We start from the raw sequence: 57,212 nt of genomic DNA, 5'->3' as shown, positions 1-57,212 counted from the left end.
GCTGCTTACCATATCTAAAGGCGTTCAAACCATAACCTTTGAAGCACCAGAAGGCAAAACTTTTGGGGATGACACATTTGAGCTGGCTGCCTCGTCAAGCTCGGGCTTACCGGTGACGCTAACCAGCTCCAAGCCTGGCGTTGCTATGATCGAAGGATCGACTGTGACCATACTGGGTGCCGGGACGGTAACACTGAAAGCAAGCCAGCCCGGAAATGACAGCTACAGCTCGGCAGCCAGTGTGGAGCACGTGTTAACGATCAACAAAGCCGCCCAAACAATCACTTTTGATGTGCCTGATGTAGAGTCTGGCGATGGGGCTGTCGAACTTGTGGCCGAAGCCACCTCTGGCCTGGCAGTAACCTTTGTGTCGAGCAATCCTGATATTGCCAAAGTAACCGGAACTATCCTTGAGGTGCTGGCAGCCGGCGAAATAGAAATTACTGCCAGGCAAACTGGGAACGCCAATTACCTGGCCGCAGAGGATGTAAGCCATACGCTGGTAGTAGCCCCGGCCGTAACAGGTGTTGGAGACGACTTAGCTGATAAAGTGCAGGTGTACCCCAATCCGGCACAGAGCTATATTGAAATTGAACTACCCAATAATATCACCAAAGCCAGCTACAGGCTTACGCAAATAAGCGGGCAAGTGGTGAAATATGGTGACCTAAATCTGGATCAATCCAAAACGAACATCCTCGTGGAGGACATAGGTCCTGGCGTGTACCTGCTCAACATCAGCGGTGAAAGTTACGCTGAAGTTTTCCGGGTAATTAAAAACTAAAACCACACAACACATTATTGAGTAAAAAAGGGCCGGTTTCCCGGCCCTTTTTTATTGCAGGGATATACAGAGGGCCTATAAATTGACCAGCGACCTCTTTATTTCTATTATTTATCAACTTAAAACATTTCCTTTGTCACAATTAAGCGCTTATTTATAACGCACACCTAATTGTTGACACGATGTCCCCAAATAACTTGGCCGACTGCCTTAAAAGGCCACTTAAGTTAATATTTCTCTTCTGCTTGCTTCTGGGCGGAAGCTATCGAGCTTTTGCTCAACCTCAGCCTGTACAGCTATTGCTGGAAAATCACCCAACTGCTTCAAGCGACCCACGAGACATGGTGGAAATCGATGGGATGCATTATTTCGTGGCTAACGACGATGAAATTTGGCAGACAGATGGAACACCTGAGGGGACATCTAGACTTGAATTTACTTTGCCTTCAGGCGGATGGCAGCAAGTAGGCGGTGGAATCAGAAGAATCAGGGCTATGTCGTCAGTAGATGGAAAGCTCCTTCTTTTTGGCTTCGACTTTATCGTGTTTGAATCAGACATCATCCTAGGTGATGAGCCAGCGATATTAGACTTGACTTCACTGACCATGAGTCCTTTAGCAAATATTAACCAGGGCCAATGGGCTTCTTCACAATCAATACAGCCTATCTCCATTGGTGAAAAGGTCTTCTTTCTTGCCAACGATGGAATTCATGGTCAAGAAATTTGGGTAACTGACGGCACGGGTGAAGGTACAAACCTCCTTGTGGACATAAACCCCGGAGCTGTAGGAGTTTCCAACAACATCAAATTTTTGCCTGTCGGAGACAACCTCTTCTTTTTCATCGACAACAAACAGTTTTGGAAAACTGATGGTACCCCTGATGGAACCACTCTAATAAAAGACTTTACCCCGTTCAACGCAATTGTAGGGTATTCCGATCGTGAGATTCATGTTGTTAGTAATGAGGTTTTTTTTATCGTTGGAAGTAGTGGTTACAGTATCTGGAAGACAGACGGCACACCAGATGGTACTGGGGTAGTAATTGAAAACCTGCAAAGCAGCAACCTAAGGACGCTGAACAATGAGCTATTATTCGTGCAAAGATGTAACACCACACAATCTTGCCTTTACAAGGTTAATACCATGACAGCCGAACTTGAATTGGTTGCAACAATTCCAATTCAGTACCTTCACAATATTTCAACCGAGGTTGACGGGAGCATATTCTTCGAGGGTGGGAATGAACTTTGGAAAACAGATGGTACCGAACCAGGTACAATAAAAATTGCTGACCTGGAAGCCAGTAACTCCTCTGGATACAACTGGAATTACGCTTTTGTCAACAACCGTTTTCTTTTTACATTTATTGGTAACGCATCTGGACACGAGATCTGGGTATCGGATGGAACAACTGAGGGCACGTCCATTTTGAGGGACTTTAACCCTGGTCTGGAAGCCAGCCGACCCGAGTTTTTATCTTCCTCAGAATCTTTCTCTTTCATTTCCCTAAACGATGGACAAAAAGGCAGAGAGCTTTGGGCCACCCAGGGCAGTCCCGAAACGACAATTTCTGTAGGGGATTTACGAACTGTCCCTGAAAGCTTGACGATTAAGGATGCTGAAACGGTCGGCAACGATCTCGTTCTGTATTTGGGAAGGGACTTCGATAATAACCAAGCCCCCAATCTAGTGAATGTAACGGATGAAAACACCTTAAAAGCCATTGGAAGAAATGGCTCATATACCTACCTCACTAACTATACTGCAAGCCTTGAGGTTCTAGGAGAATCCATAATTTTCAAAGCACATGAGGTCACAAACAACGCTATTCATACAAATCTTTTTCTTTTTAAAGACGGCACCCTTGAAAGCGTGGCCGAGCTTTCCATCTCCCCAACTAATATTAGCATAGCGAATGGTGTCGCTTTTTTCTCGAACGATGAGGCCGCATATGGAGGGGAGTTGTGGATGAGTGATGGGACGATTGAGTCGGTAAAAATGATCAAGGATATTGCCAGTGGAACTTCATCAGGCACTTATGAAGGCAGTGGTTTAAGCGTTGAATACGTCCCTGGTACAGGCTACTTTTTTACAGCAAATGATCGTATACATGGGCCGGAACTTTGGAAAAGTGATCTTACAGACGAGGGAACCAGTATGCTGAAAGACATCAGGGTCGGCCCATGGGGTTCTCTTCCTTCAAACTTCTATGTATTCAAAGATATGCTGTTTTTTTTAACAGAAAAGGAGACAGCAGTACACGAGATTTGGGTTACTGATGGAACTGAAATCGGCACACAACGTCTTTTCGATCATTCCAATACAATTGGGGCTATTGAGTACCATACCTTGGGAGACTGGTTGTACTATGTTATCCGAAACAACAGTTTCTTCTACGAGCTCTGGAAAACAGATGGCACCTCAGAGGGCACGGAGCTAGTTGAAACTTTGGGACAGTTTTATATAGCCAATGAAGATCCATTTATACCGCTAAATGAAACTCTCATTTATATAAAGAAAAGTGAGGGCTATGGCTACGACTATTTTAGCTTATCAGCTGAAAGCAACGAACAAATATATCATTCAGAAACAGGCTATCTCGGAGGCTATACGGTAGTCGACGACTACCTATTGTTTTGGGAGGGGGACAACTTGCTTAATAGCACTATGCTTGGGACAGATGGCAGCGCAGAAGGTACTACACTTCTTTATGACCTAACTGAAAGTTCCGGTGTCAAGAGAATAGATAATCCATTCAACTTTAAGTCAGACCTTGTTTTTCAAGGGGAAAAAGACGGCATAACTTCAATTTACAGACTACCCATATTGCATTCTTCTGCCGAACTAGAATACAAGGGAACGCAGCAGAGCTCAGGTTTCGAAGTAAGCTTTGATGATGCTGTTTACAATCAAGCCAGCGAAATAGAAGTGATAACCATCTCCAACACGGGCTACATCCCCCTAAAATTCACTGGCTCATTCAAGTTTGACCTGGCAGGCGCTAATCCGGAAGATTTTGAGCTCGACCTTTCTTCGATTTCAGATAAAGTAAATCCAAATAGCTCTGGCGAAATTGGCATTACTTTTACGCCAAAAGGTGTAGGTTCTCGCTCTGCTGCTTTACTCATCTTGACCAATGATGAGAACGCTCCTTTAATTGAAATTGTGTTGACTGGTACTGGCACAAAAGCTGATCCCATAGTTTCCTTTGCCGACCTGCCAGTTAAATCTGTCGTCGCCGAGCCCTTCGACCTCGTGGCATCGGTTGATACGGATCAGGACATTTCCTTCTCTTCATCAAACCCGGAAATTGCCAGCACCGATGGGACGCTGGTGACAATTCACAAGGTGGGTGTGGTGACAATAACTGCCTACGTCGAAGCAACAGACGTATACAACGCTGCATCTTTGGAACAAACGCTGACAATTGAGGGGCTGCCTCAAACAATTATTTTCGAAGCCATTCCGGAAAAAACCTATGGCGACGCACCCTTCGACCTCACTGCCTCAGTAGATACCGACCAGGAGATCTCCTTCTCATCTTCCAACCCCGAAGTAGCCAGCACCGAAGGAAAGACAGTAACAATACACAAAGCTGGCACCGTCACAATAACTGCTTCGGTGGCGGCAACCGAACTGTACAACGCAGCGTCAAAGCAACAGTCATTAACTATCAATGGAGTTGAACAAATTCTCACCTTCGAACCCCTCCCCGAAAAAACCTATGGTGATGCTCCCTTTGAGCTATCCGCCACGGCCAGCTCCGGCCTCGATGTAACCTTTTCCTCAAGTGATGCAGCTATAGCCTCCATTGAGGGGGTCACAGTCACCATCTTAAAGGCAGGCTCTGTCACCATCACTGCATCACAGGCTGGCAACGATAACTATTCCAGCGCCACTGCCACGCAGACATTGACCATTAACAAAGCAGCCCAAACCATTACATTTGCAGCGCTCCCAGCAAAGACATTTGGTGATGCTCCTTTTGCGCTTGCGGCTTCAACTACTTCAGGGCTTGCGGTGGCCTACGCCTCAAGTGACGCAACAGTGGCTAAAGTGGATGGGACAACTGTTACACTTCTCAAACCAGGTTCAGCGGCTATCACCGCTTCCCAGGCTGGAAGCGACAACTATCTGGCTGCCGCTTCTGTGGAGCAGTCGCTTGTTGTCAACAAAGCTGGTCAAACCATTTCCTTTGAACCACTGGCCACCAAAACGTATGGCGACCCTGCTTTCGAACTTTCAGCCTCCTCCTCTACCGGTTTGCCCATTACTTTTACTTCATCAGACCCTGCAGTGATTATTGTAGAGGGTAATTCAGCTTTGATAGCAAAAGCCGGGGAAGTGACCATCACAGCGTCTCAAGCTGGCAACGATAATTACAACGCCGCTTCTGCTGAGCAAACATTAACTATTGCCAAAGCGTCACAAACCATCACTTTTGATGAGCTGCCAACCCTGCAATCCGACGACGAACCAATAGAGCTGGCAGCTGAGGCTTCTTCGGGCTTGCCAGTCGCCTTCCAATCTGAAGATGAGACAATTGCCACTATAGAAGGGGCAACTTTAACCATAACCGGAAGCGGCGCTACTTCCATAACAGCCACCCAGGGAGGCGATGACAACTACCTGGCGGCAGAGGAGATAACAAGAGCGCTGGTGGTGGAAGAAGTGACGGGGTTGAAGAATGGCCTGGCTGGGCTACTTGAGGTGTTCCCAAACCCGGTGCAAGAGTTGCTTTTTATCAAACACAACGCTGATTTGAAGGGTGAATTTGCTCTCACCTCGATTAGTGGAGAAGTAATTTCCAATGGTTATTTAGACAAGGCTGGGTCAACAGCTATTCGCACCAGCAATTTAAAAGACGGCATTTACCTACTAACTATTTCAAAAGATGACACCAAAATTACCTTTAGGGTTATTAAAAAGAATTAACCAAGGAAGGCTTGCAGGATTTGCTTTTGGTTTGCTCTTTTTTTTGAGCATTACAGCCAATGCTCAACCACAGCCTGTGCAGCTTTTGTTGGAGGACCATCCTACTGAAAGCGGAGGCGGCTCAAACTTTGTTGAGCTTGAGGGTGTAGGTTACTACTTAGCACGCAAAGGAAATTTCGTCACAATTTTCAAAACCGATGGAACAATAGATGGAACAGAAGAAGTTACTTTTCAAAACCCAGTTGGATCGGCTGGGACCGTCAATGGACTTTTGCCTTTTGGAAACAAACTGCTTGTTTTCAACTTCTACTTTTACTCCAATGAGGAGCCTTTTATCTATACTGAGCCCGCTATTTTTGACCCAAGTGATCAAAGCATTACGATTTTAAAGGACATCAATCCAACCCATAATCAGGGATCTAATTCCTATCCGATTTGTGTTATTAACGGCAAAGCGTTGTTTACAGCGAATGATGGTATAAATGGAAATGAGTTATGGGTAACGGATGGAACAGAAGAAGGCACAGCACTTCTAATAGATACCAAGGAAGGTGCATCAGGACTAATCGGCTTCTTTTATAAGCAGGTCAGCTCTAATTTATATATAATAGTAGATGGTAAAGAAATTTGGAAAACCGACGGCACGTCCGAAGGGACAAGTTTAGTCAAAGATTTTGATGGCGTTGGTTACGTACAATACGATGAAAGTGAGGTTACTTCGCTCGACAATAAACTGTATTTTCGACTTTATAACACATCAATTTCGAAGCAGTCACTTTGGGAAACTGACGGTACTGAAGAAGGAACAGTTCAAACAACCGAAGACGAATTCCAGCGGTTCTATATTCGATTGATTGATGGTGAACTTTATGTCATTGGTACATGGTATGAATCAGGTTTATATTCAACCGGTATTTTCAAATACAATTTAATATCAGGTTCTCTGGAAGAAGTTTGGTCGAGCTCAAACACGGAAATTATTAGAGCCATGCCGACCATTTCAGAGATTATATATTTCTCTTTTGATAGCGAGCTATGGAAAACCGATGGATCTGCTGCGGGAACAGAACTTGTTAAAACCTTAGATGGAAATTTGAGAGGCACCATCGGAGGTTATGAAATGCCAAATGGCGACATTGTTTTCTTTGCAAGCGATGTAGAACACAATTACGAGATTTGGAAAACAAATGGAACTGAATTAGGCACAACCCTACTGAAAGACATCTATCCAGGGATCATTTCAAGCTACCCACTTTCTCCTGTCATATATAATGAGGAGCTTTTCTTCTCCGCTGCTGACGACAAACACGGGACTGAGCTATGGAAGACTGATGGCACAGAATCTGGAACAGTGATGCTTTTAGACGCTAACACCCAGTATAAAAATATACAAATGGAGTCAAGCACGGTGACAACAGAAGGTCTTTTCTTTACATCTGGAATAAACTCTCAAGGCAAACCGAATCTATATAAAACCTCATCGGAAGACCACCTTGAACAATTAGCCTTTGAAAGCGGTGCACTTGTCTTAGCTGAGTTCTCAAATTTTGTTACCTACAATGATTTGCCCTTCATTTTTGTTAAGAATATAGGAATAGAAGGTAGCGCCTTTCTTGGTCTGGCAAAATACTCCGATGACAAACTAGAAATTGTAAAAGAGATAAGTGGAGGTATAAGTTTACGAAACGTAGGAGATAAACTATTCTTTCCAGCAAATTCTCCAGGTACCGGTCGTGAACTATGGGTGTCTGACGGCACAACGGAGGGAACTTATGAAATAACTGATATTGCCCCCGACCAAGACGATGCCTTTGACACAGACGATGACGACTTTCACATTGAAAAATTTAACGAAAAGTACTTCTTCTCAGCAAATGATCAATCAAATGGCTATGAGCTCTGGGTCAGTGACCTGACACCTGAAGGCACAACGCTGATAAAAGACATCAATCCCGGATCTAACAACTCTAAGCCACGGGATTTTACAATATTCGACTCACAACTACTATTCCTAGCTGAAAACGCATCAAACAAATCTTCAATATGGTTTTCTGACGGCTCGTCAGGGGGAACCTACGAGCTTGTTGAGTTTGAAAAAAACGCCCTCCATATCAAGCACTACCAAATTGGACAAACACTATTCCTTTCTGTCGCCTTCGAAGATCACACCTACGGGCTTTTCAAAACCGATGGAACGGCAGAAAATACCGAGCTTGTTTTTGAAACTGATGTTTTCTACCCAGTTCATTATCCGTTTATCGGATTTGGCGAAAGGGCTCTTCACGTGAGAGTAGAAGGGAATGAAATTAACTATTATTCTTTTCGAGAGGATGGCACGTATGATGTTATCCACAACGGGCCAAGCTATCATAATATAAACTCGTCACTTATCATCGATGACCTGCTGTACTTGTCGATAGATAACTATCTATATAGAACCGACGGTTCAATAAACTCATTTGAGCCGATCTATGATTATAATGTTGACGGAGGAGGGCTCTACAATGTGACGAATCTAACCCAGCAAGGGAAAAATCTATATCTGGAGGCTCAAAAAAATAACGTTCGGACTCCATGGCGCCTCCCTATATTGTTTGCCACCGTTGGGCTTGAGTTTGGCGGGTTACCGCAACAGTCAAGCTTTCCTGTTGACTTCGAGCAAACCAGCTATAATAATCAGTCGGAGAAACAGATAATAAAAATTTCAAACACTGGTTACATCCCTCTCATATTCACAGGCTCATTCAAATTCGACCTGGCGGGCACCAATCCGGAAGATTTTGAGCTCGACCTTTCTTCGATTTCAGATAAAGTAAATCCGAATAGCTCTGGCGAAGTTGGCATTACTTTTACGCCAAAAGGTGCAGGTGCTCGCTCTGCTGCTTTACTCATCTTGACCAATGATGAGAACAATCCATTAATTGAAATCGAATTGACTGGCACCGGCGCCAAAGCCGACCCAGTAATATCTTTTTCCGAGCTCCCCACGAAAACCATCCTCGATGAACCCTTCGACCTCATGGCTTCAGTGGACTCAGACCAGGAAATCTCGTTTTCTCCTTCCGATGCCGAAATAGCCAGCATCGAAGGGAAGACCGTCACTATCCACAAAGCTGGAACTGTTATGATCACGGCCTCAGTGCTGGAAAATGACCTTTATTTGGCTGCTTCAAAACAACAGTCGCTAACAATCAATGGCGTTGAACAAACCATAACCTTCGAAACCCTTCCAGAAAAAACATTTGGAGATGCTCCATTCGAGCTATCCGCCACAGCCAGCTCCGGCCTCGATGTAACCTTTTCCTCAAGTGACGTATCTGTGGCCTCCGTTGAGGGGAGCACAGTCTCCATCTTAAAAGCGGGTGCTGTTAACATCACCGCCTCTCAAGTCGGCAACGACAATTATTCCAGTGCCTCTGCCACACAGACATTGACCATTAACAAAGCAGCCCAAACCATTACGTTTGAAGCGCTCCCAGCAAAGACATTTGGTGACGAGCCTTTTGCGCTTTCGGCTTCAACTACTTCAGACCTTACGCTGGCCTACGCCTCAAGTGACGCAACCGTGGCCAAAGTGGAAGGAACAAATGTCAGCCTCCTCAAGCCAGGTTCAGCCACTATCACCGCCTCCCAAACCGGGAATGAAAACTACCTGGCCGCCGCTTCTGCGGAGCAGTCGCTTGTGGTGAACAAGGCTGGTCAAACCATTACTTTTGAACCACTGGCCACCAAAACGTATGGCGACCCTGCTTTCGAACTTTCAGCTTCTTCCTCTATTGGTTTGCCAGTTGCTTTCTCCTCGTCAGACCCAGCTGTGGTTAGCGTTGAAGGTAATTCGGCGTCGATAGTAAAAGCCGGGGCAGTAACCATCACAGCCTCTCAAGCTGGCAACGATAATTACAACACCGCTTCTGCTGAACAAACATTAACCGTTGCCAAGGCACCACAAACCATCACTTTCGATGAGCTGCCAATCCTGCAATCCGACGACGAACCAATAGAGCTGGTAGCTGAGGCATCTTCTGGCTTGCATGTCGCCTTCCAATCTGAAAATGAGACAATTGCCGCTATTGAAGGAGCAACTTTGACCATAACCGGAAGTGGTACAACTTCCATAACAGCTACCCAGGGAGGCGATGAAAACTACCTGGCGGCAGAGGGGGTCGTTAGGACGCTGGTGGTGGAAGAGGTTACGGGGTTGGGGAATGAGCTAACTGCGCTAATCAAGGTGTATCCCAACCCTACGGAGAGCTTCATTTCAATAGAATTACCAGGAAGCATCACTCAGGTGTCTTATGCCCTGACACTTACTACCGGTCAAAAGGTCAAGGAAGGACGTTTGACGAGCCAGCAAGGAAAAGTTGAAATCCCGTTTGATGGGATGTCGGCTGGAACCTACCTGCTTACCCTTACAAATGGAGAGCTATCCAGCACGTGGAGAATCATTAAGAACTAGGCAATATGCAGGCCAGCTTATGGCCAAAAAAAGAGTGATTTATTGCTCTCAAGGCGCCGTTCCAAAATCATAGCTATCATCGACTTCATTTATAGCTACAATTCATCTCAAACATAGCTATGTTTAGACCCAAAGATGGCTATGTTTGAGATGAATGTTAACTATGTTTAGGGTAAAACATAGCTATGTTTTTGGGCGAGCGCTATTTTGAAGTAAATCTCCTTACCGCCCAGGCTGCCACCAGGGCAGTTACAAAACCAAAGCCGACGGTCATCGGCCAACCCAGGCCTTTGCTCTCCGGCTCTGTGACCACAAGTAACTGGTTGGCCGGCTGATTCAACAAAACTTGCCTTTTTCCACCCAGCCAGGTCACAATCACAGAGTCGGCTATTGAGTGGGTGCCCAAACCAAAGTGGGCGTACAATGCATTCTGCGACAGATGGCTGGAACCTCCATCAATCTCCCGCATCATTTTCACGCCGCCGGCCACTACCTCCACCCTGGCCCCGAGGCCGTGCAGTTCCGATTCGGTTCCATTGAGGCTAACCTTTAGCCAGTTGCCGCCCTTGCTGTCGTTTCGAAACAGCCTTGTGCGGGACTCCACGGGGAAGTCAAGCACTGGCTTTTGGCTTACATATAAAATATCGAGGTCTCCGTCGTTGTCCATGTCGAACACCACCGACCCCCGGCCCACGCCGTAGTCGTTGAGGCCGAGCAAATGGGCCTTGTCGGTGAACACCCCTTTGTCATTCTCAAAAAAGAAGTTGGCCATGGGCACGTCGTTGGGATTGAGATCGCCATTGGCAACAAAAAGATCGACATCGCCGTCCTGATCAAAGTCAGCAAAGTTGGCCCCCCAGCTGATGCTCACAAAGCCCATCCCAAGCTCCCTGGCCTTATCAACAAATGGTTTACCAGGCCCCTGATTCACCATAAACCTGTTGAACCGAATATTGGTGACATAGTAGTCGAGCAGGCCATTGTTGTCATAGTCCCCAACGGCAATTCCCATCGAATTGATTTTCAAGTCCATGCCTGTTTCCTCGGCCACATCAATAAACTCGTCGTCGGGGTATTGGTTGTTCAGCAGCACGTCCGGCGTGGCTTTGTAGCCAAAGTCGTGGTTAACGAAAATATCTGGATCGTGATCGTTGTCATAGTCGGTAAAAACTCCACCAAAGCCAAAGCCTCTGAATTTCAGACCGTAGTCCGCATACTCGTTTGTAAAGTATTTGCCCTCGTGGTTGACAAGCAGGTACCCCTCTGCTGTAGAGCTGGCATTCACAATCGTAGCGTCGTTGATAGCACTCAATTTTCCCTCATAGGCCAGAAAGTAGTTGCCGATATAAATGTCAGGATAACCATCAAGATTGAAGTCTCCAAAGCTGGCCCCGGTGCTGAACGATTGAAGATCATTCAACCGATACTCTTCGGTAGCATCCCGAAAAGTTGAATTGCCATTGTTAATAAACAAAAGGTTCTCCGCCCGGGGAATTTGTTGAGAACTGTCTTTTAAAGTAATGGTCGTGACGAGCAAATCGATCCAGCCGTCTCTGTTCACGTCGGCGCTTGCGGCTCCCTGGGTCACGTATGCACCCGTAACAACCAGGCCCGATGAGGCGTAAATGTCCTTAAAAGTGCCGTCTCCGCTGTTCAGGTAAAGGCGATCAGTTTCCATTCCGCTGGTGATAAAAAAATCGTCCCAGCCGTCGTTGTTGAAATCAAACACACAAATGCCTCCGCCGAACATCCCTTCATATACCACAAACTGATGATGGCCGATGCCAGCCTCGTCTGTTACGTCCTTGAAGCTCAGCTGAGCCTGTGCTGCAAAAGACGCCAGAGCAAGGCAAACCAACCATATAACCTTCAAGTTATTTACTATTGTGTTCACAGGCGACTCTATTCGTTTTTCCAAATCAGTGCATTCACATTCTCGGCGATTCTGGCCCCCTCGGTTAGCCCTACTTCATTGTCGTAATGAGAATGGATTCCTCCATAAAACCTTGAGTTGGCAGTCTCCTCGGCAACCTCCCAAAACGAGTCAAAGTGACGTGGCTTAAAGTCCACGTTTCTAACTTCATCCCGCTTGCGACCGACATGAGAACTGTCGGTAAATGAAAACCTCTCACCAAACTGATAAATAAGAATAGTGGCGGCGGTTCCAGCGTTGGTAGCATGCCCCGATGGAAACGCAGGAAATGGCGGATCTGGCCAAAATGACACCCAGGCGGGCTCCACGTGGTGGTTAAGAAAACTTGACGGCCGCTCCGACACATGCTCGTACTTCCACTTCCAGCATTCAATGAATGCGTCGGCTACAGCAATCCCCATTTTGGCGTAGGTTTCAGCGCATTTGATCAGTTCGGGGTTTTTAGCCTTGATCACCGCAGTAGCTATATAATAAGAGTGCCCAGGTGGCGTGAATGTATCGGCCGGATCGTCGCCCCACCATAGTGCCGCTTCCTTTTCCTCCTGTGTCAACTCTTTGTCCTTTTCGTATACCTCTATGAATTGTGTGTAGTAGGGAGAGCCCGGTGTTGTATCGTGCGGAATCAATTCTGGGGTCGGAATAAGGCTGTTTTTTGCTACAAAGGTGCGATTATCACCCCAGTGCGGGTGCAGTGGATAGTGGCTTATCGACTGTGCATACAATGGCGGCTCCCAGCGGCCTTCACCTGTGGGCAGCTTAAGATTTTTATCGAAGTTTTTCAGATAGCCCCGGTGCCCGCCATCGGTTGTTGACCACTCAAAGATAGCGTCGGCCACACTTTTTCCGTACATGACCGAGCGGTCTGCTACTTCGCTGTCGACTTGGTCAGAAATCTGCTCAAAAAATAACGCCTCAAGAGAATCAACTTTTGATTTGTTTTCGTCGGAGGTCTGGTTATAAATGCGTTTGATGATAGATGCCTGTCCGGCATTGAGAGCAATGAGCCAATCATATTCCAGCCCTGTCTCGGGAATCGGCAATGCTTCCAAACCATTCAACTGACCAGCCATGCTGTGATAAGACGGGTACCCGTTCACAACGGACTCATACATCGTTAGCCCTATATAGCCAAAGCATCGTGAGGCATAAGTAGGTGAGTTGGAGGGAGTGTTTTTTGTAATGTAAATCGATAAATCGGCCCACCCCGTAGCCACTTCCTGCGGCGTAAAAATTTTCTTCTTGCCAGCGGAACAGCCACAAACAATTACTATGGCCACTATTGAGCAAAGGCGGAAAAAATGGTTAGTCAAGCGTTCCATAAGTCTTCAATGATTTTTTTAGTCATTAAAAGTATAAGCTTTCACTTTTCCCTGGCAAACCCCAAACAGCAGGAACTTGTCAACTTGCACTACGCTGCGCACATCGCCCTTCAGATTGAAACCAGAACCCGGCTGGCTCACATAGGCAAATTCACCATTTCCCTTGCCTTTGAACAGCGCACCGTAATTGGCGTCAAATTTCCCTACACGCAGCTTGCTGTAGCTGTTGTTGCCACAAAGTAAAATGTCTTTCTTTCCATCAGCGTCATAATCGAACACGGTGATAGTGTGAACAGGTGAGTATTGCGCCTCAATGGGCAATGCTTTCTCGATAAACTTGCCACCAGATTGCCGGATAAAGGCAGAGGTCTTGGCAAAGTTGGCCTGCATATGACCGGCATTCTCAATCTCTTCCGGCGAGAAAATGTCAACCAACGTTACACCAGCATAGCTCTTGTAGCTGTTGAATTTTCGGCGAAACGAGCTGAGCTGGTCAAGCAACTCATCTCTGGTAGCACTTGGGTAGCTTTTGCCCTGCACGAAGTAGCAAAAAATGGGATCGACAGATCCGTTATTGTCAAAGTCGTCGAAGTAAATCTCTGCTGGCGTGGTTTCGGAGATGCCAAACTGCGTGTTTATCCCGACGTTACCCACCAGCAAATCGGCAACCTCGTCACCGTTAATGTCTGCTATGGTGAGCGTATTCCACCATCCCTTGTATGATTTGTCAAAGTACTTCTCCGTTGCGAGCAAAAAGCCATTGGCAGTATTTTCAAATACCGTGATGGGCAGCCATTCACCCACAATGATCAAGTCCTCCCTGCCGTCGCTGTTAATGTCAACCCAGGTGGCATCGGTGACCATACCCAATCTTTCGATGCCCGTTGCGAGCGAGGCTGTCTGATCAGAAAACTTACCTGCCCCGTTATTGATCAGCAGATAGCTTTGCGGAGCCTCAGGATACCTTCCAGGCACGACACGCCCGCCCACAAAAATGTCGTCGTCGCCATCTCCATCCACGTCAGCCACTGCCACTGTCGCATTGCTGCCGCCTACCTGGGGCAGGGCATCTTTGTCTTTTCTGAAATTGCCCTTTCCATCGTTGACGTATAACCGATCGAGGAGCTCTACATTATTTGATGTGAAAGTGTGGTATCCCCCACTGGCCACGTAAATATCAATATGACCGTCATTGTTGGCATCGAACATAGCGGCATCCGCATCCATGCTGGCACTGTCAAGGTCAAAAGCCGCTTGCGATTTTTTGCGAAAATTACCGCCTGCACTTTGCAGCCACAATTCGCCTGGCTGACCTACGCCTCCACCAACAAATAAATCTTCGAGGCCATCGCCATTTACATCCCCTATGGCCATAGCTGGCCCTCCAAAAGACAGTTGGTTGATCAGCAGCGTTTGCCTTTTAAAGTCGTTGGCATTAAGCGGCTTGTCCTGGTGATTGATTGGAGAGGTGGTCTCCACAAAAAGTGACTTTATGGCTTTGGCCGGCATCGAAGCTTCCGAGGCATCGCTCTCCGACAAAGTCAACACCTGATTGCCTGCAATGTTGGTAAGCACCTGCATCTTTCCTTCTGGCCAACGCACAATCAGCGTATCGACATTGGCAGCTTCCCCGAGCCCGAAATGAAGAACGGGCGACACAGACGACAGATAACCCCTGGCAGTTATTTGCTCCACCGACTGCTGTTTGCCCTTGATGGAAACGGTCACTTTTGCGCCTAATCCCTGGGTGTTGGGCGTTTCGCCCAGGAGCTTGATGTCGAGGTAATGGTTGTCAGGGTCTTTGTCAGCTTCATTTCGATAGATAAATGCAGGCTGGTTGATGTTGTTAACGATGATGTCGAGGTCGCCGTCGTTGTCAAGATCGGCATAGGCAGCCCCGTTGCTGTTAGACGGCCGGTTCAATCCCCATGCTTGCGTCTGGTTAGTGAAATTCAGCCCATCAACGTTTGAAAAAATATAGTTGACCACATTGGAGGCCGGCATGTGGCTGATGATTTCCAGCACATCCTCCCGCTGCAGTCTGCCCTTGCTCTTCACAAAGTCGTCCATGTATTTGATGAAATCCAGGTTGGTATAGTCCCTGAAATACCCATTGGTCACATGAAGGTCTTTCCAACCGTTGTTGTCAAAATCGGCTAACAGGGCTGCCCAACTCCAGTCGGTATTGGAAATGCCTGCAATTTGCCCCACCTCGCTGAAAGTGGGGTTCCCTGTAAGGTCATTTCCATTGCTCAACTGCAGCATGTTGCGCATGTACTGATAGTGAAAACCCGACCTGATATTCAATTCAAACTTGGAGTAGTTGTCAGGAGCGAGCAGTAACTTCTGACGGAAGTTATCCTCAGGCAGCATATCGAGGGTCACTATGTCGTTCCAGCCATCGTTGTTAATATCGGCCACATCGTTGCCCATCGAAAATTGGCTGTTGTGACCCACGCTTTCCTTCAGCTTATCGGTAAAGGTTCCGTTTCCATTGTTTATGTAAAGGAAATCGGGAACTGCATAGTCGTTGGAAATATAGATATCTGGCCAACCATCGTTGTTGATGTCGGAAATGCCAACGCCCAGCCCATAGGTGAGTGCCGAGCTGCTGATGCCTGCCGTGGCAGTCACATCATCAAAATGGCCGTTGGTTTGCCTGAAAAGCCTTACTCCCCTCAGCTCATCGTCTACCTTTAAGATTTCGGCCGTCTTCACTTCATTGAGAACAGGCATGGAACTCGGGTTGTGGTTGAGCAACAATGCATCAAGGTCACCATCCCTGTCGTAGTCGAAAAAGTAAATCTGGTTGCTGTAGCCTGCACTGGCCAGTCCAAGCTCCTTCGCCTGGTCTTCGAACGTGGGCATTCCGTTAGCATCGTTGCCCATATTGATGAACAACTGGTTTTGCCGACTTTCTTCCTTCATTTGGCCCGAGTAAGAAACATGAATATCCAGCTTGCCATCGCCATTCACATCAGCTATGGCTACGCCCGTCTTCCAGGGCCCTGGCCGACCGCCAACACCTGCCGCAGCAGTAATGTCTTTGAAACGCAGACCTCCCTCATTCAGGTAAAGCTTGCTTTCTCCCATATTAGAGGTGAAATAAAGGTCAATCAAGTCGTCACCATTGATGTCGCCCGCCGCTACGCCACCCCCGTTGTAGAAGTATTCGTACATGAGGATGTTGGTATTTAATCCTTCCTCAAGCTGGTTGATAAAATCTACTCCTGTTTCCTGCTGGGGAAGCAATTTGAAGAGAGGCGGAACATCAGACACTACGGGCTTCTTTGGCTCCTCCTTTACTTCGCTTTTGCAGCTTTGGAGTGCTACAGTAAAAATCGCCAATAGAAATAGAGTGGAGTTGTTAAGCATGTGGATCGGTCTTAAACAAAAATATAAAAACCTACACCGAAATACTCCGGCATAGGTTTTTAAAACTTAGATACAACTTACTGAAACTTTAGTATCCCGGATTCTGAACTAGTTTATCATTTCTGTTGATTTCTCCCCTGCTTATGGGGCGGAAATACATCTTATCCACCCAGGCACGGGTTTCATTTTCTGTATTAGCCTGCGGAGTATATGTGTAGTCATACACCGCCGGGTCGTAACGATACGGCACATGGGGTGTAGCCCCTGGTTTCAGGGTTGCCTCCACCTGGATGTCCTTGATACCCCTACCAAGCGTTGTTGGTGCAATCAACCACCTTCTGGCGTCGTGATACCGGTGTTCCTCATAGGCAAGTTCTACCCGCCTTTCGTTCCGATACCGATCTCTCAGGGCATCACCTGTGTCGGTCACGGCTGGCATGCCTACTCTGAAACGTATTTTGTTGAGCCAGTTCCTGGCTTCAGCCTCATCACCCAACTCTATAGACGCTTCAATGTAGTTTAGCACCATTTCGGTGTACCTGATAAATGGCCAGGGAACCACCTGAGCACCAGACTGGTTGTCAACCACTGCCGGATCAGAATCGATAAACTTTCTTACGTAGTAGTGAGTACGGCTACCATTCCAGTTCTCGATTGGAGACTCTCTGGTATCCACTCCGTTGATAATTCCGCCATCACCATCATCATAGTAACCCGTTTGGATCTGATCCACCGGATCAATGCCGGCTACGTCGGATGGTCTCGGCTTCCAGCCCGCTCCGTCGTACAAAACAGTGGCATACAATCTCGGGTCACGGTCGTCGTAGGGAGCACTCGCATGGGATGCATTATTCCAGTCAAACTTAGAGCCGTCCATCATTTCATAGTCATCTACCAGCTGCTGAATTGGGGTGTTACCGGCCCAGTTGTGATAGCCGTTCGGGCCATTATTGATGCCAAAATGGATGCCACCCAGGGGCCAGTTGTTTTCGACTGTGTACAAAGGAGTCTGCGTTCTCTGAAAAATCAACTCCACTGCTGCAGAAGCATCGGCAACCGCACTACCGCCACCGTAAGAAAGGGCTACATAGTTCGCTTTTCCCTGATCAGCAGAAACAGGTGCAGTAAGGTCTAGTTTGTAACCGCTTCCTGCATCCATCACTGCTTTGGCTGCCGCTCTCGCTGCTGTCCATCTGGCAGTTTGATCTCCACTGGTATAACCATGAAGGTCAGTAAGCCCAGACACTGAACCTGAGGCAGTAGGAATATCATGCAGATCGCTTGCTGCGTAGATCAATACCCTTGCCTTTAGGGCCATCGACGCAATCTTCGATGTTCTGCCGGGAGTTTCAGGTTTCCCATCAAGTAAGGTAATTGCCTGATCAAGGTCACCTACAATAAAGTCTACACATTCTGCAAATGAGCTTCTGGCGATGGTATAGTCCTCATCGAGACCATAAGGCCTATCGATAATAGGAACTCCGCCATAAAACCTCAACAACTGATGGTAGTAATAGGCCCTCAGAAAATACACCTCTCCCAGAAGCCTGTCCTTTAAGTCCTCGTTGTCGAAAGTCGAAATTGGGAGGTTCTCAATAGCCACATTGGCCTTTCTGATAGCCAGGTACATATTGTTCCACTCATACGTTGGACTCATCCAGGCCAGGTTGGCAGGGCTCTCAGCTCCTTCAGTGAAGGGATTGATATTTCTGCCAGCGTGCGTAAACATGGCTTCATCCGTGTAGGCAGCAAGCATCTGTTCTTCAAAGCCTCCATATCCCAGTGAGGCATAAACATTGTAAACAAATGCTTCAGCCAATGGGCCGTCGCTCCAGGTCAAGTCGCTGGAGATCTTATCAAGAGGCTCTGTATTCAAGAAATCGGTGTTGCATGCCATGGGAAGCATCATGCCCACAGCAAACACCCATATTGTTATCGTTATTCTTTTCATCATCATTCTCTTTAAAAGGTTAAACGAAGTCCGGTGTTGATTACCCTTGCCTGCGGATAGTAGGTACCGGCCTGATTGGTCGATTCGGGGTCAAATATTCCGTTTTTGTTCAGATACCCAAAGGTGATCAGGTTAAGGCCATTCACATACAAACGGAAGTTGCTGATGCCAATTCGCTCACCAATGCTTGATGGAAAATTATACCCGAGTTCGATATTCTTTAGTCTCAGGTAGTTCTTGTTAAGCAGGAAGTAAGTGTTATTCCCATAGTTTCCGCCAGTAAAGTAAGTGTCGCCCCTACTTGCCAATCTCGGGTCAGTACTGCTTGGATTGTCAATTGACCAGCGATTGTCATAGCTATACTTCAGGTAGTTACCAATATCTCCCGACTCTGTAGACAACCTCAGCATCGCTCCCATAGCCCCCTGGAACAATAGAGACAGGTCGAAATTCCTGTACTGGAAATTCATTGTTGCACCAAAGTTGAAAGTTGGCGTATTGGTTTTATCCAGCCTTGTCTGGTCATCGCCGTCTATTTTGCCGTCTCCGTTGATGTCCTTGAACTTCATATCACCAGGGATCAATTGAGGTGTTACTGCACTGTAGTCAAGGGTGTTGTCATTGATATCACTCAAATCCCGAAAAACTCCATCAGACTCATAAACTAAATACGCACCATATGGTTTTCCCTCCTGAAGCTGATAAGCTGGTGCCCCCGGGATTTCGTCCATGAATACCACCTTGTTTCGTGAGTAACCACCATTGATGCCAAACGAATAAGTCAAGCCACCTGCCACATTGTTGTATCCAACTGTGTACTCAAACCCTTTATTATCCACTTTTCCAGCATTTACCGGAGGGAGTAGGTCGGCAATACCTGAAGATGATGGTGTTGATCCAGTCTTCTGAATCAATATCTGATCTCTTTTATTATAGAAATACTCGAATGCAAAGGTCAGCGCTCCATTCAACATGGTTCCATCAAGTCCGATGTTCAGGTTGTTGGCTCTCTCCCAGGTAAAGCTAGGGTTAGCTAATTGTCTTTCAACAAGGGTCTTTACCACCTGACTATTAATAGGGTATTCACCAAATCCATAGGCATCGAGATAAGCAAACTCTTGAAGATTGCCGTTGAAGTACACCTGGTCGTTACCCATTTGACCGTACGAACCACGAATCTTCAGGAAGTTGATGAAGCTGATATTGTTCTGGAAAAAGTCTTCATTCGAAATATTCCAGCCCGCCAATACTCCGGGGAAAAAGCCAAATCTGTCCGACTCAGGGAAGATATACGAACCATCATATCTCCAGATAAACTCCGCCAGATACTTTTCTTTGTAGTTGTAAGCAGCTCTTCCGTAATTACCCAAACGAGCCCTTTCGTACCCCTCACTGCCAGTACTCTGCGCATCATTTCCACCAACAAATAGTTGATCAAGCGCAGGAGAAATGAAGTTTCTTCTGTAAGCTGAAAAGAAATCCCTCCGGAAGGATTCTTTAGTAATACCAGCCATCAAATTAATGGTGTGGTCATCAGCGAACGTCTTTTCGTACGCCAGCATACCCGTAATATTGGTATTAAGAATAGCCTCTTCCGACATATACAACCTCGGATCTGTAAACGTTGACCTCAGCGACTTTTGTAAATTGGAAGCGTTAGGTCCCGTTCCAGAACCATCCCAGGTATACAGGTACCATGGCGTCTGCCATCTTTTGTTTCTGTCGATTTGCTTGTCAACTGAGCCCTGCAACGTAAAAGTAAGCCCCTCTACCCATGGGTTAGTGATATCAACCCTTGAGTTGGTCTGAATATAATCGGTTGGGTTCTTTACATAACCAGTGGCATTGGTAGTAACCACGTATGGGTTTTGGCCATTTTCAATATCTGGACCAGGAAGGCCGTTGGGCCATACTTCAGGCTCGGTCGGGCGACCCCTCATCAACATTCTAAAAATTGATCCGGCTGACTCTGTAGGGAAGTTTCTCACTTCCTCTCTGAACATGATGCCTGTTTGCGTGCTGATATACTTATTGATCTTCGCATCAAGGTTCAGCCTGAGGTTGTACTGCTGGTAGTTAGTGGCAGAGTTCTTATAGTAGGCATCCTGATTTACAACACCAATAGAGGTAAGGTATTTGACATTTTCTGTCCCCCCGCTCACCTGAAGGTTGTGCCTGTTTTGTGGCGTCCAGGTTCTGAAAGCATCTCCAAACCAGTCGGTGTCAGGGTGGCCCCACGGATCAGAACCGTCCTTGTACTTTTGTACATCAGAAGGGCTGAATTGAGCACTTAGTGACGTTCCAGTCGAAGGAGAGGTAAAAGTCCCGCTTTGCTGAATTCCCTGCCACGCTGCCTCCCATTCACTTGCCGGAATCGACTTGTAGATGGGCAGCTGGTTCATGATTTCGGCGTACTCAGGAGCACTTGCCATGTCGGGAATTACCGTAGGCTGAGCCCAGCCCTGGTTAAAGTCATAAGAGACTGTTGGCTTTCCGGTTGTGCCCCTTTTGGTGGTTACGATAATGGCACCATTGGCAGCTCTTGCACCGTAAATTGCGGCGGCAGCATCTTTCAATACCGTAATAGATTCGACATCCTGAGGTGACAAACGACCCAGTCCACCATCCCTGTCAGGAATACCATCAATAACGATGAGGGGAGAACTGTTTCCTAAGGTGTTGATACCTCTGATATTGATTTGAGCACCATCGTTACCAGGCTCGCCGCTTGTTTGAATCACGACCAAACCAGGCAGACGGCCAGAAAGAGAGTTCGAAAGATCAACAGCAGGCGACTTTACAAGGTCAACTCCTTTGGCAGAAACGACTGATCCGGTAACAGTTACCTTCTTTTGTTCTCCGTAGCCAACAACTACTACCTCGCCAAGTGTTTTGGTGTCGGTAGCCAGGGTTACTGCAATGGACGACCTGCCACCTACGATTACTTCTTGCGTAGCAAAGCCAATAAAAGAAAATACCAGAACTGAATTTTCGTCTGTAACGCTCAACCTGTATCCACCGTCAGCGTCCGTGATAGTACCGTTGGTGGTTCCTTTCTCGACCACGTTCACACCGGGAAGTGATTGGCCATTTTCGTCCTTCACAGCACCTGATACTGTGAATTCAGGGTTCAGGATTTCATTTTCAGCAGATGCCTTCTCGGGGCCCCTAATTGTTTCAGGCTTATAGAGCGAAATCCTATCTGAAATAACTTCGTAGGAAATGTCGAGCGGCTGTAGCATTCCGTCAAGTACTTCACTCAACTTCTTGTTCTCAACATCAACGGACACCTTTTGCCTGTCTTTGATTCGCTTGGGGCTGTAAGCGAATTTTACGTTGGCAATTCTTTCAATTTCTGAAATGGCACTTTTAAGTTCGACATCCTCAGCTTTGAGAGATACCTCCTTGTCCAACAGTGCCTGGCCAATGAGCTCATTGGCCGACGAAATGGATGTTGACAATGCAACGACAACCATTTGGGTAACAAATATCTTCATGCCCTGAGAAAAGTACTTTCTCCTTGCATGAAGTAGGTTTAGTAGTTTCATAAGTATGTAAGTTTGTAGGGTAGTGCACTTTTTTTTAGCCCTTTTCTTTACCTCACGGATCCTCAAAAAGGGGCTGGCTCCAAAGGTACTCGTGGTACCAGAGGTCATTTTCTATGTAGATTTCTGTTTCATATAATTTATCTTTTTAGTTAATAATTGGTTTCTGGCAGCCTTCTCCATTCAGAAGAATTTTAGTGCCCATCACTTCGTACTCAACCCCAACCGACTTCCCGATCACAGATAATAGATCGTAAAGAGACATGTCGGACAGGTCTCCGGTGAAAGTACAGTTGCTGATTGATGCATTTTCCATCACAAACTCTATCGAGTAATTCTCCTCAAGTTTGGAGGCGATCTCGCTCAGGGTATTGTCTTCAAATACCAATAACTTGTTTTCTCTCGTTGGCACTTTTACCGGCCTGGGTTGTTCAACCAGTGAGGTAACCAGATGAGTTTCTTTGACAAAGAAGGTCGCCTTTTGGTTTCTGGTGAGGATAACACCTTTCTTCACCTTCTTCTGGTCGGTCTCATCGGTTTCGTCCTCTTCCGACTCGTAAACCGACACTCTTCCCGACACCACATTTACTTCGATTGTAGAAGCATTTTCAGGTGCCACCATGCTGAAACTTGTGCCCAGCACCCTGGTAACGATATTGCCGCTGTATACAAAAAACGGTCGGTCAGGGTTTCTGATCACATCAAAAAATGCCTCGCCTACAAGGTTTACCTCCCTCTTCTTTCCCGAAAATTGCCTGGCGTAGCTGATCTTGCTTTCTCCTTTTAGTATCACCTGGGTGCCATCTGGAAGCCAAACCTCCCTGGTACCTTTCGAATTATTCTCAACTACAACCTCATCACTAACGGGTAGAGTAGCGACAGCAATAGTTTCAAGTTCTCCCTGAGACAGCTGTTGGTAGGCAACAAAAGAGGCGATCATCAACAGAAGCGAAGCAGCCACTCTGAATATCAACTGCCGACCCCGAAAGGCAGACTCGCTCCCTCCCTGTTCCCTGGCCGCCAGAATTCTCGCAAGTATTCTGTCCTTTATTTCAATTTTCTCAGATTCGCTCAAATCAATGTCGTTACTACTTATATCTTCAAACCACCTTTCTACTTCAAGCCTTTCAACCTCAGAGCTACTGTCTTTCAAATAGCGTTTTAGCAATTGTTCAAGTTCTTTTTGTTTCATTTTCATGGCGCACGCCCGGCATCAAAAAAGGATATACTAATTGTTTAAATATTGTCCACGCCTACCAACTAGACGGGCAACTCCCTGTTTTTCCTAAAAGGGAGGGGAAAATAATTGAGATTTATTGTGTTCGCTGGATTGAAGTCGCAATAATGGGGTGAGTTCTCTGGCAAAGCCTAGCCCAGAAAAATAAGCAGCAGACTAAAAATAATACTCTTCAAATAGAGGCGCATGACCTTCAGAGATTTTGTCAGGTGGTACTGAACCGCCTTTTCCGAAATTTTGAGTTTTTGTGCAATTTCTTCCACCGGTGAATGGTCAAGCCGATTCATCCTAAAAATACATCTTGACTTTTCGGGCAGCTGAGTAAGCCCTTCTTCTATCTGCTTCGAAAGATCACTTACCGCCATCATGCGATCTGTGTTATTCTCGTTGACAGGAGGCGAAACTTTAAGGTAGTCGAGATATTTATTCCTTACTACCTGGCTGTGGATATAGTCGATTGCGCTGTTCCGAATGGAAGAGTGCAAATAAGCTTCGATCTGCTTTATATGCAGCAAATCTCTTTTGTCCCAAAATTTAAGAAACAGGTTCTGAACAAGGTCTTCAGACACCTCCTTGTTTCGTGTGCTTTTGTAGGCTATTAAAAAAATCCTATTCCAAAACCGTTCGTATATGACGATGAATGCGTCTTTTTCTCCCCTCTGGAAAGCCTCCAGAAGTTCGTTATCATTGGCATAGCTAGACGAAAGCACTTTCATTTTCAAGTAGGTAGAACTCTGCAATGTTAGTAAAACTCGTTATAAATCCAAGTTTGGGCAGTCCAAGACTAGATTAAATATAACAAATATGGTAGTGAAATGTAAGCGCAATGGAGCATAAATGTTTATTGTACTTCTGGCAAAAATTTGGGAGAATACTCGCCCCTCCTCATTTAAAAGTTCTATTACGCTCGCCTTGGTTCCTAAAAAACTGAATGATATTCAAAGAAGAAATTCTTTGATCTGATTTGGGTTGAAGAGCGTCTCCCAGAAAAATTCGTACGCCCTTCATCTTTTCACCATATTTTAACTAGCTTTATTATTCCCAAAAACACTGTCTATGAAGCCCCTAAGCACTCCCCTGGAAGCATCCATCATTAAAAAAGTTGATCGTCGCTCTTTTCTGAAAATTAGCGGCATCAGCGCCACAGGCATCATTATAGGAATGCAGATGGGGTGCTCTCCTTCGAAAAAGAAAGATAGTGGCATTCCTTTCTCCCCCAATGTTTACCTGACGGTGAACAGTGATGGCACGGTGACTATAGTGGCGCACAGGTCGGAGATGGGAACCGGTATTCGTACGGGATTGCCTCTTGTGGTAGCCGACGAGCTGGAAGCCGACTGGAGCAAAGTGAAGGTGGTGCAGGCCATTGGAGACGAAGCCCGGTACGGGAACCAAAATACAGACGGGTCGTTTTCGGTGCGAATGTTTTTTGAGCCAATGCGCAAAGCAGGAGCCTCAGCCCGAATGATGCTGGAGCAGGCCGCCGCCAACGAGTGGGGGGTGCCTGTTGGGGAATGTAAGGCAAAAAACGGCGAAGTGGTGCATGAAGGTAGTGGCAAAAAGTTGGGCTTTGGCGAGTTAACAGAAGCAGCCTCAAAACTGGAAATGCCAGCCGAAGACAAAATCACCCTAAAGAAAAAGTCAGAGTGGAAATACATCGGTAAGTCTACACCAATAGTAGACATTGAAGACATTATTACTGGCAGGGGCGGGTTTGGCCTGGACAAAAAGGTAGCTGGCATGAAATATGCCACGGTACTCCGTTGCCCGGTGGCTGGAGGAAAGGTAAAAGCCTTCAATGCAGACAAAGCCATGCAGGTAGCCGGCGTGCAAAAGGTATTTGAAATGCCTTTCACTGCTTTCCCGGGCGGAATAAACGCTCCTTTGGGTGGCCTTCTTGTGGTTGCTGACAACACCTGGGCGGCCATTAAAGGGCGGGATGCGCTGGAAGTAGAATGGGACTTTGGCCCCAATGCCAAATACAGCACAGCCGACTATTTTAAAGATATGCTGGGCAGGGTCAAAAACAAAGGCCAGGTACACAGAGAGGAAGGCTCGGTGGAGACATCCTTTAAAAATGCGGCGAAAACCATAGATTCAACCTACCTGATACCCCATCTTTCTCATGCACCCATGGAACCGCCGTGTGCCGTAGCTCATTTTAAAGATGGAAAGTGTGAAGTGTGGGCTCCCACCCAAAACCCCCAGGGGGCTAACGATGCTTTGGCTGAGGCGTTGAAAATAGACAAAGCCAATGTCACAGTAAATGTCACATTACTTGGGGGCGGTTTTGGTCGGAAATCAAAGCCTGACTTTATCGTGGAAGCTGCGCTGGCCTCGCAAATGAGTGGCTTTCCCGTCAAAATCATTTGGACAAGAGAAGACGATATTCAGCACGACTTCTTCCACGCCTGTAGCGTTCAGCGGATCAAGGTAGCGCTAGACAATAACAAGAAAGTGACGGGATGGGAGCATCACAGTGTTTTCCCACCCATTGGTGGTACTTTCTCACCAGATGCAACCGGCCCAAGTTTTGATGAGCTCCAGCTCGGCATGGTCGACATGCCTTTTGATATTCCCAACATCTCGTGCCAGTCGCATGAAGCAAAGGCCATGACCCGTATTGGCTGGCTCAGGTCGGTCAGCAATATCCAGCATGCTTTTGCCATTGGCAGCATGGTGGATGAAATTGCCACGGTCAGGCAAATGGATCCGGTGGAAAACCTGCTGGACTTGATAGGGTCAGACAGGGAAATCCCTTTTGACAAGCTGATGGAAGGCTTTGGCAACTATGGCGAGCCTGTTGAGAAGTTTCCGATGAAAACGGCCCGCCTCAAAAAAGTGGTTAAGCTCGCTGCGGAAAAGTCGGGATGGGGAAAAGAACTGCCCAAAGGCCACGGAATGGGAATTTGTGCGCATCGCAGCTTCCTTACCTATGTGGCCTGCGTGGTGCATGTGGCGGTTGACGAGAGTGGCAAGCTCACCATTCCGGAAGTGCACTTCGCTGTTGACTGCGGCATTGTTGTGAACCAAAACTCCGTGAAAAACCAGTTTGAAGGAGGTGGAACGTTTGCCTCCAGTCTTGCCCTGAAAGGGGGCATTTCTTTCAAGGATGGCCAAACAATCGCTAAAAACTTCGACCAATTTGAAGTAGCCCGCATGCAGGACGCCGCCAAAGAGATATTTGTTCACCTGGTAGAAAGTGACGAAAAGCCAACAGGTGTCGGCGAACCGCCAGTCCCACCTTTTGCACCTGCCCTGGCCAATGCAGTTTTTGCGGCTACAGGAAAGAGAAGCAAAGAGCTGCCCATCAAGATGACCTAGCCAGTTACTTGATGTCGCTTGCAAACACCAACAGGTATCCGTTGAGGTCACGGATGCCAAATTCCCGTTTGCCATAGAAGGTGTCTTTTAGTGGCATAAAAAGCTCCACCTTTCCCTCTACCTCCCGAAACAGTGCAGCGGCATCGTCCACCTCTATGAATAGCGACAGACTGCCGCCGGTTTTTTCAGTATTGAAACCCGGTAGATCTTCGCCAATGCTTTCAGCGGTCTGAAACATGAGCTGCACCGCTCCATGCATCACCATGCCCCATTGAAGGTCTCCGCTCGGGGCAGGCACGCTCGGCCCCTCCGTAAAGCCAAAAATTGTCGAATAGTAAGCCATGGACTCCTCCACACTTGCGACCATCATGTTTGGTGAAAGCTGTTGAAATTTTTGCATATTCTAATGGTTTTAATGTGGCCACAAGTTAGGGCTAGCCAGCTCATCAACTTTTGTAAAAACCCGACAATTGACAAATTAATGCACAAGACTGGATGGCAAAAAGTGCCCAAATTCCCGGAAATCTTTGGCAAGGTGAGCATGATCGTAGTAGCCCATATCCCAGGCAAATTCCATCAACGACCCATCGAAGCCTGAAAGCTTCCCGGAGGCCCTTCTGAAGCGAACGATGCGCTGGTACATTTTTGGGGACACACCTAGCCTTTCCCGTGATCTTCTTTCCAGCGTTCTCTCGCTCAGGTTATTTGCCCTGCAAAATCCTTGGATCGAACCTGAGGGGCTGCTGAAGAACTGATCCGCCATGTCCCACCCGGGCTCATTTCCCAACCTCGCAAGCAAACGAAGTTCAATTATTTTGATTCTTTCAGGAACAGATAAAAATGCCATTTGCTCTGTCAGGTTGTGCAAATCACCCTCATCCAGTTCCTTGAGTGAGGCAGTCCTGTTGCTAAATTCCGCCAGGGGACGCCTCAGAAACCTCCAGGCTCCCTGGTTTTTAAACCGAATGCCTAATAAGTCTGTGGCACCACCTGCCCTAGTGAAAATAGGTGTGGTTTGGATGCCTACATAAAATGACTGAAACGTGTTATGTGAAATTGCGCCACCTTCCTCATAGAGAAGTGGGGCAGAGAAGTTGAAAATAATGTCAGAGCAGGCGTCGGGAAACACGGGCCTGAAGCCATTGGGCTGCGTGACACTTTTGACACACCAGTAGCATTCTACAAACTGTTGCAGCCTGAAGTCCGGACGAAACTCGGTATAGGGCATATCAGGCTGCAGCAACATTCCTGGGAGCTAGTTTTCGTACTTTCTCCAGCCACCCAAAATAGTGCCTGCTAGTGTCCAAACTATAAGATCCGCTCCCCCGTCGACCCAGGCTAAACCGTAGGGTCTCATCGAAAAGAAATTTACTGTCATGTGCATGAGCAGCGAAAACGAAATGGCCATGACAAAAGCCGTTTTAGCACCATCGACGGCCGACTCAACATTCATTCTTTTAAAGAGCCATGCCAGCACATAGGCAAAAACAACGGCTGTAATTACACTCGAAATGTAGGGGGTGGAACCACCCGACATCACATCGGCCTCGGTAAGATTATTAAGCCGCATCCAGGTTTCTGCAAACATCCCATACCAAAGGGCAGGAATAACCTGACCAAGCACAACAATGACCAAAATCGCCCAGTGATTGATTTTAAGTGTTTTCATAGTAAGTAGGTTAGTGTGATAAGCTATATCAAATTAACCATTTTTAACCGGATCACAATTTCTTCGCCCGGTTCCAATACTTATCCATTTCTGCCAGCGTCATTTCTCCGAGGCTCTTACCGTCTTTGGCCGACTCCTGCTCCAGGTATTGAAATCGCTTAATGAACTTCTTATTGGTTCGCTCCAAAGCCTCCTCAGGATCAATATCTATGAACCTTGCATAGTTGACGAGCGAAAAAAGCAAATCGCCAAATTCACCTTGTGCCTTCTCTTTATCAATTTCCTTTTCGCCGCTCACATTGAATTCTTCTTTGAATTCCTGCATCTCTTCTTCTACCTTCTCCCACACCTGCTGCTTCTCTTCCCAGTCAAAACCAACTCCCCTGGCTTTGTCCTGAATTCTTATCGCTTTCACCAGCGCCGGCAATGTTTTGGGCACACCACCCAATACAGACTTGTTGCCCTTTTCCTTTAGCTTGATCTTCTCCCAGTTTTGCTTGACAGCTTCTTCATTCTCAGCCACCACATCGCCATAAATATGCGGATGCCGGTTGATCAGCTTTTTACATAAAGAGTTGATGACATCGGCCACATCAAAGCTGCCAGTTTCCGACCCGATTCTTGAATAAAATACCAGGTGAAGCATTAAATCGCCCACCTCTTTTTTGATTTCATCTTTATCTCCCTCCAGAATGGCATCCGACAGCTCATAAGTTTCCTCTATCGTCAGGTGGCGGAGCGTTTCAAAGGTCTGTTTTTTATCCCAGGGGCAGTTTTCACGAAGCTCGTCCATAATGGTAAGCAAGCGGTCAAAGGCTTTCAGTTTTTCCTCTCTTCGTAAATCCGGGGCTGGTATTTTTTCCATCAAATGAATTTTCCTTTGTGGCGACTTGTTCAACAAACAGGCGGCTGATTAGGTATTGTAAAACCGCTCTTTTTTCTTTGCATAAAGATATAGAATGCCATGGTAACAGTTTTATTGGGAATTGGATTTATAGCACTGTTCTTCATTTTGATGTCAGTACGGCTGATATTTTTAAAAAATGGAGAGTTCAAGGGCACTTGTGCCTCACAGAGCCCTTTTCTAAATAAGGAGGGTGTGACCTGCGGCTATTGTGGTAAGAACCTACAACCCGGAGATGCTTGCGCTGATCCGGCAGGAGGCAATCCAGACTCTGAAGTCAATAAAGTTTTGTCGAAATTTTAAGGCGTTAAATCGATTAACGACAACATCTACCCTACAACCAGGCATTATCTTTGAATTCTACCATCTTATCACGGTATTTTTTCAGTAAATTTGCGCCCGCAAGTAACTAAACCTGGAAAAGTGACTTTAATTAAATCAATATCTGGAATCAGAGGAACGATCGGCGGCAAAGTTGGCGACGGCTTGACTCCTCTGGATACTGTTAAGTTTGCAGCAGCCTATGGCCAGTGGCTATTGACACAAAAGGCTCATCCAATGGTGGTGATCGGGCGAGATGCACGGATTTCCGGCGAAATCGTCTCCAGCCTCGTGGCGTCTACATTACAGTCGCTTGGCATCGATGTCATTGACCTCGGGCTTTCAACTACACCGACCGTTGAAATGATGGTGGTGGAAGAAGGCGCAGGGGGTGGAATCATCATCACTGCCAGCCACAACCCGATACAATGGAATGCGCTTAAACTGCTTAACAGTAAGGGAGAGTTTCTCTCTGGAAGTGACGGCGAACGCATCTTATCGATTGCGGATGAAGAGGCCTTCGACTTCGTTGACGTTAAAAAACTTGGTAGCTACACCTTCAGAGAAGGCACCATAGAAAAACACATCGAAAAAATTCTTGCGCTGCCGATGGTAGATGTTGAAGCCATCAGGCTACGCAACTTCTCCGTTGCTGTGGATGCAGTGAATTCCACAGGAGGCATAGCAGTACCAATGCTGCTGAAGAAATTGGGAGTAGACCGTGTCGAAGTTTTCTACGGCGAACCCAATGGCCATTTCCCTCACAACCCTGAACCACTGCCTGAGAACCTTACCCACATTTGCGGTGAAATAGAAAATGGGCAGTTTGATTTGGGTATTGTGGTGGATCCGGACGTGGATCGCCTGGCCCTGATTTGCGAGGACGGCAATACTTTCGGCGAAGAATACACCCTGGTGGCTATCGCCGACTACGTGCTGTCGCAAAAGCCTGGGGCAACGGTTTCAAACCTCTCCTCCACCAGAGCGCTAAGAGATGTGACTGAGAAGTATGGTCAGAAATACGAAGCGGCTGCCGTAGGCGAAGTGAATGTGGTCGAAAAAATGAAAGCAATCGGCGCTGTGATTGGTGGCGAAGGCAATGGCGGAGTGATCCTTCCTGAGCTTCACTATGGTCGGGATGCGCTCGTAGGCATCGCCCTTTTTCTTACCCACCTGGCCAAGTTTGGGAAAAGCGTGTCGATGCTTCGGTCAAAATATCCGAGCTACCATATTTCGAAAAACAAGATTGAGCTTTCGCCTGAGATGGATGTTGATCTTGTATTGCACGAGATAAGAGACAAATACCAGCGTCAGCCGATCAATACTGTGGACGGCGTCAAGATTGAATTTGACAAAGAATGGGTGCATCTTCGTAAATCGAACACCGAGCCCATCATCCGGATTTATTCTGAGTCAGAAAGTCAGGCTACGGCCGAGCACCTGGCTCACAAAATCATGATGGATATCAAAGAGATCATTTCAGAAAAAATCTGAAGCCATGCGAGTATACCTTGACAACGCTGCCACCACACCACTCGACAAAGAAGTGCTGGAGGCTATGCTGCCCTACCTGACCGAGCACTTCGGCAACCCAAGTTCTATACATGGGCATGGACGATCGGTGCGGTCGGCAATTGAGAGGTCAAGGAAAAAAGTGGCGGAGTTACTGAATACCTCGCCTTCGGAAATCTTTTTTACCTCCGGCGGCACTGAGGCTGACAATACTGCGCTGACGAAGTCAATTGAAGCCTATGGCCTCACGCATGCCATCACGTCAAAAATCGAGCACCACGCTGTGCTTCACACACTTGAGTACCTGCACGAGCAGGGCAAAATTGACCTAACCTATGTGGAGCTTGACGAAAAAGGCCATGTGAACCTTGATCACCTGGAGGCATTTCTGAGAGACCATCCCGGCAAGGCATTGGTCAGCCTGATGCATGCCAACAATGAAATTGGTAACCTGAATGATATTGAGAAAATAGGTCAGCTAGCTAAGGAGTACAAGGCTGTTTTTCACACCGACACTGTGCAGGCAGTTGGACACTACCGGCACGACCTACAAGCGCTTAACCTGAACATGATGGTGGGTGCGGCTCACAAATTTCACGGGCCAAAGGGTGTTGGCTTCCTGCACATCAACCATAACTGCAAGATTCACCCTTTCATTCACGGTGGAGCGCAGGAAAGAAATATGCGGGGAGGCACTGAAAACGTTCCGGGTATCATCGGCATAGCCAAAGCGTTGGAGCTTGCCTACGAGCATATGGACGAGCACCGAAAGCACATGGAAAGCTTGAAAGAAAACATGATCCGCCAGCTATCCGCCAGCGTTGAGGGCATCACCTTTAACGGCGACTCCGCCAATTTGGCTAATAGCCTTTACACCGTGCTCAGCGTCAGTCTTCCTCCCAACGAAGACAATGACATGCTTCTTTTCAGCCTTGATATAGAAGGAGTCTCGGCATCTGGTGGCAGCGCTTGCTCCAGTGGCTCCAATGTGGGTTCACATGTGTTGGGTGCCTTGGGAGTAGATCCCATGCGGGGAAATATCCGGTTTTCTTTCTCTCGCTTCACCACCCAGCAGGACATCGACTTCACTGTTCAAAAACTGACTGAGCTTGTGGCCGTCAGGGCCTGACCTAAGAAGCTTTCTCCATCACAAGGTTTTTGAGGCATTGTATCCAAAGGGGATGATCATTGAGGCTTTCCACCAAGTCCCAGCGTTCCCCGCCGGCCTCTAAAAATTGCTCATGGTAGGTCTCGCCGACTTCAACAGTTGTTTCGAGGCAATCCGATACAAAAGCCGGAGAAAAGGCGAGCACTTTTTTGTAGCCTTTTTCAGCAAACTCTACCAGCTTCTCGTCAGTGTATGGTTGTATCCAGGGGGTTTTGCCCAGCCTGCTTTGAAAAGCAACTGTGTATTTGTCTTCAGGAATACCCAGGCTTTCAGCAATCAACCGTGAGGTAAGAAAGCACTGGGCCCGGTAGCAATACCGGTTCTTGTCGTGGAAGCTATTGCAACACTTGCCCAGCTGACACTGGGAACCAACCGATCCTTTGAGAATCTGCCTCTCGGGCAACCCATGATAGCTGAATAAGTAGTGATCGTAGTCATGCTGCTCCATCCATTTTTTTGCCCGCTGAGCAATCACTTCTATGAACAGTGGGTCGTCGGCAAACTGATTGATGAAACGAATATTTGGTATAATCTGCCATTTCCGAACAAGCTCCATTACTTTATCAGCCACTGAGCCAGTGCTGGCGGAGGCATATTGTGGAAAAAGAGGCACCACAATTATTTCGCTCACGTGAGCTTTCTTTAACTCGTCCAGCCCCGATGCTATGCTCGGGTTTTGATACCGCATGGCCAGTGCAACCACGTAATCTTTGGTCAATTCTTTCTGAAGTAAGTCCCTGACGTCTTCCCCATAATATTTAAGCGGCGAACCACGCTCATCCCACAGCTTTTGATACTCTGCCGCTGACTTAGGCGCACGAAAGGGAGCAATGATAAAGTTAATAAGCATCCACCTTTGTACAAAAGGAATATCAATTACCCGGCCGTCCATTAAAAATTCTCTCAGGTATTTCCTTACATTAGGGGTATCTGGCTGATCTGGTGTTCCTAAATTGACCAGCAACACTCCCTTTTTCCCTTTCTTGTTATTCATATTTCAAATTTATAGACTAACAGGATTTTTTAAGGATGGTTGTCGAATTCTTTTAATTAATTTAGTTAAACAAAATGCAATCATGAGAAAACACGTAGCTCAAATAACGCTATCACTTTTATTTTCTACAGCAATTTCTTCATCCTTCGCCCAGGGCTCAAATGTTGGAAGTACAGCCTCCACATCAGGCAACGAATACCTGCAAAAGCAAAATGCTGTTGACCGCCTTGCCGTTGTCAACCCCAACACGGCCACTTTCGGAATACCCCTGCCGCCGGCATCGCTCGAAGGAGACTTCTATCTGGATTCCGAATTCAGGGAAGGTAAATTTGAGTTGACTATGGCCCCAAAAGTTTATGAGGGTTTGGTTATAAGGTATGACCTGAGAAGCAACCTTATTGAGATCAACTATGATGATGGTGTAAGAGGATTGGACGGAAATAAAGTAAAATATTTTGACCTGAAAAGTTCTACCAATAAGTACCAAAGGTATGTCAACGTGAATCAGCTAAAGGGCAGCGGCGACGATATGCCCGCCAATATTTTTCTGGAGGTAATCGTTGACGGAGCTGTGCCGCTTTATTCTTACGAAAAGATCACAATCAAGAAGGCGGACTACAACATAGCCCTGAATGTCGGCAACAAGAATGATCAAATTCTGAAGAAACCGGTTTATCTCTCCATCGTAAATGGCAAAGCTATTGAGCTAAGCAAAGGCAAGAACTCCAATGTGTTCTCACTTTTGCCTGGAAAAGAAACCGAATTAAAAGCGTATGCCAAGGCCAATAAGATCAAGCCTAAGGATGTTGAAGACTATGTGGCGATAATCAATAAAATTAACTCGATGAAGTAGAAGTTAATTAAAAATAGTGGGCGGCCCAGATAATATAAGCATACGCACTAAAGCGTATGAACCGGGTAAGGGAGAATAGCAACATCTTTTTGAACGAATATTTCAAGGCGCCCACTAGCATGCAAATGCCTGAAAAAGGTAGTGGTGTGAGCGCAGCGACAATGATCAAAAAGCCGCCATATTCGTCCAGGTAGGTGGTGTACTTACCAAAAAAGTTTTTCTCGAGGGTTTTGTAGAACTGGGTCTGATTGAGGTAGGAGCCAATAAAGTACCCGATCACTCCTGCAGCATAGGAAAGCGTGGCCAAAATCAAAACGTTAGAGATATAAATGGCTGCCACTCCTTCTCTGAGCGACCAGATCATAAATACCTCGGGTGGAATGATGCCCACCACAACCTCGGAGACTGTGAATATTGAAAATACGTACAGCGGCTTTTCGTATATGGGAGACAGCCAATCCAGGTAGTCAACATCCACATAACGTTTCACTACAAGGTAAGCTATCACCAAAAGAGCAAACCAGGCCAGGCCCTTTAAAAGATGCTGTAGCAGAAAACTTTGTCTGTTCATACTTGGTCAATTCTTCCCGGGCAAACATAAAAGTTAGTTTGTCCATTATTGTCAACATTGCCCAAAAAAAGTATGGATAGAATGAAAAATGTCGCTGCACAGGGTAACCAAACACAAAAAAGACGGTAGTGAAGCTAAAGTTTTGTAACAATATGGGGGTTCTTTTCCGTCTGAATGTTTAATACTTAGCAACTACCTAATCAAACCACCTTGCAAGAAAAAAAGTATTCTATTTTATATGTAGACGATGAGTCGAACAACCTCATCGTATTTCGCAATGCCTTTTTCAGGAATTTCAAGGTAATCACGTCCAATTCAGCGGAGGAGGCCCTGTCTATTTTGAAGACTGAGGTGGTTCAGGTGATCATTTCTGACCAAAGAATGCCTGGCATGACTGGCATCGATTTCCTATCGAAAGCTAACCAGATATCGCCCGATTCCATCAAGATGATTCTCACTGCCTACAGCGATATTGACGTGATACTCAAAGCGGTCAATGAGGTAGGTATTTACCAGTTCATACTCAAGCCGTGGGATTCCAACCACTTGCTGCTTACCCTCAACAACGCCATACAGAAATACGAACTCAGCACTCAAAACAAAGCCCTGATCGACGACCTGGGCAAGGCCAAGGCTAATCTGGAGCAAAAGGTGATTGAACGCACCCAGGAGCTGGCCACGAAAAATAAGGAGCTCTCCACTCTCAATGAAGTCAAGGACAAATTTTTTTCGATCATCTCTCATGATCTGAAACTGCCTATCGCTTCACTAAACATCCTGCTCGAAATTATGCTCAGCTTTAAGCATCAGCTTGATGAGCAAAAAGTGCATGACCTGGGCGAAAAAGCAAAGGAGTACCTCCAACACGTTACCCAACTGCTCGACAACCTACTTCACTGGTCATTGTCGCAAACAGGTGATATTAAAATCAGCAACAAAAAAACTGACCTGGTGAAGGTAGCCAAAGGCCAGGTGGATTTATTCGATTTTCTGGCCTCACAGAAAGACATCCAAATTGTCATGGAAACTGATGGACACCCGCTATGGTCAATGGTGGATGAAAACATGGTAAGTCTTGTGCTGAGGAACCTGATCAGCAATGCTATCAAGTACTCTCACGAAAAAGGGGAAATACACCTTTCGTTCAGTAAAGAAAAGGATGTAGTCATCATTTCAATTGTCGACGACGGGGTAGGCATTCCACAAGAACTGATCGACAAACTGAAGGGAAATATGTGGAGCGAGCCAAGAAGGGGCACTATGAATGAAAAAGGTGCAGGCCTGGGTCTCAGGCTGGGCAAGGAGTTCATAGAAAAAATGCATGGACAGCTTATTATCGATAGCAGCGTGAATAAGGGAACCAAAGTAAAAGTATACCTTCCTCTGTATGAGGTTGTAACCCAAAAAGAAATTGCTTAAGAAAGCCTACATACTGCTCATTCTTATCTTTCTTGTGTGGGAAACTGCTTTCTCACAAGAAACTCCCTATCCCTATACAGAAGACAGCCTGAAGGCGACTTCCTTCTTGCTAAAAGCAGAAATAGCCCTCTCCGAAAAGAGACTGGACTCAGCAATTTTTTATGGTAACAATGCACTCGCCATGGCGGAGTCGAGGGCCATCCGATGCCTCATAGCCAGAAGCAATATAGTGATCGGCGACAGCTACAAGCAAAAAGAACAATTCGCCTCCTCGCTCAATCATTATCTCGTCGCCCTTAGGGAGTTTGAACTCCTTGGCAAACAAATGGAAGCATCGCAAAGCAACGACCTTATCGGTGAGCTATACGATGAATGGAAAGTGCCACAAAAAGCCTGGGTGTATTTCATGAAGGCCTATGAGGAGAAAAAAGAGATCAGCGACACACTGGGCATGAAGTATAGCCTGGGAAAGGCTGCCAGGGCCTTTGAGCTGGCTGGCAACAACCAGAAAGCGATTGAGAACTACCAACTCATGCTTCACCTGATTAGCAGCGACGACAAGCAAGCTGAGTTGACGCTATTACGCAGGCTTGCCCTTCTGCATATCGACGAAAAGAAGCACACCCTGGCCCTGGCTTACGACCTGCAGGTGTTGTCCATTTACCAGGCTTCAAAGGATGCTCCCGGCATCATTGCCGCCCTGAATAACATTGGTTACCTCTATCAGTACCTGGATGAAAAAATGTTGGCCCTGGAATACTTCAAAGAGTCGCTCGAACTCGACCTGAAGCATCATAGCAATGATCCATTCTATGTGGGCGACATGGTGCTGCTGGCAAATATCGGGAGCATTTACCATGATATGGGCGACAATTCCAGAGCGCTGAACTACTTCTTCGAAGCCATCAAATCGAATGAAGCAAGAAAGACTCCCTCAAAAACACTTCCGCTATACAACGAGGTAGTTGCCACCTACATGAAAATGGATCAGTGGGAAAAAGCAAGAACATTTGCTGAAACTGCCATTCAAATTGGCGAGAAGCTCCCACAAAAGTCCGAAGACCTTATTGTCACCTATAAGCGCCTTTCCGACATTCACGAACATCTTGGCGATTACAAACAGTCTCTGGGATACTTCAAAAAATTTGCCTGGTTGTCCGATTCCATTTCCACTGACCGACAACGACATGCCAAGTCTCAGCTCAATCAGCTACTTACGCTGGACAAAAAAGAGAACGAGATCAGGCTGCTGATGGTAGAAAAGGAAATTAAAGACCTGGCATTGAAAGAGCTTCAGCTCGAATCTCAGGAAAAGCAAAGGGATATTGACTTGCTGCAACGTGACAATGAAATCCAGCGAATCATTCTGGGGAAACAGCTCGCAGAGAAAATCCAGGAAGAGCAAAAGCTTAAACTGGAGCAGGCCAGACTAGAGGCACAAAACAAAGACAATGACATAGAGTTGTTGCAAAAAAACAAGTTCATTCAAGACCTTGCTCTCAAGAAAAAGGAGCTGGAAGAAAAAGAAAACCAGAAAGAGATCGAAATTCTCCTTCAGGAGCAGGCCATTCAGGATCTTGAGCTGACCAAAATCAAAAGCCTGAGAAATTTCTTCATCGGCGTCACCTCCCTGGTATTGGTCATTTTGTTCCTTATTCTGAGGAGCTACCGCATCAACGCACGGGCTAAGAAACTGCTACAGGGCCAGAACGAAGAAATCAACTACCAAAAAGAGGAAATTGAAACTCAGAAAGACAAGCTGGAAGAGTCGTACAATGATATTAAGCGCCTCAGTGAGGTGGCCAAAGAGATCAACTCCCACCTTTCGGTAAGTGATATTGTGCAAATTGTGTTCAGGTATATACATGGCCTGATGGACTACTCGATTGTCGGAGTAGGCCTTTTTGAAGAAGACAGCCACAAGCTGAGGTTTCAGGTAATAAGCAAAGGCTCAGCTTCAATAGAAAAAATAAATGTCTCTCATAAAAAGGCCGATCACCCGGCCATTGCTTGTCTTGAAAACTCAAGGGAAGAAATTTTCTTCGATACCACCTTGCAACCCGATTTTGTGGGATTTTCTACCAACCATTCGGTTTACAGGTCGGTGATTTATCTCCCACTTGTGGTGAAAAATAAGCGCATAGGTGTGTTAACGGTTCAGCATCTGGAAGCTGAGCAGTACCAAACCTATCAGGTCAATATACTGAGAAGCCTGGCGTTGCACGTAGCCATCGCCCTTGAGAATGCCTCTGCTTACCAACAAATTGCTGAAAAGACCCACAACCTTGAAAAAGCGCTGATGGAGTTGAAGGCTGCGCAAGCGAAGCTCATTCAAGCTGAAAAAATGGCGTCACTGGGTGAGCTTACTGCTGGCATTGCACACGAGATCAACAACCCCGTCAACTTTGTTTATGCAGGCGTGGACGGGCTCAAGAATTCCCTGCAAGACCTTATTACCGTGCTCAACAAGTACGCTGAGCTGGAAGAATCAGATGAAACAAATATTTCACCTGCTTTTTTGCAGGAAATAACCGCCCTTAAAGAGGAACTGTATTTCAATGAAACCAAAGAGGGCATGTTCCAGGTGGTGGAGGCGATTCGTGAGGGGGCCGTTAGAACGTCGCAAATTGTCCACGGGCTGCGAACCTTCTCCATGAACGACAAGGGCGATAAGCAGCTGACTAACCTTCATATAGGTATCGACAATTCACTAGTGCTGCTTTCTCCGAAGATCAAAGAAAAAAGGGTTCGCATAAGGAAGGAATACGGCGACTCGATGAAGCCTGTTGAATGCTTTCCCGGCCAAATCAATCAGGTGTTTATGAACCTTATCTCGAACGCTCTGGACGCAGTGGCCGAAAAAGGCGTCGTAATCATCAGAACCGAAGGTTTTGCCGATAAGGTAAAGATCTATGTGGAAGACGACGGCTGCGGCATGTCGGACGACATTCAGAACAAAATATTTGAACCCTTCTTCACCACCAAAGGCTATGGAAAAGGCACCGGGTTGGGTCTGTCTATCACGTTTGGCATTATTGAACGACACGCTGGTAGCATTGAAGTGATGAGCAAACCTGACAACGGCAGCCGCTTCACAATTACATTGCCCGTTTGATAAGGTCTTTTACCAATTGCGCCGTTTTTTCTGGCTGCTCCATTGGAAACATATGACCAGCATCCACAGCGATGAACTCAGTTTGTTTGAACCTCTTTTTGTGCTCCTCAATGGAAGATGCAGAACCGATCTCAAAGCGGTTGGAGTAGAGATAAAAACTTGGTACATCAATCTTCCCGCTTCCCAATGAAAATGGTGTGTGCTTAAAAATCCTATACTCCTCTTTGGTGGAAAAATCCAGTTTCGCCCTGCCCTGCTCCGTCTCTACAAGACCGTGTTCAATATAGTCTTTAAAAGCCTCGGGGTGAAAATCTTTGAACAGTGGTTTAGTTCTGAAGCTTTCCGCTACCACTGCCTTACTCTCCCATTCCGACTTTCTCTTTTTTGCTTTTACGGCTGGGGGCACAAGCTTGCCGGAAACACCCATTATCCTGGCTCCTAATAACAGGAGACGCATTTTTTGGCCAAAAAAGGGTGGATCCATCATGATCAACCCTTTGAACAAATCTGGTCGCTTATAGTAGGCATTTAGTGTAACCACGGCCCCAAGAGAGTGACCGAGGCCAATAACTGGTTTTCGTTGCTTCTCAATTGATTCGATGAGCTGATTGGTTAGTGGCGTCCAGGAAAACCTGGGCTCAAACCTCTCGTCGTGCCCAAACTTTTCCAAATATTGCACATTGTGTGGCGCTAGTTGCTCAAGGAAATAGCGGTAAGTGAGCGCTGTAAACCCATTGGAATGAGCAAAATGAATAACGGACATTAATTCTTCCTTTTCTTCGACTTTTTTGTCGGCTCCTGACCTTTTTCCCAATCCTTCTTAAAGTCTTTAAGAGCAGCCTCTGCCGCATATTGGAAACCTTGCGCCGGTGAAGAACCCATCGCCTTGCCATCGCTCTGATAAACAGTATCACTTTTGCAGTCTACCAGGTACAACGACGTATGGTATTTTCCACTTATCCGTTCGTGTGTCTCAAGTTTGAATGTCATTACACTGCAGGAGTCCTGCCTGATCTCGGCATCCCAATTCTCCCGGGTATCTCCAATCAGGTGAAACTGCTCTATGGTAAGCCATCTTCTGGCGTACAAACTCACCTGAAACATATCCTTGATGCCCGAATAGTCAATTGTTTCGACACTCACATGCTGGAATGGGGGGATGGGCGGGGCCGTTTGTGCGTTGGTAAAACAGGATAACGCCATTGATAGAACTACAACCAGAATCACTCTCTTCATCTTATTCAACAAGTTTTTCAATGTTTTCCTCACTACAAAAATAGAACTCTATTGCATAAATTTACCGATCAAAAGCGGTATTCTACTATCATTCAAAGTCTTTCATTGAATTTAGTTGGAATAGTTTGAGCCACTTCGTTTCACCTTACCCACCCTCCCGTGAAAGAGCTAAATGAAAATACGCCGATGGCTGAGCTGATGAGACACTTCGGCCAAAAAGGCACCGTCGCATGGATTGGCGTTCGTCCGGCAAGAAACGAAGCCGTTTTACCGGTCAAAAATGTGAAAGCAACACCCGGAAACGGGTTGGAGGGCGATCGGTTCAAAGGATCGGCCAACAGCCCCAGGCAAGTGACGCTTATTCAGGCTGAGCATCTGGCAGCTGTGGCTTCGATGATGAACAAAGAAAGTGTTGATCCGGGGTTGTTAAGGAGAAATATTGTGGTACAGGGAGTCAATCTGCTGGCGCTAAAGGATAAAGCCTTTGCCATCGGCACTGCTGTTTTGGAGATGACTGGCTTGTGCCACCCATGCTCAAAAATGGAGAAGGCATTGGGCTTTGGTGGCTACAACGCCATGAGGGGCCATGGCGGCATCACCGCAAAAGTAATACGGGAAGGGGTGATTCAGGTGGGCGATTCAGTGTTTGTTTCGGAAGACGGCTCGGGCGACTGATCGCTGGCCTGCTTGCTGTCGGTTTTTTTCGAGTCAGAAAGTCTGTCCAGCTCCCAATGAGGCAGCAGTAGGTCGTTGAACCTGAGCTGATACTGCTCTATCAGCGTTTTCACCATAAAGTTGATTCTTCGCAAGGCATCTTCCCGGTAGTCGACCCTGTTCATTGGATGGTGAATAAACAGCATGATCACCGGAAAAGACTGCTTCCTAAACTCTCCCAAAACCGAAGGAATCTGGTCATTGGCCTGCTCACTGCCTGCCAATTGCTCATTCGCCTGCCTGGCGAGTTCGCCGATATGTTTCACCAAATGGACGTACAATTGCTGCGTATCCTGGGTAGAATTTGCGTACTCTTCGGTCAACTCATTGCTGTAGTTGGCCACCAATTTTAGTCCCGTCAGGCAAGCGTTCAATGTCGGATACACATTGGGCTGCCAAAATATTTCTCTGAACGTAAACAGATTCGGCAGCATCTCTGCATCATAATAGGGATCGTTCTCAAGCTGATGTATGAGGGTCAGAGGAACCTTTTCGCTCACAAAATTTCCCGCCACCAGACTGAAAGACCATTGAGGTGCTTCTTCCCCAACTATTTTCAGAAAAGGCCATATCTCACCGAAATCAAGTTTCATAGGCATTTGGAAAGATAGGAAGGTAAGTAAAAAGAAAAAAGTTGAGTTTCATTCATGACTACAGCCATGCCAATTGTCCTGACGTTTTTATTTTTTATTTTGCGACACAAACATTTTGAACAACACTGACTCATGAAGTACTTTTTTCCTTTGGCTTTATTTACCCTGTTAGTGACCTCTTGCAGCGAGCCTGTTACCAGGGCCATCCCATTTGAGGAAGCCGACTACAAGGATATTTCTCAAGACGTGCAAACACAACTCATCATGGCCGAAGCTGGTGATACTATTATCATAGCATCGGGCCATTACGTATTTAAGAGGAGCCTTACTTTAGAGGGAAAAGACAGCATTACCATTATGGGCGCCGGAATGGACAAAACCATTCTTTCCTTTCACGAGCAAACAGAGGGAGCCGAAGGCCTGAGAATTCAGAACGGAAACAAAATCGTGCTCAGAGACTTGACGATCAGAGATGCCGTTGGCGACAACATCAAGATACAAGACATCAACGGGCTGGAGCTGATCAACGTGAAATCGGAGTGGACAGGTGAGCCCGAAGAAACCAACGGGGCTTATGCAATCTACCCTGTGATGTGCAAAAATGTTTTGATTGATGGATGTGTGGCTATCGGTGCCTCCGACGCTGGCATTTATGTGGGGCAATCGCACAACGTGATCGTGAGCAACTCTATAGCCTATAATAACGTGGCCGGTATCGAAATTGAGAATACAACAAGCGCCGACGTTTTTAACAATGAGGCCTACGACAACACTGGTGGCATCCTTGTTTTCGACCTGCCGGGCCTCACTCAATTAGGCGGAAATGTGAGGGTGTTTGACAATAAAGTAACTAGTAACAACTTCCGAAACTTCGCTCCAAAAGGGAATATTGTGGCCTCCGTGCCGCCTGGCACCGGCGTGATGGTATTGGCAATGACATCGGTGGAAATTTTCAACAACCAGGTATCTGAAAACAGAACTGCAGGGGTGTCTGTCATCAGCTACGACTTTGTGATGGCCGCAGCAGCAATGGACGAATCGAACAGCGGCGAAGCCCAGATTTCGCAGAATGAAGCCGCTTACAAGGCCGACGAAAATTACAACTCTATCCCGTCCAGCATCTTTATTCACGACAACAGCATTAGCAACAGCTTTACTTTGCCCTCCCTCAAAAGTGATATCGGCTATCTGCTGGTATGGCAGTTCGGGCTCTCCGTTCCGGACATTATGTGGGATGGCATTACGGCTGCGCCAGGTGACAAGGTAATCTGCGTGCAAGACAATGGTGACGCATCCTTCGCTAATATGGACGCAGCCAATGATTTTGAAAACAGCAACCGGGACATTGATGCACACACATGTTCTGGAACTGTGCTTCCGGCTGTTGTTTTGGAGAAAGCAGTTGCGTCGCTATGAGGTTTTTTGTTCCTGCCCTCTTCCTTTTTGCTGCTTTTGCTGCCTGTGACTCAGGTCGGAAAAAAGAAGCAAACCAAAAACCTGCCCCTGCTACTTTAAGAACCAACAACGACAATATCCGGCAAAACAGGCAACCTCTTTCGCTTGGCCCCGACAAGCTGTCTGAGTTCGGCTTTTTCGACGGAAAGCTATCGGAACTGGTGCCTGCCAAAGGCATTGTGCCCTACGACCTGAACATGCCGTTGTTCTCTGACTATGCCGACAAAGCCAGATTTGTAGCCGTGCCTCCCGAGAGAGTAATCAACGTGTTAGACGATGGTTCCCTTGATTTCCCTGTTGGCACCAGGCTCATCAAAACTTTCCACTACCCGGCTAAAAACGAGGCTGGCAGAAAGCTGATGGAAACAAGAGTGATAGAAAAGACAGACAAAGAATGGAAGGCACTGACCTACATTTGGAACGATGAGCAAACGGAGGCTTTTCTTGAGGTAGCTGGCGGCAATATCGATGTTGAACTGGAGCATGATGGCGTGCTGCAAAAAGTAAGCTACTCTGTGCCAGATGTTAATCAATGCAAAACTTGCCACGGCCGATCCAACGCAGTGATTCCGCTAGGCCCAAAACTTTCACAACTGAATAGAGACTACACCTATTCGGAAGGTGGAACACAAAATCAATTAAGCTACTGGCAAAGCAAGGGCATCCTTAACCTCAAAGAAGAACCCTCCACAGTCGAAAAGTTTCCTGACTGGAGTTCTGCACACACGCAAGTCAATCTGGCCGCCAGGGCCTATCTCGATGCCAACTGTGGTTCTTGTCATCACCCCGAAGGCTCCGCCAACACTTCGGGGCTATTCCTGACCTTTGACGTCACTACTAGAAGCAAGTATGGCATTATGAAAAAACCCGTGGCGGCAGGCAAAGGATCGGGGGGGCGGCTCTACGGAATAGTGCCTGGCAAACCGGACGAGTCTATAATTGTTTTCAGAATGGAGTCGACCAACCCAGGTATCATGATGCCAGAACTTGGCAGATCTGTGCCCCACAAAGAAGGAGTGGCGCTTATTCGCCAATGGATCGCCGAGTTGGAGGCGAATGCACCATCACTCTAGTTTATTTTTGCGGGTTTTAGGGGCTTCCCTATAATTTCTTGTCTTTCAGGAGAGTACACGTTAAAATTAACCAACCTTTAACATGATTTTAACGTCCTAGGAAAAATAAAATAGTATGCTTGCACAATAAATTAAAAGGGTCATGTTTAAGTTAAAACCCATCTACCTTAACGGTAAAAAGTTCATTCAACTTTCTCAGTTGCCAATGCGCCAGGCCAACGCTTTGCTGTCGTGGCTGCCAGGTAAAAGTATCATGCGCCTGATCAACGACGGCGTTGAGCTTGACGATTGTATCGATTATTCCAATTATGAATATTGGTTCGATACATACTTCAAGAAGAGAGAGTTCGAGCTGGACTTTTGATATTTTTTCAAATAGAATATTGCCACCCGACGCTTCCTTCGGGCATGTCACCTTATTCTCCTCATTTCTTTACAGACTATCGCTCATCAATCGATTGAATTTGTATTTTTGGAAATAACCTGTTTTTCATATTTCCCAAGTACTTCAATCGCAGCAATAAATGAGCAAAAGATGGGTATACAAAGACCTACCTGATCCCGAAACAGTGCATTCGCTCGCTTCAGGCATCAAGGTAAGTGATACCCTGGCAGCATTGCTGGTTCAAAGAGGCTATAGCACTTTCGAAGAAACCCGTGCCTTTTTCAGGCCACACCTGGGTCAGCTACACGATCCATTTCTGATGAAAGACATGGAAAAGGCGGTGAACAGGTTGAGTGAGGCCATTTTCAAAAAAGAGAAAATTCTTATTTATGGAGACTACGACGTGGATGGCACCACTTCTGTGGCACTGGCTTATGGGTTTCTCCGTAAGTATCATTCCAACATCGACTACTATATACCTGACCGTTACGATGAGGGTTACGGCATTTCGGAAACTGGCGTTCGCTGGGCAGCCGAGCATGGCTTTACACTCGTCATTGCCCTGGACTGTGGCATAAAAGCAGTTTCGAAAGTAGCCCTCGCCAATTCCCTCGGTGTGGACTTCATCATTTGCGACCACCACCTTCCCGGCCCGGAGCTGCCAAAGGCATTTGCCGTGCTTGACCCAAAACGCCTCGATTGCGATTACCCGTTTGATGGACTCAGCGGCTGTGGAGTCGGTTTCAAGCTCATGCAGGCCTTTGCGATACAAAACACGGTCGATATCCAGGAGCTTTATCTTTACCTCGATCTGGTGGCTGTCAGCATTGCTTCCGACATTGTGCCTGTAGTAGGCGAAAACAGGGTGCTGGCCTACTTTGGATTGCAAAAGCTCAATAAATCGCCTTTGCCTGGCCTGAAAGCTTTGAAAAACCTTTCGGGTATCCGGGGAGATGTTACAGTGACCCGGGTAGTCTTTGGCATTGGGCCTCGCATCAACGCCGCCGGCCGAATTGATCATGCGGGTGCGGCGGTGGAGCTGTTGCTGGCAAGAACGGAGGAAGAAGCCGAGGAGCTGGCAGCCCAGCTTGACATCAAAAACGATCTCAGAAAAGGCTTTGATGAAAATATTACAAAAGAAGCCCTGGCTATAATTGAAGAAGAAGACCAGCTAAAGAAATCTTTTTCGACTGTGCTGTATAGAGAAAATTGGCACAAGGGCGTTATAGGCATTGTAGCGTCCCGTTGCATAGAAAAATTCTATCGGCCTACTATTATACTTACAGAGTCAAATAGCAAAGCAACCGGCAGTGCCCGGTCAGTGGTGGGCTTCGATGTGTACGAAGCCATAGCAGAGTGTGCTGACTTACTTGACCAGTACGGTGGTCATAAGTACGCCGCCGGGCTAACGATGAATCTGGACAAGGTTGAGGCCTTTAAGGAACGGTTCGAAGAAGTGGTGGCCAGAAGAATTACACCCGAAATGCTGGAGCCAATCATTGACATCGACCTGGCAATTCCTATCGAAGGTATCAACCACAAGTTTTTCAATATTTTGCGTCAAATGGCTCCATTTGGGCCAGGCAACATGCAACCGGTGTTTGTCTCGACCAACGTAGTAGCCAAATCGGTAAAGCAACTGAAAGACATACACCTGAAAATGTTTTTGAGCCAGGAAGGCTCCAAAGCTTCGCTTGAAGCGATTGCTTTTGGGTTCGGCGAGTACTACGATGCTGTTGCCGATGGCGCACCTTTCAATGTGGCGTATACCATTGAAGAGAATGATTTTATGGGAAACAAAACCATGCAATTACACATCAAAGATTTGAAGCTTGATTAATACCCGGAAGGATCGATGAAACTAAGTGCACACAACCTGATAAAAAAGTATAAAGGAAGAAGCGTTGTCAACAATGTGTCAGTTGAGGTTTCGCAAGGAGAAATTGTCGGTTTGCTCGGCCCCAACGGTGCCGGAAAAACAACTTCCTTTTACATGATTGTGGGCCTGATAAAGCCCAACGACGGGGAAATTTTCCTGGATGAACAGAACATCACTGACCTGCCGATGTACCGGAGGGCCAAGCTTGGTATCGGGTATTTGGCACAGGAAGCCTCCGTGTTCAGGAAACTAAGTGTAGAAGAAAATATCATGGCTGTTCTCGAAATGAGGAACATTCCGAAGGCGGAGCAAAAGGAAAAGCTTGAGAGCCTGCTGGACGAGTTTAGCCTTGGGCATGTGCGCAAAAACCTCGGCATGGTGCTATCCGGAGGAGAGAGAAGAAGAACGGAGATAGCCAGGGCTTTGGCGGTTGATCCCAATTTTGTATTATTAGATGAGCCTTTTGCAGGGGTAGACCCAATCGCCGTCGAAGAGATCCAAACTATTGTGGCACAGCTCAAGAAAAAGGACATTGGAATCCTTATCACGGATCACAATGTGAATGAAACGCTGTCGATAACTGACAGGGCCTATTTGATGTTTGAAGGAAAACTGCTAAAATCAGGGACTGCCGAAGAGTTGGCTGCAGACGAACAGGTAAGAAGGGTGTACCTGGGCAAGCACTTCGAGTTGAAAAGAAAAGTTTAGTAAACAACACCAATGGAAATTCTCAATTCTATAATGACCTGGGTCATGAAAAAGCGAATCCACCAGATTGAGCTTTTCATGAAGTATCCCTTTGAGGTGCAGGAGGAGCTTTTCCAGAGGCTGATTCAGCGGGGCAAAGACACAGAATACGGCAACAAATACGGCTTCGTTGATTTCCGAAATCACGAGGACTTTCAAAAGCGGGTGCCGATCGTGTCTTACGAAGAACTGGCGCCCTATATTGACCGATTAATGAAGGGGGAGCAAAATGTGCTCTGGCCAAGTGAGGTAAAGTGGTTTGCCAAGTCGTCAGGCACTACCAATGCCCGCAGTAAATTTATTCCTGTTTCCCCTGAAGCACTTGAAGACTGTCATTTCAAAGGCGGCAAAGATCTGATTTCCATTTACGTTAATAACTACCCCGAATCCAAGCTTTTTACAGGCAAGGGTCTCACCATTGGCGGCAGCCAGCAGATCAATCAATTTGACAAAAACGCCAACTCCTATTATGGCGACGTTTCCGCTGTTATCATCAAGAACCTCCCTCTCTGGGTTCAGTTTGTGCGCACACCCAGTATGGAAATTGCGCTGATGGACGAGTGGGAAGAAAAAATTGAGATGATGGCCACCACTACCCTGGAGGAAAACGTGACCAGCATCAGCGGTGTACCCACATGGACTGTCGTTTTGCTACAGCGAATACTGGAGTTGACCGGCAAAACCAACATCCTGGAGGTGTGGCCAAACCTGGAAGTCTTCTTCCATGGTGCGGTAGCCTTCCCTCCCTACAAAGACCTCTTCAAGTCGCTCATTCCCTCCGATGGCATGAGGTACATGGAAACATACAATGCATCCGAAGGCTTTTTTGGCATACAAGACCAAAGGAATTCAGACGAGATGCTGCTGATGCTCGACTACGGCATTTTTTATGAGTTTGTTCCTTTTGAGGAAATTGGGAACGATAGCCCCAAAGCCCTTACTCTGGAACAGGTAGAAATCGGCGTCAATTATGCGATGATCATTACCACCAACGCCGGGCTCTGGAGATACAGAATTGGTGACACAGTTAAGTTTACCTCTATCAGCCCTTTCCGGGTCAAAATCAGTGGCCGGACAAAGCATTTTATCAATGCCTTCGGTGAAGAGCTGATTATAGAGAATGCAGAAACGGCGATTACTGAAGCATGCAGGGAAACCTCGGCGGTTATCAGCAATTTTACAGCCGCCCCACGCTACCTGGAGGGTGGTCAAAAGGGAGCTCACGAATGGGTGATGGAGTTTATTAAGCCTCCCAACGACAGAACCCGGTTCATAGAGGTTTTGGACAGCACCCTTCGAAAAATTAATTCAGACTACGATGCCAAACGATATAAAGGCCTTGCCCTCGAAGCGCCGGTGCTCTACGTAGTGGAAGAAGGCACTTTCTACCAATGGATGAAAAAAAGAGGGAAGTTAGGTGGCCAAAATAAAGTGCCACGGCTTTCCAATTCCCGGGAGTATATTGACGACTTGCTCGAAATGATGAACGTTTCAGTATAGAAAAGGGAGCTTGCAGCTCCCTTGGTACCTCTCATTTCATCATCATGAATGCCTGTCCCGGATCACCTTGCCATCCGGAGATATCACAATCAGGCGCTCTAAACTGCCCTTGCCTTCCATGTAGTGCAGGTACCATGTTTGATCCTGAAAATTACTCGTTTCCGGAAATTCATTCTCCAGGCTTTTGAGGATCCGAATGGGCACTTCGCTCCTCTCAATTTTTGTGTTCTTGCCTATTTCAATTTGTTGAGCATTGGCCTCAACCACAATTCCAAAAGCTATAGCCACTGCGGCCAGCATTGATAGCTTTTTCATTTCGATGGTTTTTTGTGTCCTTTTCCAGGCAAGCGTGGCTGTTTGTCACGCTTTGGGATTTGAGGTCTCAAATATTTCTCAGATGAGTTTAAAACGATCCAAAAGTGCGTTTCGTTCTTCTCAATGGAACTACTTTTTTGACTAAACCAGCTTCACATAGCTGCCTAACCACTTAATATTGTGCCAGTAGTTCTTCACCACCTTTTGGACCCGTCTGTCATTGAAATGACCATCGAAGTCTATGTAAAAAATATACTTAAAATTAGAGCCTTCTTTGGCTGGCCGGCTCTCAACTTTGCAAAGATTGATCTTGGCTTTGTGAAATTCTTGCAGGAAGGTAACCAAAGCTCCCGGCTTGTCTTCGAGGCGTGCCAAAATGGAAGTCTTGTCATTGTTACTTGGCTCGTTAAAATGGCCTTTGCAAAGAATGATGAAGCGGGTAGAATTTTCCCCGGAATCTTCAATGTTCTCAAACAATATCGGAAGGTCGTATTCCTTGGCAGCGATGTGCGCACAAATGGCCGCCGCACCTTTTTCTTCCTTAGCTATTTTTACGGCCGTGCTGGTAGAGTTTACCGGCACCAGCTCTACCCCTTTGTCGAAATGATCCTCGATGAATGCACTACACTGCCTGAAAGCAATGTCTTTAGAATAGATTTTCTTAATACTCTTCAGGTTTTCTTCCTCAGTGGCAAAAGCGAAATGGATGGCCAAAGGCAGCTCGGCAATGATGTTAAGGTCATACCTGCCGAGCAGGTCAATTGTTTCCTGCACCACACCCTCCTGGTTATTCTCAATAGGCACTACGCCAAACCTTGCCCTATCGCTCTTAACGGTTTCAAACACCGCTTCAATGGAGTTGAGTGAGGTGTAAGTGCTCATTGCTCCATACCGGCTTTCGGCCGCCTGGTGGGTAAAACTTCCCTCCGGACCAAGGTAGGCCACTCGTTCGGGCAGCTCCAGATTCCTTGCCACTGCGAAAATCTCAAGAAAGATGGCCTCAATGGCCGCCCTGTTGAGCAAACCTTTGTTCATTTTGTCAAGCCTGTCGATAATAGCCTTTTCTCTTTCGGGGCGGTAAATCGTGGCATTGGTCTTTCTCTTCAGGTCACCGACCTGCTTCACCACTTCCATCCTCTGAGCCAATAAGTCCAAAATCCTGTTGTCCAGGTCATCTATCTGCTTCCGGTATTCTTCTAGTGCCATGTCCTTTCCCTTATAATTATTTCCTGATCCAACAGGTGTGCGCTGTGCGGATGTTGCCTTTATTTTGAAATGGGAACAAAAATGTACGTTTTTTTTGGGTAAAACAACATATGGTAGCTGTGTCAGTTGGCAGAAACGGCGGGCTTCGCCAAGGCATATTTCTATCGGTTATCGCACGCTAGAAAAGGCATTGTAATACGTCTGGTATTTCAATTGGTAAATTCTACTGCTTGCGCTAACTTTGGCCGCAAACAATTCCTGAAATGCAGAGAGATACATTGATTTTTGACCTCATCCAAAAAGAGAAGAAAAGACAAGAAGACGGCATTGAGTTGATAGCCTCCGAGAACTTTGCTTCTCCGCAGGTAATCGAGGCAATGGGCACCGTGTTAACCAACAAATACGCCGAGGGGCTGCCTGGTAAAAGATACTATGGGGGCTGCGAAGTAGTTGATGAGATAGAAACTCTTGCGATTGAGCGTGCAAAGGAATTGTTTGGTGCCACGTGGGCCAACGTACAACCTCACTCAGGGGCTCAGGCAAATGCCGCCGTGATGCTGGCAGTGCTTAATGCCGGTGACGCTATCCTTGGGTTTGACCTTTCACATGGTGGACATTTAACTCACGGATCCCCCGTCAACTTCTCCGGTAAGCTATACCGGGCCAATTTTTATGGCGTTGAAAAGGAAACCGGCGTCATCAACTATGACGTGGTAGAAGCTACGGCAAAGAAAGAAAAACCGAAGTTGATGATTTGTGGTGCTTCAGCGTATAGCAGAGACTGGGACTACGAAAGGCTCAGGGCCATTGCCGATGAAGTAGGGGCCCTATTGCTGGCAGATGTATCTCACCCTGCGGGGCTCATTGCCCGGGGTTTGCTCAACGATCCGCTTGACTATTGCCACATAGTAACCACCACCACGCACAAAACACTGCGGGGCCCAAGGGGCGGCATGATCATGATGAGGGAGGATTTTGAGAATCCGTTTGGGCTAAAAACGCCTAAAGGTGACTTGAGAATGATGACGTCGCTGCTGGACGGCGGTGTTTTCCCTGGCACGCAAGGCGGCCCACTGGAGCATGTGATTGCAGCCAAAGCCATTGCTTTTCAGGAAGCTTTGTCGGATGACTACATGAACTACGTGCTTCAGGTACAAAAAAATGCGAAGGTAATGTCGCAGGCGTTTGTGGATAAAGGCTACAAAGTGATTTCGGATGGTACCGACAACCACATGATGCTGATTGACCTGCGCCCCAAAAACCTTAGTGGCAAACAGGCAGAAAATGGCCTTATAAAAGCGGATATTACCATCAACAAAAATATGGTTCCCTTCGACGACAAGTCTCCGTTTGTAACCTCAGGCATGAGGCTCGGAACTGCGGCCATGACCACAAGAGGACTCAAAGAAAAGGAGATGCTGAAAATCGCCGAACTGGTGGACGACGCATTGATGAACCATGAGAATGAGTCCAAACTTTCCGCTATCAAGAAGGAGGTAAATAGCTGGATGAGCAACTTCCCACTTTACAAATAATTAAACTATATCGGCCGTGGCGGAGAGTGAAGAGAAAGAAATGTCGTTTATCGACCACCTGGAGGAGCTCAGGTGGCATTTGGTACGTTCAGTAGCATCAGTATTAGTTTTTTCCGTGGCTGCTTTTGTTTCCAAGGGCTTCATTTTTGGGGTACTGATTCTTGGCCCATCCAAAACTGACTTCTGGTCTTACAGAATGCTTTGCAAGCTCTCAGAAGTCGTTGGAATAGATGCGCTGTGCATCAACGAGCTTCCCTTCATTATCCAAAGCCGACAGCTTACCGGACAGTTCACTATGCACATCACCTCCTCACTGGTGGTGGGGCTAATTTGCGCCTTCCCCTATGCCTTTTGGGAAATTTGGCGATTTGTTGCGCCGGGACTTTACTCACATGAAAGGAATTTGACTCGTGGGGCCACCTTTTTCGTAAGCTTCCTTTTCATGATCGGTGTGTTGTTCGGCTACTTTATAGTGACGCCTGTGTCAGTTTACTTCCTGGCCAACTATCAGCTGGATCCATCCATTCTCAACGAGTTTGATATTATCTCTTATGTTTCCACGGTAGTCACGCTAGTGTTATCAAGCGGGCTGATTTTCCAGCTTCCGATCGTAATGTACTTCCTGACCAAGGCCGGAATCGTCACACCGGAATTCCTGATCACTTACAGAAAACACGCTATCGTCGTTATCTTCATCGTTGGTGCCGTGATCACTCCGCCAGACCCTTTCAGCCAAATGCTTGTTTCTCTGCCTATCGTGGGGCTATATGAGGTGAGTATCTATATTTCGAAAAGAATCAAACGCAGAGAAGCAAAAGAAGAATTGAAACGAAACGCTAAGTCATGAGTTTAAAAATAGCTTTGGGAGCTGATCATGCGGGCTTCGGTTACAAAGAAAAAATACTAGCCTTTTTGCAGGATGAAGGTTACGTGGTAAAGGATTTTGGCACCCACAGTGCTGATTCGATAGACTATGCAGACTTCGCTCATCCTGTAGCCACATCCGTCGAAAATCATGAATCTGATTTTGGTATTCTTATTTGCGGCAGTGGCAACGGTGTGGCCATGACAGCCAATAAACACCAGCAAATACGAGCGGCCCTTTGCTGGAAAGAGGAACTCGCTGCGCTTGCAAGGCAGCACAACAATGCCAACGTATTGTGCATGCCGGAGCGATTTGTCGAGTATGAAGAAGCTGAAAAAATGGTCAAGGCTTTTCTTTCAGTTGAATTCGAGGGAGGCAGGCACGAACGAAGGGTGGGCAAAATAAGCTGTTGACTACTCCCTTCTTATATAGAAGTTAGTCCCCTCTACACTCTCATATCTTTCGCCTACAGCAGGTGCCCGATCTATTAGCTTAGGCATCAGGCCTTCAAGGTCTACGATTACTTCTGGCTGGAGCTGATCGATATTGTTGAATACGTTTTCAACATTCCGGTAAAAATCGAGTTGCGTTACCTCCTCCTCGCTCAGGTCCCAGTTAAGATATTTGCTGCCCAATGCGGCGCTTTCGTAGTAGCTTTCCTTATCGCCAATTACCCATATTTTCTTGCCTGCGTAGCTAACGGGCAACAACTCTTTTTGAGCGAAATATGCATCGTAAGTAATTGTCTCATTGAGCTTTGGGGGCACTCTAAATATTGTATAGCTCCACCCTAGCACTAAAACAAAAACCAAAGTGGTGAATATTTCAGCCCAAATCCTCCGCCTCATTTCCAATATATAGTGAGCGGTGAAGAAAGCGAGCGGCGGCACGAAAATAAGGAGCAGGTGAGGAACGATTTGATTCGAAATAGCCAACGTGATGAACCCGGCAATAATGTTGATGAACATTACCTGCTGAAACTTCACCTGATAGTTGGCAAACCTTGCTTTCGTGTAAATGCGAAACAGAGAAACCACAAGAATCAACAGTGAGGCACCGCCGATAACCAAAAGCTGAAAAGAGGACATCAAATAATGTTTCCTGGTCCTCCAAAGTCCTTTCATAAACTGCGTGTGGAACTCATCCACTGCGTCGAGCCAATAGTAGTAAGCATAGCTGACAGAAATCACCACCGAAAAGCCAAAAAAGAGCAGAATGTACCGCCGTGGAATGGATCCCGTAAAGAGCGCCAGCGACAATGCTGTGGTAAGAAGGAAGGGAAGCAGCGGCAGATAGAACAATACTGCAACACCCAAATAAAGGCCTGTGTAGAGGAAAAGCTCGTCCCGGGTATTGTTGTCTATGCGCCGGAAAATATTGTTGATCGCTAATAAGATGAACGTGATACTGAACAGAATTGGCGACAGCGTGATGAAATCGAATGAAAGATTCATGTACATCATGTAGAACAACGCAGGCACGTAGGTGTTTTCTTTGTAGGCCTTGTTCCGCAGCAGTACCTGGTTGAATAGGCCCGCCTGAATGATAACCAGCAAAGCAGAGATGATGTAGTAAGGCAAGCGGGAGTCGCCAAACAGGTAAAAGATCACCTGATACATAACGCCCGACAGCGGCCCGATGTCGTCCCAAATATCGAGATAAAGGTGGCCACCCTGAGCCATTGCTTCCCCAACAAGCCGCCAGTGCAACTCGGGTAACGTCAGTGGAATTCCCCAAATGTAAAATGGCAGTCTTACCAGCACCAAAAGTAGCAGCACAAAAATAAGGCGGTAAGGGTCGTTTATTCTAAAAAAAGATAGCAACGGATTTTCTCAAGGTTATTGTCTTGCCACGAAAATACGTGTTATAACGCCGATTGTGCAAAATAATGCGGATATTTGCCATCTTATGGAGAGCACCAGACAACAAAAATACGCCCGCTTAATACAGAAAGAATTAGGGGAGATTTTCCAGCGTGACACAAAACACATGTTTGGAAAGGCCTTTATCACCATTACGCTGGTGAAAATGAGCCCGGATCTTGGCTTCGCAAAGGTATACCTCAGCATTTTCATGGCGGAGGACAGAGATGAAATGCTTGCGCAGATTAACGAGCGCAAGAGCCAGGTTCGGAAACTTCTTGGCCAAAGGATAGGCAAGCAGGTAAGAATAATTCCTGAAATTGCTTTCTTTATTGATGACACTGAGGATCACGCACACAAAATGGATAGTTTGATCAACAGCCTAGATATTCCACCGGCGGACGAGGAAAATGAAGAGACAGAAGGTTAACGAACTACTACTTTGAATCTACCTCTATTCATCGCCAGGAAGTATTTCGTCTCCAAGAAAAAGAAAAACTTCATCAACGTTATTTCCATCATCTCCATGGTAGGGGTTGCCGTTGGCACCATGGCATTGATCATTGGGCTCTCATTTTTCAATGGGCTGGAGGATATTCTCAGAAACCTGTACGGCACATTTGACTCGCAGATAAAAGTAGAGGCTTCAAAGGGGAAAACTTTTGCAGCCAACAAAAGCCTGATTGATTCAATAGCGGCTGTTCCGGGTGTATCGATTGTGTCTGAAGTAATCGAAGACTTTGTGCTCATTTCCTACAACGACACCGACATGGTGGCGAAAATAAAGGGTGTTAGCGATAATTTCATCAGCAACCACCGCTTTGAAGAGCACCTTGTTCAGGGCGAACTCCTTCTAAAGAAAGACAAAATGCCAAGGGCCATTATTGGGCGTGGCATTCAGTACGCCCTTTCAATTTCGGCCAACAACGATTTCCTCGCACTACAGCTTCATTACCCAAAAAATGTGAACCCAGGCTCGTTAAGCCCATCGAGCTATTTCAATAAGCAAAGCATTATGCCAGGTGGCTTTTTTGCTCTTGAGAAACAGTACGACGAGACCTACATCTTCGTCCCACTTGATTTTGCCGTCACATTAACTGAGTTTGGCAACAAAAGAACAAGCCTGGAGCTGCAACTACAAGAGGGTTTCACCCCAGAAGCTGTGAAGCCGGCCCTACAAAAACTACTTGGCGACCAATTCAAAATCCAAACTTCAGAAGAGCAACACTCCGACCTCTTTAAAATACTGAAGTGGGAGAAGTTTTTCGTTTTTCTGACCTTCTCGTTTATTGTAGCTATTGCCTCATTTAACATCTTCTTCTCGCTTTCCATGCTTGCCCTTGAAAAGAAAAAGGATGTGGCAATCCTCTATGCGCTTGGTGCCACAGACAAGCTCATCCGGAGGATTTTCGTGTCGGAAGGTGCACTTATCGGGCTCATTGGCGCCTCAGTCGGCCTGGTGCTGGGCCTTACCATAAGCTATCTTCAACAGCAGTTTGGAGTCATTTCTTTGGGTATGCAAAGCTCCATTGTAGACGCCTATCCTGTGCTCATCGATCCCCTGGACGTTGCCATTACCGCTGTGCTTTCTATCCTGGTCACCTTGCTTGCCTCCTACAGACCCGCCTACCTGGCCAGCAAATCAAAGTTTATCGGCGACTTGTGAACCCACCGGCGGTTCATTTTTTGCCGTATATAAAATGAATCGCCCTCGGGTGCTCCACCAATAACACTATCAATGTTTTAGTTTTCAACTGATTGGCGAAACTTCCTTGATTTTAAAGTCTAACAGATTACAGAATTTTAATGCTTATTTGACCGATAATGGTTAGTTTTCAGGTTTGAAAATTTTTAGAATCTATTAATGAACGTTTCGCCAGCAAAACCATTCAAATTAATTTATTCTCTGTTCCAGCACGAGTACCTCGGGTATTTGGCGGAATCGTTCGTTGTACAAGTAGATGAAAAAGGCAGGCTTTCTTTGGCTTCTCAAAATATTTCCTTCAAGAACGCACAGGAGTTTGCTGCCGGACTGGACGAAGTCGACTACGAGATCATAAAGACGATGGACTCGATGCAGCAGGATGCGGTAGTGAGTCACTTTCATAAAAAAAAGATCAAGCCAGCTGAGTTCTTTTTGAAAACCTACGACAGCGAAAAGGGAAACAAGCTGCTACAGCAGGAAATTGAGCAATACCTGGAAAGAAGGAGAGGAAAACTACTGCCCTTGATGGTGAACAAGGAGGTTTACGAAATGGGACGAGATGGTGACCCTGCCTGGAAAAAGTTGGAATGGCAGAACGAACCAGCCACTGTTCTCTTCCACTTCAGGCGAAATGAAGACAACACTCATTACTTCCCAACACTAAAGCTGAACGGCGAAAAGCTTGAGTTCAACAACAAGGGAGCCTACATCGTAAGTAAAAAGCCGGCCTGGATGGTGATGGACAATATGCTGTT

Annotated in this window: 42 protein-coding genes (1 of these 42 only partly in view); 23 read left to right on the top strand and 19 right to left on the bottom strand. The window is 46.6% G+C overall.

Features of this window, described 5'->3' with window-relative positions; genetic code table 11:
• From RIF36_RS18740 to RIF36_RS18730, 3 genes are all read left to right on the top strand, one after another.
• A partial coding sequence (locus RIF36_RS18740; protein WP_350127118.1) for a T9SS type A sorting domain-containing protein occupies window positions 1–784 on the top strand: 784 nt, incomplete at its 5' end.
• 182 nt (window positions 785–966) lie between these two features.
• Window positions 967–5,721 (top strand): choice-of-anchor D domain-containing protein, encoded by a 4,755-nt coding sequence (locus RIF36_RS18735; RefSeq protein ID WP_350127115.1) that lies wholly within the window; start codon window positions 967–969, stop codon window positions 5,719–5,721.
• Window positions 5,681–10,177, top strand: coding sequence for an ELWxxDGT repeat protein (locus RIF36_RS18730; RefSeq protein WP_350127112.1), 4,497 nt, complete (start codon window positions 5,681–5,683; stop codon window positions 10,175–10,177). Before RIF36_RS18735 ends, RIF36_RS18730 begins: the two co-directional genes overlap by 41 nt.
• 202 nt (window positions 10,178–10,379) lie before the next feature.
• Here the strand turns inward: RIF36_RS18730 and RIF36_RS18725 are convergent, their stop codons facing one another.
• The 7 genes from RIF36_RS18725 to RIF36_RS18695 all read right to left on the bottom strand — a co-directional run bounded on the left by RIF36_RS18725 (window position 10,380) and on the right by RIF36_RS18695 (window position 24,253).
• Complete coding sequence (locus RIF36_RS18725; RefSeq protein WP_350127109.1) at window positions 10,380–12,095, bottom strand: CRTAC1 family protein; 1,716 nt, start codon at window positions 12,093–12,095, stop codon at window positions 10,380–10,382.
• Window positions 12,080–13,429 carry a vanadium-dependent haloperoxidase gene (locus RIF36_RS18720; RefSeq protein WP_350127106.1) on the bottom strand — a complete coding sequence of 450 codons (1,350 nt, stop codon included), beginning with the start codon at window positions 13,427–13,429 and terminating at the stop codon, window positions 12,080–12,082. Before RIF36_RS18720 ends, RIF36_RS18725 begins: the two co-directional genes overlap by 16 nt.
• A gap of 18 nt (window positions 13,430–13,447) precedes the next feature.
• A complete protein-coding gene (locus tag RIF36_RS18715; RefSeq protein WP_350127103.1) occupies window positions 13,448–16,804 on the bottom strand; it encodes a VCBS repeat-containing protein in 3,357 nt (1,118 codons plus the stop codon).
• Window positions 16,805–16,892: 88 nt separating this feature from the next.
• The gene (locus tag RIF36_RS18710) at window positions 16,893–18,755 is read right to left on the bottom strand and encodes a RagB/SusD family nutrient uptake outer membrane protein (protein WP_350078760.1); all 1,863 of its coding nucleotides are present in this window, start codon (window positions 18,753–18,755) and stop codon (window positions 16,893–16,895) included.
• An 11-nt stretch (window positions 18,756–18,766) separates the two neighbouring features.
• Window positions 18,767–22,303 (bottom strand): TonB-dependent receptor, encoded by a 3,537-nt coding sequence (locus RIF36_RS18705; protein WP_350127100.1) that lies wholly within the window; start codon window positions 22,301–22,303, stop codon window positions 18,767–18,769.
• A gap of 145 nt (window positions 22,304–22,448) precedes the next feature.
• Window positions 22,449–23,492, bottom strand: coding sequence for a FecR family protein (locus RIF36_RS18700; protein ID WP_350127097.1), 1,044 nt, complete (start codon window positions 23,490–23,492; stop codon window positions 22,449–22,451).
• 176 nt (window positions 23,493–23,668) lie between these two features.
• A complete protein-coding gene (locus RIF36_RS18695; protein WP_350127094.1) occupies window positions 23,669–24,253 on the bottom strand; it encodes an RNA polymerase sigma-70 factor in 585 nt (194 codons plus the stop codon).
• A gap of 340 nt (window positions 24,254–24,593) precedes the next feature.
• Between RIF36_RS18695 and RIF36_RS18690 the strand changes: the two genes are divergently transcribed.
• A complete protein-coding gene (locus tag RIF36_RS18690; RefSeq protein WP_350127091.1) occupies window positions 24,594–26,861 on the top strand; it encodes a xanthine dehydrogenase family protein molybdopterin-binding subunit in 2,268 nt (755 codons plus the stop codon).
• Window positions 26,862–26,865: 4 nt separating this feature from the next.
• Here the strand turns inward: RIF36_RS18690 and RIF36_RS18685 are convergent, their stop codons facing one another.
• The 4 genes from RIF36_RS18685 to mazG all read right to left on the bottom strand — a co-directional run bounded on the left by RIF36_RS18685 (window position 26,866) and on the right by mazG (window position 29,395).
• Window positions 26,866–27,261 (bottom strand): VOC family protein, encoded by a 396-nt coding sequence (locus RIF36_RS18685; protein WP_350127089.1) that lies wholly within the window; start codon window positions 27,259–27,261, stop codon window positions 26,866–26,868.
• 78 nt (window positions 27,262–27,339) lie between these two features.
• Window positions 27,340–28,107: an AraC family transcriptional regulator gene (locus RIF36_RS18680; RefSeq protein ID WP_350127086.1), complete on the bottom strand. Its 768-nt coding sequence runs from the start codon at window positions 28,105–28,107 to the stop codon at window positions 27,340–27,342.
• Window positions 28,108–28,116: 9 nt separating this feature from the next.
• On the bottom strand, window positions 28,117–28,530 hold the full coding sequence (locus RIF36_RS18675; protein WP_350090084.1) for a DUF1761 domain-containing protein: 414 nt from the start codon (window positions 28,528–28,530) through the stop codon (window positions 28,117–28,119).
• A gap of 52 nt (window positions 28,531–28,582) precedes the next feature.
• The gene (mazG, locus tag RIF36_RS18670) at window positions 28,583–29,395 is read right to left on the bottom strand and encodes a nucleoside triphosphate pyrophosphohydrolase (RefSeq protein ID WP_350127083.1); all 813 of its coding nucleotides are present in this window, start codon (window positions 29,393–29,395) and stop codon (window positions 28,583–28,585) included.
• Window positions 29,396–29,494: 99 nt separating this feature from the next.
• Here mazG and RIF36_RS18665 point away from each other — a divergent pair, with 99 nt between their 5' ends.
• The 3 genes from RIF36_RS18665 to RIF36_RS18655 all read left to right on the top strand — a co-directional run bounded on the left by RIF36_RS18665 (window position 29,495) and on the right by RIF36_RS18655 (window position 32,396).
• Window positions 29,495–29,737: a hypothetical protein gene (locus RIF36_RS18665; RefSeq protein WP_152001563.1), complete on the top strand. Its 243-nt coding sequence runs from the start codon at window positions 29,495–29,497 to the stop codon at window positions 29,735–29,737.
• A gap of 120 nt (window positions 29,738–29,857) precedes the next feature.
• Window positions 29,858–31,249, top strand: a complete 1,392-nt coding sequence (gene glmM, locus RIF36_RS18660; RefSeq protein ID WP_350127080.1) for a phosphoglucosamine mutase — start codon at window positions 29,858–29,860, stop codon at window positions 31,247–31,249.
• A 4-nt stretch (window positions 31,250–31,253) separates the two neighbouring features.
• On the top strand, window positions 31,254–32,396 hold the full coding sequence (locus RIF36_RS18655; protein ID WP_350127077.1) for a cysteine desulfurase family protein: 1,143 nt from the start codon (window positions 31,254–31,256) through the stop codon (window positions 32,394–32,396).
• A gap of 1 nt (window position 32,397) precedes the next feature.
• On the opposite strand, the gene hemH is transcribed toward RIF36_RS18655, so the two are convergent.
• The gene (gene hemH, locus RIF36_RS18650; protein WP_350127074.1) at window positions 32,398–33,429 is read right to left on the bottom strand and encodes a ferrochelatase; all 1,032 of its coding nucleotides are present in this window, start codon (window positions 33,427–33,429) and stop codon (window positions 32,398–32,400) included.
• An 82-nt stretch (window positions 33,430–33,511) separates the two neighbouring features.
• Between hemH and RIF36_RS18645 the strand changes: the two genes are divergently transcribed.
• Entirely contained in the window at window positions 33,512–34,282 is a 771-nt protein-coding gene (locus RIF36_RS18645) for a hypothetical protein (RefSeq protein WP_350127071.1), read from the top strand.
• A 7-nt stretch (window positions 34,283–34,289) separates the two neighbouring features.
• Here RIF36_RS18645 and RIF36_RS18640 read toward each other — a convergent pair whose 3' ends face one another.
• Entirely contained in the window at window positions 34,290–34,853 is a 564-nt protein-coding gene (locus tag RIF36_RS18640) for a YqaA family protein (RefSeq protein ID WP_350127068.1), read from the bottom strand.
• 210 nt (window positions 34,854–35,063) lie between these two features.
• Here RIF36_RS18640 and RIF36_RS18635 point away from each other — a divergent pair, with 210 nt between their 5' ends.
• Both RIF36_RS18635 and RIF36_RS18630 read left to right on the top strand, forming a co-directional pair.
• Window positions 35,064–36,272 carry an ATP-binding protein gene (locus RIF36_RS18635; protein WP_350127065.1) on the top strand — a complete coding sequence of 403 codons (1,209 nt, stop codon included), beginning with the start codon at window positions 35,064–35,066 and terminating at the stop codon, window positions 36,270–36,272.
• Window positions 36,265–39,387, top strand: coding sequence for a tetratricopeptide repeat protein (locus tag RIF36_RS18630; RefSeq protein WP_350127063.1), 3,123 nt, complete (start codon window positions 36,265–36,267; stop codon window positions 39,385–39,387). Before RIF36_RS18635 ends, RIF36_RS18630 begins: the two co-directional genes overlap by 8 nt.
• On the opposite strand, the gene RIF36_RS18625 is transcribed toward RIF36_RS18630, so the two are convergent.
• Both RIF36_RS18625 and RIF36_RS18620 read right to left on the bottom strand, forming a co-directional pair.
• The gene (locus tag RIF36_RS18625; protein WP_350127060.1) at window positions 39,371–40,150 is read right to left on the bottom strand and encodes an alpha/beta fold hydrolase; all 780 of its coding nucleotides are present in this window, start codon (window positions 40,148–40,150) and stop codon (window positions 39,371–39,373) included. The two genes, RIF36_RS18630 and RIF36_RS18625, sit on opposite strands and share 17 nt — an antisense overlap.
• Window positions 40,150–40,623 (bottom strand): hypothetical protein, encoded by a 474-nt coding sequence (locus tag RIF36_RS18620; protein ID WP_350096880.1) that lies wholly within the window; start codon window positions 40,621–40,623, stop codon window positions 40,150–40,152. The genes RIF36_RS18625 and RIF36_RS18620 overlap by 1 nt, the downstream gene beginning before the upstream one ends.
• A 159-nt stretch (window positions 40,624–40,782) precedes the next feature.
• On the opposite strand from RIF36_RS18620, the gene RIF36_RS18615 reads away from it, so the two are divergent.
• Window positions 40,783–41,298 (top strand): MOSC domain-containing protein, encoded by a 516-nt coding sequence (locus RIF36_RS18615; RefSeq protein WP_350127057.1) that lies wholly within the window; start codon window positions 40,783–40,785, stop codon window positions 41,296–41,298.
• Here the strand turns inward: RIF36_RS18615 and RIF36_RS18610 are convergent.
• Window positions 41,250–41,930: a hypothetical protein gene (locus RIF36_RS18610; RefSeq protein WP_350127052.1), complete on the bottom strand. Its 681-nt coding sequence runs from the start codon at window positions 41,928–41,930 to the stop codon at window positions 41,250–41,252. The two genes, RIF36_RS18615 and RIF36_RS18610, sit on opposite strands and share 49 nt — an antisense overlap.
• A 132-nt stretch (window positions 41,931–42,062) precedes the next feature.
• Between RIF36_RS18610 and RIF36_RS18605 the strand changes: the two genes are divergently transcribed.
• From RIF36_RS18605 to RIF36_RS18580, 6 genes are all read left to right on the top strand, one after another.
• Window positions 42,063–43,346: a parallel beta-helix domain-containing protein gene (locus RIF36_RS18605; RefSeq protein ID WP_350127049.1), complete on the top strand. Its 1,284-nt coding sequence runs from the start codon at window positions 42,063–42,065 to the stop codon at window positions 43,344–43,346.
• Window positions 43,343–44,458 carry an SO2930 family diheme c-type cytochrome gene (locus tag RIF36_RS18600; protein ID WP_350127046.1) on the top strand — a complete coding sequence of 372 codons (1,116 nt, stop codon included), beginning with the start codon at window positions 43,343–43,345 and terminating at the stop codon, window positions 44,456–44,458. Before RIF36_RS18605 ends, RIF36_RS18600 begins: the two co-directional genes overlap by 4 nt.
• 142 nt (window positions 44,459–44,600) lie before the next feature.
• A complete protein-coding gene (locus RIF36_RS18595; RefSeq protein ID WP_350078804.1) occupies window positions 44,601–44,822 on the top strand; it encodes a hypothetical protein in 222 nt (73 codons plus the stop codon).
• Window positions 44,823–44,982: 160 nt separating this feature from the next.
• A complete protein-coding gene (gene recJ / locus RIF36_RS18590) occupies window positions 44,983–46,683 on the top strand; it encodes a single-stranded-DNA-specific exonuclease RecJ (protein WP_350127043.1) in 1,701 nt (566 codons plus the stop codon).
• A 15-nt stretch (window positions 46,684–46,698) separates the two neighbouring features.
• Window positions 46,699–47,430: an LPS export ABC transporter ATP-binding protein gene (lptB, locus tag RIF36_RS18585; RefSeq protein WP_350127040.1), complete on the top strand. Its 732-nt coding sequence runs from the start codon at window positions 46,699–46,701 to the stop codon at window positions 47,428–47,430.
• A 12-nt stretch (window positions 47,431–47,442) separates the two neighbouring features.
• Window positions 47,443–48,969: a GH3 auxin-responsive promoter family protein gene (locus tag RIF36_RS18580; protein WP_502880025.1), complete on the top strand. Its 1,527-nt coding sequence runs from the start codon at window positions 47,443–47,445 to the stop codon at window positions 48,967–48,969.
• A gap of 42 nt (window positions 48,970–49,011) precedes the next feature.
• Here the strand turns inward: RIF36_RS18580 and RIF36_RS18575 are convergent, their stop codons facing one another.
• Window positions 49,012–49,284 carry a hypothetical protein gene (locus RIF36_RS18575; RefSeq protein WP_350127037.1) on the bottom strand — a complete coding sequence of 91 codons (273 nt, stop codon included), beginning with the start codon at window positions 49,282–49,284 and terminating at the stop codon, window positions 49,012–49,014.
• A gap of 141 nt (window positions 49,285–49,425) precedes the next feature.
• On the bottom strand, window positions 49,426–50,490 hold the full coding sequence (gene pheA / locus RIF36_RS18570; RefSeq protein ID WP_152001544.1) for a prephenate dehydratase: 1,065 nt from the start codon (window positions 50,488–50,490) through the stop codon (window positions 49,426–49,428).
• Window positions 50,491–50,753: 263 nt separating this feature from the next.
• Here pheA and glyA point away from each other — a divergent pair, with 263 nt between their 5' ends.
• From glyA to rpiB, 3 genes are read left to right on the top strand one after another with little or no spacing between them, the layout of a single operon-like run.
• Complete coding sequence (glyA, locus tag RIF36_RS18565) at window positions 50,754–52,025, top strand: serine hydroxymethyltransferase (protein WP_350127034.1); 1,272 nt, start codon at window positions 50,754–50,756, stop codon at window positions 52,023–52,025.
• Window positions 52,026–52,065: 40 nt separating this feature from the next.
• On the top strand, window positions 52,066–52,872 hold the full coding sequence (tatC, locus tag RIF36_RS18560; protein WP_350123380.1) for a twin-arginine translocase subunit TatC: 807 nt from the start codon (window positions 52,066–52,068) through the stop codon (window positions 52,870–52,872).
• A complete protein-coding gene (gene rpiB, locus RIF36_RS18555) occupies window positions 52,869–53,303 on the top strand; it encodes a ribose 5-phosphate isomerase B (RefSeq protein WP_350127031.1) in 435 nt (144 codons plus the stop codon). Before tatC ends, rpiB begins: the two co-directional genes overlap by 4 nt.
• On the opposite strand, the gene RIF36_RS18550 is transcribed toward rpiB, so the two are convergent.
• Window positions 53,304–54,713: a hypothetical protein gene (locus tag RIF36_RS18550; RefSeq protein ID WP_350127028.1), complete on the bottom strand. Its 1,410-nt coding sequence runs from the start codon at window positions 54,711–54,713 to the stop codon at window positions 53,304–53,306. It abuts the gene before it with no gap.
• 85 nt (window positions 54,714–54,798) lie between these two features.
• Here RIF36_RS18550 and rbfA point away from each other — a divergent pair, with 85 nt between their 5' ends.
• The 3 genes from rbfA to RIF36_RS18535 all read left to right on the top strand — a co-directional run.
• Window positions 54,799–55,182 carry a 30S ribosome-binding factor RbfA gene (gene rbfA / locus RIF36_RS18545; RefSeq protein WP_350078819.1) on the top strand — a complete coding sequence of 128 codons (384 nt, stop codon included), beginning with the start codon at window positions 54,799–54,801 and terminating at the stop codon, window positions 55,180–55,182.
• 12 nt (window positions 55,183–55,194) lie between these two features.
• Window positions 55,195–56,418, top strand: coding sequence for an FtsX-like permease family protein (locus tag RIF36_RS18540; RefSeq protein ID WP_350127025.1), 1,224 nt, complete (start codon window positions 55,195–55,197; stop codon window positions 56,416–56,418).
• A gap of 198 nt (window positions 56,419–56,616) precedes the next feature.
• Window positions 56,617–57,212: the beginning of a DEAD/DEAH box helicase gene (locus RIF36_RS18535; protein WP_350127022.1), read on the top strand. Its footprint extends 2,350 nt past the window's final position; only the first 596 of its 2,946 coding nucleotides appear in the window; the start codon lies at window positions 56,617–56,619; its stop codon lies off the right edge, out of view.

Origin of the sequence: Imperialibacter sp., assembly GCF_040222815.1 — a bacterium.
Taxonomy (GTDB): domain Bacteria; phylum Bacteroidota; class Bacteroidia; order Cytophagales; family Cyclobacteriaceae; genus Imperialibacter.
This window is presented reverse-complemented; position numbering and strand designations above follow the sequence as displayed.

Bases quoted from the DNA above. Each gene is read 5' to 3' on its own strand.
- RIF36_RS18735 (WP_350127115.1), top strand. From the start codon at position 967: ATGTCCCCAAATAACTTGGCCGACTGCCTTAAAAGGCCACTTAAGTTA.
- RIF36_RS18730 (WP_350127112.1), top strand. From the start codon at position 5,681: ATGACACCAAAATTACCTTTAGGGTTATTAAAAAGAATTAACCAAGGA.
- RIF36_RS18720 (WP_350127106.1), bottom strand. From the start codon at position 13,429: ATGGAACGCTTGACTAACCATTTTTTCCGCCTTTGCTCAATAGTGGCC.
- RIF36_RS18715 (WP_350127103.1), bottom strand. From the start codon at position 16,804: ATGCTTAACAACTCCACTCTATTTCTATTGGCGATTTTTACTGTAGCA.
- RIF36_RS18710 (WP_350078760.1), bottom strand. From the start codon at position 18,755: ATGAAAAGAATAACGATAACAATATGGGTGTTTGCTGTGGGCATGATG.
- RIF36_RS18705 (WP_350127100.1), bottom strand. From the start codon at position 22,303: ATGAAACTACTAAACCTACTTCATGCAAGGAGAAAGTACTTTTCTCAG.
- RIF36_RS18700 (WP_350127097.1), bottom strand. From the start codon at position 23,492: ATGAAACAAAAAGAACTTGAACAATTGCTAAAACGCTATTTGAAAGAC.
- RIF36_RS18695 (WP_350127094.1), bottom strand. From the start codon at position 24,253: ATGAAAGTGCTTTCGTCTAGCTATGCCAATGATAACGAACTTCTGGAG.
- RIF36_RS18690 (WP_350127091.1), top strand. From the start codon at position 24,594: ATGAAGCCCCTAAGCACTCCCCTGGAAGCATCCATCATTAAAAAAGTT.
- RIF36_RS18685 (WP_350127089.1), bottom strand. From the start codon at position 27,261: ATGCAAAAATTTCAACAGCTTTCACCAAACATGATGGTCGCAAGTGTG.
- RIF36_RS18680 (WP_350127086.1), bottom strand. From the start codon at position 28,107: ATGTTGCTGCAGCCTGATATGCCCTATACCGAGTTTCGTCCGGACTTC.
- RIF36_RS18675 (WP_350090084.1), bottom strand. From the start codon at position 28,530: ATGAAAACACTTAAAATCAATCACTGGGCGATTTTGGTCATTGTTGTG.
- mazG (WP_350127083.1), bottom strand. From the start codon at position 29,395: ATGGAAAAAATACCAGCCCCGGATTTACGAAGAGAGGAAAAACTGAAA.
- RIF36_RS18665 (WP_152001563.1), top strand. From the start codon at position 29,495: ATGGTAACAGTTTTATTGGGAATTGGATTTATAGCACTGTTCTTCATT.
- RIF36_RS18655 (WP_350127077.1), top strand. From the start codon at position 31,254: ATGCGAGTATACCTTGACAACGCTGCCACCACACCACTCGACAAAGAA.
- hemH (WP_350127074.1), bottom strand. From the start codon at position 33,429: ATGAATAACAAGAAAGGGAAAAAGGGAGTGTTGCTGGTCAATTTAGGA.
- RIF36_RS18645 (WP_350127071.1), top strand. From the start codon at position 33,512: ATGAGAAAACACGTAGCTCAAATAACGCTATCACTTTTATTTTCTACA.
- RIF36_RS18640 (WP_350127068.1), bottom strand. From the start codon at position 34,853: ATGAACAGACAAAGTTTTCTGCTACAGCATCTTTTAAAGGGCCTGGCC.
- RIF36_RS18625 (WP_350127060.1), bottom strand. From the start codon at position 40,150: ATGTCCGTTATTCATTTTGCTCATTCCAATGGGTTTACAGCGCTCACT.
- RIF36_RS18620 (WP_350096880.1), bottom strand. From the start codon at position 40,623: ATGAAGAGAGTGATTCTGGTTGTAGTTCTATCAATGGCGTTATCCTGT.
- RIF36_RS18610 (WP_350127052.1), bottom strand. From the start codon at position 41,930: ATGAAACTTGATTTCGGTGAGATATGGCCTTTTCTGAAAATAGTTGGG.
- RIF36_RS18605 (WP_350127049.1), top strand. From the start codon at position 42,063: ATGAAGTACTTTTTTCCTTTGGCTTTATTTACCCTGTTAGTGACCTCT.
- RIF36_RS18600 (WP_350127046.1), top strand. From the start codon at position 43,343: ATGAGGTTTTTTGTTCCTGCCCTCTTCCTTTTTGCTGCTTTTGCTGCC.
- RIF36_RS18595 (WP_350078804.1), top strand. From the start codon at position 44,601: ATGTTTAAGTTAAAACCCATCTACCTTAACGGTAAAAAGTTCATTCAA.
- recJ (WP_350127043.1), top strand. From the start codon at position 44,983: ATGAGCAAAAGATGGGTATACAAAGACCTACCTGATCCCGAAACAGTG.
- lptB (WP_350127040.1), top strand. From the start codon at position 46,699: ATGAAACTAAGTGCACACAACCTGATAAAAAAGTATAAAGGAAGAAGC.
- RIF36_RS18580 (WP_502880025.1), top strand. From the start codon at position 47,443: ATGGAAATTCTCAATTCTATAATGACCTGGGTCATGAAAAAGCGAATC.
- RIF36_RS18575 (WP_350127037.1), bottom strand. From the start codon at position 49,284: ATGAAAAAGCTATCAATGCTGGCCGCAGTGGCTATAGCTTTTGGAATT.
- pheA (WP_152001544.1), bottom strand. From the start codon at position 50,490: ATGGCACTAGAAGAATACCGGAAGCAGATAGATGACCTGGACAACAGG.
- glyA (WP_350127034.1), top strand. From the start codon at position 50,754: ATGCAGAGAGATACATTGATTTTTGACCTCATCCAAAAAGAGAAGAAA.
- tatC (WP_350123380.1), top strand. From the start codon at position 52,066: ATGTCGTTTATCGACCACCTGGAGGAGCTCAGGTGGCATTTGGTACGT.
- rpiB (WP_350127031.1), top strand. From the start codon at position 52,869: ATGAGTTTAAAAATAGCTTTGGGAGCTGATCATGCGGGCTTCGGTTAC.
- rbfA (WP_350078819.1), top strand. From the start codon at position 54,799: ATGGAGAGCACCAGACAACAAAAATACGCCCGCTTAATACAGAAAGAA.